At 55.5% G+C, this 57,671-nt stretch carries 43 protein-coding genes and 2 pseudogenes (1 of these 45 running past the window's edge); 28 read left to right on the top strand and 17 right to left on the bottom strand.

The features are described 5' to 3' along the window. Positions 1 to 319, bottom strand: a pseudogene (locus JAO29_RS14740) (hypothetical protein); the annotation flags it as partial. Between the two features lie 1,585 nt (positions 320 to 1,904). On the opposite strand from JAO29_RS14740, the gene JAO29_RS14745 reads away from it, so the two are divergent. Both JAO29_RS14745 and JAO29_RS14750 read left to right on the top strand, forming a co-directional pair. Then, positions 1,905 to 2,201, top strand: coding sequence for a hypothetical protein (locus tag JAO29_RS14745; protein ID WP_334269005.1), 297 nt, complete (start codon positions 1,905 to 1,907; stop codon positions 2,199 to 2,201). A 215-nt stretch (positions 2,202 to 2,416) separates the two neighbouring features. Next, the gene (locus JAO29_RS14750; RefSeq protein WP_334269006.1) at positions 2,417 to 2,899 is read left to right on the top strand and encodes a hypothetical protein; all 483 of its coding nucleotides are present in this window, start codon (positions 2,417 to 2,419) and stop codon (positions 2,897 to 2,899) included. 190 nt (positions 2,900 to 3,089) lie between these two features. On the opposite strand, the gene JAO29_RS14755 is transcribed toward JAO29_RS14750, so the two are convergent. Together JAO29_RS14755 and JAO29_RS14760 are read right to left on the bottom strand one after the other, a co-directional pair. After that, positions 3,090 to 4,313, bottom strand: coding sequence for a hypothetical protein (locus JAO29_RS14755; RefSeq protein ID WP_334269007.1), 1,224 nt, complete (start codon positions 4,311 to 4,313; stop codon positions 3,090 to 3,092). A gap of 160 nt (positions 4,314 to 4,473) precedes the next feature. Beyond that, positions 4,474 to 5,388 (bottom strand): transporter, encoded by a 915-nt coding sequence (locus JAO29_RS14760; RefSeq protein ID WP_334269008.1) that lies wholly within the window; start codon positions 5,386 to 5,388, stop codon positions 4,474 to 4,476. A gap of 161 nt (positions 5,389 to 5,549) precedes the next feature. Between JAO29_RS14760 and JAO29_RS14765 the strand changes: the two genes are divergently transcribed. After that, the gene (locus tag JAO29_RS14765) at positions 5,550 to 6,236 is read left to right on the top strand and encodes a carbonic anhydrase (RefSeq protein ID WP_334269009.1); all 687 of its coding nucleotides are present in this window, start codon (positions 5,550 to 5,552) and stop codon (positions 6,234 to 6,236) included. A gap of 2,169 nt (positions 6,237 to 8,405) precedes the next feature. Here JAO29_RS14765 and JAO29_RS14770 read toward each other — a convergent pair. Then, entirely contained in the window at positions 8,406 to 10,013 is a 1,608-nt protein-coding gene (locus JAO29_RS14770; RefSeq protein ID WP_334269010.1) for a lipase maturation factor family protein, read from the bottom strand. Positions 10,014 to 10,216: 203 nt separating this feature from the next. On the opposite strand from JAO29_RS14770, the gene JAO29_RS14775 reads away from it, so the two are divergent. Both JAO29_RS14775 and JAO29_RS14780 read left to right on the top strand, forming a co-directional pair. Beyond that, positions 10,217 to 10,954: a phytoene desaturase family protein gene (locus JAO29_RS14775; protein WP_334269011.1), complete on the top strand. Its 738-nt coding sequence runs from the start codon at positions 10,217 to 10,219 to the stop codon at positions 10,952 to 10,954. Between the two features lie 47 nt (positions 10,955 to 11,001). Further along, the gene (locus tag JAO29_RS14780; RefSeq protein WP_334269012.1) at positions 11,002 to 11,601 is read left to right on the top strand and encodes a phytoene desaturase family protein; all 600 of its coding nucleotides are present in this window, start codon (positions 11,002 to 11,004) and stop codon (positions 11,599 to 11,601) included. 170 nt (positions 11,602 to 11,771) lie between these two features. On the opposite strand, the gene JAO29_RS14785 is transcribed toward JAO29_RS14780, so the two are convergent. Further along, entirely contained in the window at positions 11,772 to 12,359 is a 588-nt protein-coding gene (locus tag JAO29_RS14785; protein WP_334269013.1) for a class I SAM-dependent methyltransferase, read from the bottom strand. A 64-nt stretch (positions 12,360 to 12,423) separates the two neighbouring features. Then, positions 12,424 to 12,873: pseudogene (locus JAO29_RS14790) on the bottom strand (GTP-binding protein); the annotation flags it as partial. Positions 12,874 to 13,614: 741 nt separating this feature from the next. Between JAO29_RS14790 and JAO29_RS14795 the strand changes: the two are divergent. After that, a complete protein-coding gene (locus tag JAO29_RS14795) occupies positions 13,615 to 14,427 on the top strand; it encodes a sensor histidine kinase (RefSeq protein ID WP_334269014.1) in 813 nt (270 codons plus the stop codon). After that, positions 14,424 to 15,068 carry a response regulator transcription factor gene (locus tag JAO29_RS14800; RefSeq protein WP_334269015.1) on the top strand — a complete coding sequence of 215 codons (645 nt, stop codon included), beginning with the start codon at positions 14,424 to 14,426 and terminating at the stop codon, positions 15,066 to 15,068. Before JAO29_RS14795 ends, JAO29_RS14800 begins: the two co-directional genes overlap by 4 nt. Positions 15,069 to 15,324: 256 nt before the next feature. Here the strand turns inward: JAO29_RS14800 and JAO29_RS14805 are convergent, their stop codons facing one another. Both JAO29_RS14805 and JAO29_RS14810 read right to left on the bottom strand, forming a co-directional pair. Then, complete coding sequence (locus tag JAO29_RS14805) at positions 15,325 to 15,744, bottom strand: hypothetical protein (RefSeq protein ID WP_334269016.1); 420 nt, start codon at positions 15,742 to 15,744, stop codon at positions 15,325 to 15,327. Between the two features lie 200 nt (positions 15,745 to 15,944). Further along, complete coding sequence (locus JAO29_RS14810; protein WP_334269017.1) at positions 15,945 to 16,505, bottom strand: hypothetical protein; 561 nt, start codon at positions 16,503 to 16,505, stop codon at positions 15,945 to 15,947. A gap of 595 nt (positions 16,506 to 17,100) precedes the next feature. On the opposite strand from JAO29_RS14810, the gene JAO29_RS14815 reads away from it, so the two are divergent. Further along, entirely contained in the window at positions 17,101 to 18,258 is a 1,158-nt protein-coding gene (locus JAO29_RS14815) for an FIST signal transduction protein (protein ID WP_334269018.1), read from the top strand. Between the two features lie 6 nt (positions 18,259 to 18,264). Beyond that, complete coding sequence (locus JAO29_RS14820; protein WP_334269019.1) at positions 18,265 to 19,902, top strand: sensor histidine kinase; 1,638 nt, start codon at positions 18,265 to 18,267, stop codon at positions 19,900 to 19,902. A gap of 340 nt (positions 19,903 to 20,242) precedes the next feature. On the opposite strand, the gene JAO29_RS23555 is transcribed toward JAO29_RS14820, so the two are convergent. Continuing rightward, positions 20,243 to 20,560, bottom strand: a complete 318-nt coding sequence (locus JAO29_RS23555; RefSeq protein WP_442886403.1) for a Wadjet anti-phage system protein JetD domain-containing protein — start codon at positions 20,558 to 20,560, stop codon at positions 20,243 to 20,245. Here JAO29_RS23555 and JAO29_RS14825 point away from each other — a divergent pair. Both JAO29_RS14825 and JAO29_RS14830 read left to right on the top strand, forming a co-directional pair. After that, a complete protein-coding gene (locus JAO29_RS14825; RefSeq protein WP_334269020.1) occupies positions 20,504 to 20,782 on the top strand; it encodes an ATP-binding protein in 279 nt (92 codons plus the stop codon). The genes JAO29_RS23555 and JAO29_RS14825 overlap by 57 nt on opposite strands. 574 nt (positions 20,783 to 21,356) lie before the next feature. After that, the gene (locus tag JAO29_RS14830) at positions 21,357 to 22,157 is read left to right on the top strand and encodes an ArdC family protein (protein WP_334269021.1); all 801 of its coding nucleotides are present in this window, start codon (positions 21,357 to 21,359) and stop codon (positions 22,155 to 22,157) included. A 1,247-nt stretch (positions 22,158 to 23,404) separates the two neighbouring features. Here the strand turns inward: JAO29_RS14830 and JAO29_RS14835 are convergent. The 4 genes from JAO29_RS14835 to JAO29_RS14850 all read right to left on the bottom strand — a co-directional run bounded on the left by JAO29_RS14835 (position 23,405) and on the right by JAO29_RS14850 (position 30,803). Further along, positions 23,405 to 26,956, bottom strand: a complete 3,552-nt coding sequence (locus tag JAO29_RS14835) for a TonB-dependent receptor domain-containing protein (protein ID WP_334269022.1) — start codon at positions 26,954 to 26,956, stop codon at positions 23,405 to 23,407. Between the two features lie 167 nt (positions 26,957 to 27,123). Continuing rightward, on the bottom strand, positions 27,124 to 28,767 hold the full coding sequence (locus JAO29_RS14840; protein WP_334269023.1) for an FAD-dependent oxidoreductase: 1,644 nt from the start codon (positions 28,765 to 28,767) through the stop codon (positions 27,124 to 27,126). 45 nt (positions 28,768 to 28,812) lie between these two features. Continuing rightward, positions 28,813 to 30,090, bottom strand: a complete 1,278-nt coding sequence (locus JAO29_RS14845) for a helix-turn-helix domain-containing protein (RefSeq protein WP_334269024.1) — start codon at positions 30,088 to 30,090, stop codon at positions 28,813 to 28,815. Continuing rightward, the gene (locus JAO29_RS14850) at positions 30,045 to 30,803 is read right to left on the bottom strand and encodes an SGNH/GDSL hydrolase family protein (protein ID WP_334269025.1); all 759 of its coding nucleotides are present in this window, start codon (positions 30,801 to 30,803) and stop codon (positions 30,045 to 30,047) included. Before JAO29_RS14850 ends, JAO29_RS14845 begins: the two co-directional genes overlap by 46 nt. A gap of 551 nt (positions 30,804 to 31,354) precedes the next feature. Between JAO29_RS14850 and JAO29_RS14855 the strand changes: the two genes are divergently transcribed. Both JAO29_RS14855 and JAO29_RS14860 read left to right on the top strand, forming a co-directional pair. Beyond that, positions 31,355 to 31,753: a hypothetical protein gene (locus JAO29_RS14855; protein WP_334269026.1), complete on the top strand. Its 399-nt coding sequence runs from the start codon at positions 31,355 to 31,357 to the stop codon at positions 31,751 to 31,753. A 10-nt stretch (positions 31,754 to 31,763) separates the two neighbouring features. After that, on the top strand, positions 31,764 to 32,162 hold the full coding sequence (locus JAO29_RS14860) for a hypothetical protein (RefSeq protein WP_334269027.1): 399 nt from the start codon (positions 31,764 to 31,766) through the stop codon (positions 32,160 to 32,162). A gap of 4 nt (positions 32,163 to 32,166) precedes the next feature. Here the strand turns inward: JAO29_RS14860 and JAO29_RS14865 are convergent, their stop codons facing one another. Further along, positions 32,167 to 32,856, bottom strand: coding sequence for an alkaline phosphatase family protein (locus JAO29_RS14865; protein ID WP_334269028.1), 690 nt, complete (start codon positions 32,854 to 32,856; stop codon positions 32,167 to 32,169). A 169-nt stretch (positions 32,857 to 33,025) separates the two neighbouring features. Between JAO29_RS14865 and JAO29_RS14870 the strand changes: the two genes are divergently transcribed. After that, positions 33,026 to 33,262: a carboxymuconolactone decarboxylase family protein gene (locus JAO29_RS14870; protein ID WP_334269029.1), complete on the top strand. Its 237-nt coding sequence runs from the start codon at positions 33,026 to 33,028 to the stop codon at positions 33,260 to 33,262. A gap of 356 nt (positions 33,263 to 33,618) precedes the next feature. On the opposite strand, the gene JAO29_RS14875 is transcribed toward JAO29_RS14870, so the two are convergent. Next, positions 33,619 to 33,762, bottom strand: a complete 144-nt coding sequence (locus JAO29_RS14875; protein ID WP_334269030.1) for a hypothetical protein — start codon at positions 33,760 to 33,762, stop codon at positions 33,619 to 33,621. On the opposite strand from JAO29_RS14875, the gene JAO29_RS14880 reads away from it, so the two are divergent. The 6 genes from JAO29_RS14880 (at position 33,714) to JAO29_RS14905 (ending at position 37,788) form a co-directional block, all read left to right on the top strand. Next, entirely contained in the window at positions 33,714 to 33,995 is a 282-nt protein-coding gene (locus JAO29_RS14880; protein ID WP_334269118.1) for a helix-turn-helix transcriptional regulator, read from the top strand. The two genes, JAO29_RS14875 and JAO29_RS14880, sit on opposite strands and share 49 nt — an antisense overlap. Positions 33,996 to 34,289: 294 nt before the next feature. Continuing rightward, on the top strand, positions 34,290 to 34,739 hold the full coding sequence (locus tag JAO29_RS14885; RefSeq protein ID WP_334269119.1) for a hypothetical protein: 450 nt from the start codon (positions 34,290 to 34,292) through the stop codon (positions 34,737 to 34,739). Beyond that, the gene (locus JAO29_RS14890) at positions 34,694 to 35,140 is read left to right on the top strand and encodes a zinc-binding dehydrogenase (RefSeq protein WP_334269031.1); all 447 of its coding nucleotides are present in this window, start codon (positions 34,694 to 34,696) and stop codon (positions 35,138 to 35,140) included. Before JAO29_RS14885 ends, JAO29_RS14890 begins: the two co-directional genes overlap by 46 nt. A gap of 245 nt (positions 35,141 to 35,385) precedes the next feature. Further along, complete coding sequence (locus JAO29_RS14895) at positions 35,386 to 35,742, top strand: cupin domain-containing protein (protein WP_334269032.1); 357 nt, start codon at positions 35,386 to 35,388, stop codon at positions 35,740 to 35,742. Between the two features lie 737 nt (positions 35,743 to 36,479). Beyond that, complete coding sequence (locus JAO29_RS14900; protein ID WP_334269033.1) at positions 36,480 to 36,788, top strand: GNAT family N-acetyltransferase; 309 nt, start codon at positions 36,480 to 36,482, stop codon at positions 36,786 to 36,788. 349 nt (positions 36,789 to 37,137) lie between these two features. Then, complete coding sequence (locus tag JAO29_RS14905) at positions 37,138 to 37,788, top strand: hypothetical protein (RefSeq protein ID WP_334269034.1); 651 nt, start codon at positions 37,138 to 37,140, stop codon at positions 37,786 to 37,788. A 135-nt stretch (positions 37,789 to 37,923) separates the two neighbouring features. Here JAO29_RS14905 and JAO29_RS14910 read toward each other — a convergent pair whose 3' ends face one another. Then, a complete protein-coding gene (locus JAO29_RS14910) occupies positions 37,924 to 39,762 on the bottom strand; it encodes an alpha-amylase family glycosyl hydrolase (RefSeq protein WP_334269035.1) in 1,839 nt (612 codons plus the stop codon). Positions 39,763 to 39,850: 88 nt separating this feature from the next. After that, positions 39,851 to 43,207 (bottom strand): TonB-dependent receptor, encoded by a 3,357-nt coding sequence (locus JAO29_RS14915; protein ID WP_334269036.1) that lies wholly within the window; start codon positions 43,205 to 43,207, stop codon positions 39,851 to 39,853. Between the two features lie 225 nt (positions 43,208 to 43,432). Here JAO29_RS14915 and JAO29_RS14920 point away from each other — a divergent pair, with 225 nt between their 5' ends. The 8 genes from JAO29_RS14920 to JAO29_RS14955 all read left to right on the top strand — a co-directional run. After that, positions 43,433 to 45,622: a winged helix-turn-helix domain-containing protein gene (locus JAO29_RS14920; RefSeq protein ID WP_334269037.1), complete on the top strand. Its 2,190-nt coding sequence runs from the start codon at positions 43,433 to 43,435 to the stop codon at positions 45,620 to 45,622. Positions 45,623 to 45,728: 106 nt separating this feature from the next. After that, positions 45,729 to 48,197 (top strand): glycoside hydrolase family 31 protein, encoded by a 2,469-nt coding sequence (locus JAO29_RS14925; protein ID WP_334269038.1) that lies wholly within the window; start codon positions 45,729 to 45,731, stop codon positions 48,195 to 48,197. A gap of 1,785 nt (positions 48,198 to 49,982) precedes the next feature. Further along, complete coding sequence (locus JAO29_RS14930) at positions 49,983 to 51,569, top strand: B12-binding domain-containing radical SAM protein (RefSeq protein WP_334269039.1); 1,587 nt, start codon at positions 49,983 to 49,985, stop codon at positions 51,567 to 51,569. A 48-nt stretch (positions 51,570 to 51,617) separates the two neighbouring features. Next, positions 51,618 to 53,120 (top strand): B12-binding domain-containing radical SAM protein, encoded by a 1,503-nt coding sequence (locus JAO29_RS14935; protein WP_334269040.1) that lies wholly within the window; start codon positions 51,618 to 51,620, stop codon positions 53,118 to 53,120. Next, positions 53,117 to 54,511 carry a B12-binding domain-containing radical SAM protein gene (locus JAO29_RS14940; protein ID WP_334269041.1) on the top strand — a complete coding sequence of 465 codons (1,395 nt, stop codon included), beginning with the start codon at positions 53,117 to 53,119 and terminating at the stop codon, positions 54,509 to 54,511. The genes JAO29_RS14935 and JAO29_RS14940 overlap by 4 nt, the downstream gene beginning before the upstream one ends. After that, complete coding sequence (locus JAO29_RS14945; protein ID WP_334269042.1) at positions 54,508 to 55,320, top strand: class I SAM-dependent methyltransferase; 813 nt, start codon at positions 54,508 to 54,510, stop codon at positions 55,318 to 55,320. The genes JAO29_RS14940 and JAO29_RS14945 overlap by 4 nt, the downstream gene beginning before the upstream one ends. Positions 55,321 to 55,400: 80 nt before the next feature. Next, positions 55,401 to 56,300, top strand: coding sequence for a class I SAM-dependent methyltransferase (locus tag JAO29_RS14950; RefSeq protein ID WP_334269120.1), 900 nt, complete (start codon positions 55,401 to 55,403; stop codon positions 56,298 to 56,300). A gap of 44 nt (positions 56,301 to 56,344) precedes the next feature. Further along, positions 56,345 to 57,671 carry the 5' portion of a B12-binding domain-containing radical SAM protein gene (locus tag JAO29_RS14955; RefSeq protein ID WP_442886404.1) on the top strand. 89 nt of this gene lie beyond the right edge of the window, so 1,327 of the gene's 1,416 nt are visible here — the first part of the coding sequence; the start codon lies at positions 56,345 to 56,347; its stop codon lies beyond the right edge, outside the window.

Below are 57,671 nucleotides of genomic sequence, written 5' to 3' on the forward strand. Positions count from 1 at the left end.
CATTGGGAAAGGTGAAGAAGTATCTTGCGAAGAAGAAATCCAGAACTCCACCGACGGGAAACAACAGCCCTAAAGTCCAGAAGAAGGCCCGCTTTGAGATCGTGAGACCGTCTCGAGGAATAAACCAAAGGACGATGGCTAACGAGGGCATGATGAACAGAAGCAGGCTGATGGTGTATCCGTATGGTGAAGCGCCGGGACTATAGTCGCTTCCCAGGGCGTTGGCATGTACGCTGTGCAGCGTTAGCGCAGCGGGCACGATCACTATCGCCAGCATGGCAACCGTAACTCCATACCCGGAGGATCGAGCTTGCCTCATCCAGCCACCTCGCCCAACGATCTTAGCGACGGAATCATATCTCCGGCTGAGTCTATCAAAGCGGAAAGCTGGTCTGTCGGAGCGTCTCACCCGTCTTGGTTCCGAAAACGGCGTTTATCAGGAGTATCTGATCTCCCATCGCAAAAAGAAGTTCGCGGACGAGATATTTGACGGTCACCCACTATAGTTTCGGACAGGAAAAGGACAGTTGCGGCGCGACGAAACTTGAGGCTTGGTAAAGCCTTCGCCATTGGTAATAGAATTTGGTCGGCTTTGCGCTCGTCATCCTCTGAAAACCGCACCCAGACAACTTGTTCCGGAAGACCCGCGTACTTCTTCAGCGCCCATTCTTGTAGAGTTTTAGGCCCTATATCGGTCCCATTGAGTCGGATTCTCGATCCTTCAAATTGAATCACAGGAACATTGGAGTATTCCGTTCTTGACTCGGAATCGTCAGTACACATCTCCCGAACGGGGTTCGTAACAGTGTTATAAATCATTCGTGAAAGGCGACTTTCCTGAAGTGGATCCGTTTTGTCACACCGAGAACCACATCAGCAATCAAAAGCAGAGTATCCTGCGATTCGAACGATGGGCCCGAGAGCATCTCAAGGAAGGCTTCTCCCTGCAGAAGGCAGCCAAAGCTCTAGCCACCAGTGCTCGCACATTGCAACGTCGTTGCGACGCAGTGCTCGGCAAAATCTCCACTCTCCTACTTTCAGTACTTACGAGTCGAGCACGCGCAATTTCTTCTGCACGGTAACGATGTCGACTTGGAAGCCATCGCAGCGGAGTTCGGTTACGCCGACGGCGCAACATTACGAACACTCTTACGCGAACGCCTGGGACGCGGAGTGTGTGATCTTCGAGCCGAACTACGGTGACACGGACTACGACGAAATAGTGACCTTCATCGAAGCCGGATACATAACAGAAACGTTTAGGGTCAGTCCTCATAAACGCGCATCTCGCACCTATTCCCGAATAGGATCACTCGGTAGACATCTGTTCGAGTTCTCAATGAGTGATCGCCAATGTGCTCAGCGACCTGGTCGGTTTGGAAACGTGATTTGGCCTGAATCCGCCAATTGAGAATTTGGGTACTTTAGACGAGACGTCGACTCTTCGTCCAACTGAAGTCACAGACTTCGGCTTGACCATCCCGTTCCTCCTCACACCAAAGGGATTTGTCGACAGCTCATTCGACTAGGGGTGTCCCCACTTGCTGAGATTGAACGTGCTACCTAGCATTGAGCCGTTGGCCCAGAATCTGAGACGACCGCCTAATAGGCAGATCGAGTGAGACGGGAGAAAAATCCGCACAGATATTTCCAAGTTCTTCTCCTTGGTGAAGCCATGAAAGAAGTGCACCGCAAAGACGGCGAACCTAATCGGCTGTCTGCACGAAGTCATGCAACAATCAAAGAAACCTTTTGGGCGTTGATCTTTCTCCTTTGTTGTGTCCCGGCGCTCTCCTGCCCCGCTCAGTCCACCCCTGTTCCTGCTCTGCGTTCCCCATCGTCAGAGTCTCTCGGTGAGGAGCTGCGACATTCTGAGGGCAAGGAGATTCACATCTTCTACATTCATGGGATTGGATCCGACGGCCCTAAGGGATCGCGACTCGCAAGCGCTTAGAAAGAGCATTTGCGACTATCTGAAGGACTGCACGACCCCTGAGGGTACTCCAATTGGCGAGTGGGACTACGCCGACCGAGATGAGTTTCAACTTAATGCATCGATCCCGACTCTCGAGTACATGGACGAGCAGGTCTGGAAAAGCCAGGAAGAATGGCATGCGGCAGCCCCTTATGCCGTTCACTTCCCGCTCGCTCGCGCCCATGAACCAGCCTTGTATGCGGACGAGCTGAATTGGTGCCGCTGACCTTTTCGCTCAAATGCCGTCAACTCATCGATGGCGATGCCTCTCTTGTCGCTCCAAGCAAAGCAAGAATTGATACCTGCTCTACTCGTGAACTGAATAGCGTTGTTCCGCAGCGATTCAATTCGTACGACTGGATTTCCAGGAGTGAGGCCACGCGTCTTCGCCAGCTACCGGCGCGAGGTGCCAAAACCAATCGACAGTTGAAGAGCGATTTGATGGACTGGACATTCTCTGACGCCGTAATGGCGCTTGGCCCACTCCGGGGTTATGTTCTCGATGGGATCCGCCAATTACTTCTTAAATCGCTTGCGGACGCGCCCACCGCATCCCAAACCGGCGCAATCGGAGTTCGGGCAAATCAGGAATTCGTGATTGTCTCCCATAGCCTGGGGAGTTATCTGATCTTCTCCGCCCTCGACATGGATGAAATAGCTGGGAAGACCGCCACTGCGGAACAAACCCGAAGCAACCTTCAGGAGATATTGAAGCGCACTCCCCTGGTGGTCTTCTTCGCAAATCAACTCCGATTGCTGGAGTTAGCTGCTCTGGACGGACCTTCGGAAAGAAATATCGGGACGGATCTTCATGATTGGGGAAAGGTTCGATGCGAGTATCTCAAGTCCCTCCCCGGCGCCCCGCAGGAGTGCAAGCCTCCACGAATCATTGCATTGAATGATCCGAGCGACTTGCCTACCTAGTCAGTTCCCGCACTCGGTGGCATTGAGGTCGAAAACTACAGCGGTCAGGAACTCCACCCACTGGTTATGGCTGTTTGCGAGCCCCACCTCAGCCCATAGCAACTACGCAACAGACAAGGGTGCTATCAAAGAGATGCTCACGAGCTCTGACGAGAAGAAATGAATCGAGTAGGTAGATGCCCACGATGTCTCAAAAAATGATCTTGACGAGCCGCATGATGAGTTCTTCCAGAGAGAAGACTGTTAGCAGGAGTGGTGCGAGGGGAGTCGCGGTCGCCAGCGCTAAGCGGGAGATGTCATCAAGTCCGAACGGAACGGCGCGCATACCGCGCACAATGTCATAGCTGTTGTTCAGATCAGCGAGAGACTGGATGTCTCCAGATCCCAGGACCTCTTCCGGCGGCGGTGTATTAAGAACCCATTTATCTTCAAACCTGTCGACGTAATCCTGCGCGACCTTGGCGTAATCGGCCAGTCCCTTTCGTTTGGCGGCTGCCATTTTGGGGGTAAACATCAGCAGCGGCCCCAGAACCGCCAGAACAAAAAAGACGACAAAGCCTCCCAACTGCAGCTTGAACGACAGCAGGCTCTCCCCTCTGTATAGGACACGGCTCGCCACCAGGCCGGCGAGCATAGCGCCCTGAGCAAAGAGAATTGGACCAAAGGCGTATGCGCTCTTACCCAGGAAAGCGAGTCCAGCGCAGTGATCGGGATGGATGGCAACCAGATGCAGGTTCAGTTTGGACACCCGCCAGAGAAAGCAATACCAGATGAAGAACCTTAAATACCAGCGCAGAAGCACAAACTGTAGTATCGGGATACTGACTAACACGTACCACCAACCGGCGGGCGTCAGATTCCAGCGGCCGCCTGGGTTCGCATACCAGGTTGGAGACTCGATCGCGAATCGGCTGTTCCAGAGCCACAGTCCAAGCGTGTAAACCAAGACAAGAAGCGCCAGTTCAACAGGGATGGAATTTCGCATCCTGACTGCCGATTCGATCGCCGCGTCAAAACGGGGCAGATCGTCTTCCCTGACAATTCGCCGCTCAACGAATCGCTGCACAACAGGGCGTAAGCGCGAATGAGCAATCAGCTCGGCCAAAATGAGCACTGGAAGCGCAACAAGAAAACGTGCCTGGACCTCAACATCATGAAGAAATGTAAGCCGGCCTTGGATACCAGCTCGAGAAACAACAAGGTCGAGGACCAGCAATGGCAGCCACGCGATTGAGACGATCGCAAGTAGACGCCGGTGCAGGAGCTCCAGGTGATCTCCGGTGAGATGTGCCTTCCGAAACAATTGGAAGACCGGACCCCCCATAACCAGAGAGAAGTCGGCCACCTTCTCTTGAAAGGCTGCCTTCGTCATCGTAGGCGAGCCATCCTTCACATCGTTCGGGGTTGGGATCATAGGCAACGGCCTCTGCTGATTTCAGAGAGCCTACCTCAGGGACGAAGAGAATCGATACTAGCAAAAACCCTTGCATGTCAGGGAGCGTTCTGAACCAATGCCGGCCGTTCAGGGTCAATGCGTGAAACGGTTTGTTCGAGCCAATTTGAGAACAACACTATTATCTCCGGTCCTTTCCCCAGATGTAGTCGTACTTCACCGTGAAGCCGGTGAGGGATGGGCCGTTTTTGTGAACGGCTGCTTTGGCGAATTCGAAGGTGAATGAGTTTCGGGAGTTTGGCGATACGACAAGCTCGGTGCCTAAGATGAAATTCCGCTGCGGATTGTCTTGATTGACGCCGCTGACAGTGGTGTTGCCTCGAAAGGAGTACCGGGTGTCGAGTGATGCCCATATGGTGTCGTTCAAGGTGTAACTGATGTGTCCTTCGAGGCCGAGGAGCGCTCGCTGTCGCAAGACTTCTGCGCCACGATACGAGGTGTTGTCTGTGTAAAGATAGGTGTTGGCGTAGGTGTCGAACACCCAACGCTGCTCGGGCCCGAATGGTTTGGAGATGGCAAATTCGGGCTTGAACGACCATCGATCGGAACCGAGGTTGAGAAGCTTGTTCGGATCGTATTGGCCGGTGGGTGCGGTGGTGGAGAGGCTCAGGCCGATGGAGGTGGTATTCACGGCGTTTGCGAATTGCGCCGGGCTGAGCGCCGGGCCTCCTTTGAGGAGAATGGCTGCGCTGTAGCAGGAGTCGCCGGTGCCAGTGGTTGATCCAGTGATGTTGGTGCCGGTGATGGAGCCGCTGAGGTTGGCGATGGGGAGGCTACCTTCAACCCAGGCCATGCGATGAAGAAATGCGAAATAGCGCGTATAGTCGACCAGACCTTGGTTGAGATTGAATTTTGCTCCTGAGATGACGAAGGAAGCATCGATCGAAGTGTTGGAGCGAACATAAGCGTAGGCCAGCTCGAGCTGGTTGATCCCCACAGGAGTGTTCTGGTACGTGCGTGGGTCGGTGAATTGGGCGCTGGCGTGGGTGTGCAGGACGGCTAGAGCAAGGCAGATGATGAGCGGCCGTTTATCCATGATGGATATTAGGGAAACCCCTCGTTATCAGAAGCACCGGAGTTTCGACATTCTAGCATTCTGGGTGTCGGGGTGTTGATATGCGTTGCCGGAACCATTGTCTCCTTATGATCGTCGGTTGCGCGCTTGGGTTAACAGCCGCGGGTGGAACACAGGAGCATGTGAGTCCTGAACACGCATGGGACTATGGTGTGCCGCGAGGGCCTAGTCATTGGGGTGAGCTTGAGCCAGAGTTTGCTCCGTGCAAGAATGGGCATCGTCAGTCACCGATTGATATCCGCAATCCGCAAAAGGCCGACCTTCCGCCCATCCGGTTCGATTACAAGCCCTCGCCGTTGAATATCGTCGATAACGGCCACACGATCATGATTAATTACAATCCCGGGAGTTTCATCACCGTGGGTGGTAAGCGATACGAGCTCAAGCAATTCCACTTTCACAGGCCAAGCGAGGAAAGGATCAACGGCAAGAGCTATGAGATGACGGTGCATCTGGTGCACACCGATGAGAAAGGCAATGTGGCGGTAGTGGCCGTTCTTCTGAAGAAGGGAGAGGACAACGCTCTGATCCACACATTATGGAAGGACCTGCCCAAGGAAAAGGAAAAAACAGAATCTGAGAAGGACGTCCAGATCGACGCGGATGGGCTGCTTCCCCCCGATCACAACTACTACACTTTTTTTGGCTCCCTCACTACTCCTCCTTGCAGTGAAGACGTGACGTGGTTCGTCCTTAGACATCCTGTTTCCGTTTCGGCTGCGGAGATCGAGCAGTTCTCGAAACTGTACAGGAACGACGCGCGTCCGACACAGCCGCTCTATGGCCGTGTCGTTTTGGAAAGCAAGTGAGCCGCGACAGGCGAGCAACGGTTCTTGGCCAATTCCGTGCGATTTCCCAGAGGGGCGTGGTTCTCCTATGTCTTGTGACAACCCGTTCGGCGGTCGGTCAGTGGATGGGAAAGCAGACAGGTTGCTACGCGGATTCGATCGCCGCAAATCCGAACAGACCGACAGTCTCGAATCCAGCGCATGTCACGCAATTTGGTGTCCTGGAATTGGAGTACGGTCTCGATCGCACATCGCCACAGGAAGACATTAGCCAGAATTCTGGCAAGGGTCTTTTGAAATTCGGATTGCGTTGCGACGTTGAGTTGCATTGGAAACACAATGTCCTTTTTATCTCAGACCGATGAGACAGGCACTCACAGCACGTTCGGAGACAATTGGCTCGGCACGGAGGTCAGGTTTCATCGGCAATCGACATGGTTGCCGACAATGGCATTCAGTTACTCCTTCAAAATACTCTCGGCCAATTCCGCAAATGGTTTGGGTACCGGGCACGTGGATCACTCATTCACTTTCGGCGCTAGTGAAACCGTCGCGCACTTCACTTTCGACTTCAATTTCACTCAATTCCTGATCGGACAACCGTCTGCCGATTTTGATCAGAACCAGCAAATAGCCCTCTATTAAGAGGTTTCAGTTTACTATGACACCTTTCAGACTGTCGGACTCAAGCCGTTCGATGCAAACGGTAACGTTCTTACGGATGTAACAGTCTCGACCCCCTCCGGAACCAATTACAACGCTCCAGAAGTCACGCAATCCCAGAACCACCGACGTTTCTTTTCGTCTTTACAGCGGTCGCTCTACAGTGGGTGCTGCTCACCTCCAAAACGGTACAACTGGTGAGTCTGCATCGGGTATGACAGCTTTCATGATTCGGGGCCGTTAGAATTCTGGTGACCATACTATCTTCATTCCGGACACGATGGCAGGGAACTGCCGCGTTTCGGTGGACACCCAAGCAGCGGCGGTGGGATACTCACGGGCACTCCCCAAAATAGAGCCTCTTGGAGCGAACGAGTTATGTCCATCACTTCCGTTCTCTTTTCTCTCCTGCCTGTTCAACCGCACTTGTGCCGGACGCAACAAAGTCGCCACTTTTTCTGTCAAGGATCTCTCATCGATCAGGATTGACGCCTTTGTCAGGCCGCAAACACCGAAGCCTAACGGTCTACTTGATTAACCCTGACCTACATGCCCATGTCGGAACCGGTAACCCACACCCGCCCTCCGTATAAAGACTGATGGTGAACGCACGTCCCCGTTAGAGGAAACCCTCAGTTTGCCTTTCATTTCATCCTTGGCTTCGACGGTAGTCGGTCGAGACTGAGCCTCCACACAGCTCTCGTTACTGGCTATACACTGACCGATGCTCTAGGGAATCCCATCGACGGGTCGGTAACTTTTGCTTCTGGAACCGATTATGATGCGATTCCAGACGACACAACCACTTCTACGGTCCCGGAGCCAACCTGATTTGTGTTGGTTGGATCGGGTGTTTTGAGCCAGTCGATCTTGCAGGGTTCAATTCACGCGTTCCACCCGGCCCTTGGCCTGGCTCGCTGCCTTGATGGACTGGTTGTCAGCTAGGTCGCGTACAGCCTGGCCCTTACGTACCAGCTCGTAGAGCTGTCTCACTATCTTTCAAGAGGAGCTCCCGGCCCAGACGTCTCTTCCTGCTGCAATGAACACGTTCATTGCATGGCTGACTTCAGCAAAATGAGAGGTCTGGCAGGCAAACGTCAATGCGCTTAACTGCAGTCGGATGAGCTTGGTACCGACAAGTCGGCTTGTCGGAAGTTGACCGGTCGAAGATGCCTATATCGGCCACATCTTACGCTTCTCCCTCATTGTTTCCTCGTGACGAATCACTGCGATACGAAAATGCGCCAATGAAGGGTGTGGGCGGCGGAAGGGCAATGATCGCAAGCTGCCGTTTCGTGTGAGTTGCGGGCCGAGGCGGCCAGATGTAAGCGAGATCGGTTAGGCCTGTTGTCACTCGTTCATTGCGAAAACCACTTCACGAGATGCCGACTATCGTCCATGTGGCCTTTTCAATGAGTACATTGGCGATTTGGCACCAAATGATCAGCTCGCAAGAAATACAATTGCATCGCTCCAACCAAAGCGGTTATGAACGCGATAGACAAGCATACTTCGAGCTGTCAGTTGCTAAAACGGATTATTGAGAGTGGGCTCGTCCACAACTCCGAAACGACCATTGGGAAGCTGGGTGAGCGTCGGGCCGTAAGCACCAAGGAACTGGCGCCGCCACCATATGCCTTCGGCATGTTTCTGTTGCGGAGTGCTGAACCAATATTGCCAGAGCACAGCGCGAACTAGACGTGGCGGCGCATTGGGGAAGGGGTTGCCGGCGAAAAGCTCAAGTACGGCACGGTCGTTTTCGAGGAGAAGTTCTTCGGTTCGCGGAACTAACGGATACTGCTGCCACGAGCCAAGCGAGGCGAACCAGAGGTTCCAGTCGAAGCGAGGCTGATAAGGCGCATAGATGCGCGGACGATCCTTCAACCCCTGCGGCTTATAACGGAACGGATAAGCAACCCAATACTCTCCGTCGTTGGATCCTTGAAACTCGATCTCATAACGATGGGGTGTCATGACAGCAAACAGGCCGTATTGGTTAGCGATACGGAAGGGCTCAAGTGCAATTAATGGCTTTGTAGGAAGCCGAGCTTCATGCCAGAACATCTGCACGAGGGGAACGGCAGTCGCGTAGAAGATCCATGTGAGCATGACAGCGAACATTGCCGATCGAGCGGGAGCAAGGAAGTGGGATCTCGCTTGAATCTTCTCTTCTTCGACATCGGCAATTGGCGCATCGGGCCTTGGACCGCTCTCATCGCGTTCGAGACCAGTTCGCCAGCGTCGCGGCAAGAAACGTTGCAGAAACGCATCATCCAGCAGGAAAACTGCGAGTATGAGGACAAGGTAGTTGAGAAAGGTGTAGTTTGCTGTGGCGATAACCCCGACCTGCCACGCCGTAACGATGAAGAAGCAGACAATCTTCCACGGGCGCGGAAGAAAGGCCAACCACACCAGGCCGAGTTCCATCCCCAGCGTGGCAGCGGCGGTAGCGATGTGAAACCAGTGCGGCAGATGCTGCAGGTACCAGCCGATCCAGGTGGGCAGCGGACCGTTCTGATAATACTCGTACATTGCTGTCAGGTTCCGCCAAGTCGGGTCTCCACTCTCGAGCTTGACTACACCCGATTGAAAGTAGATTCGAAACCACTCCCATAGCAGCAGAAACATTGCGGCTCGCACAGGCCGCTGCTTAATGCCCAAGCCGGGGAAGATGCCAGAGGGCGCGAGGAAAAGCGAAAGAAAACCCGCCTCTAACAACATGCCGTCGGATTGGTAGCCGGAGAAGTCCTGCGCCGCGCTGACAAAGGAAAGGAAGCACGCGAAGCAGACGAGCAGCATTACGCGGGGCCAGATGTTGGCAACAAGGATCAGGGAGGCGATGAGACCGATCCAGCAGAGGGACATCAGCATATGGTCGCCGCTTGAAAACCAGAGAAGCGTAGGGGTGTACCAGAAGCGGAGGGCACCCAAACTGCGTACCTCCTGCAGATAGTTGGCAGCTGGAAGAACTCCTTGCGGGCCAATTAGGCCGCGTACCTGAAAAAGTAATGCGAAAAACGCTGAGAAGTAGATCAGGCCAAGCGCACGCAAGAAGAGCCAGCGTGCGATAAAGTGATTCGGTGAACCATATTCCGAATCGAACAGATAGCGGTAGGTGCTTTCGATCTTGTGCATGGGCAAACCGTATGGGAATTTTGGATGCTGCAGTTGGAGGTCACGGCGAACGTTTCAACGACGGAAATGGATAACTCGCAACCATGAAATGTAGCTGTTACGACATGGACCGTATTCGTGGACTGTTACTTAACGGGCAGCTCCGGTTCCGACTGGGGTTGCACATCTTATCAAGCTGATGGCATCAAATCGCTTTTCGCTTTATGGCAACGGCTACTATCATCGGTTCCGGGCCCAATGGCCTTTCGGCCGCAATCGTGCTTGCCTCGGCAGGGCTTTCGACGACGCTTCTCGAACGAAACCGCCAGATAGGTGGCGCTTGCTCCACTGCTGAGGCCACGCTGCCAGGCTACCGGCATGACTTGGGTTCGTCGGTGTACCCGATGGGCATCGCTAGCCCCTTCTTCCGCTCTCTTCCCATTGAAATACCATGGATCGAGCCGGCTGCTCCCTGCGCCCATCCACTCGATGATGGCAGCGCTGTGCTGCTCGAACATTCAGTCGAAGATACCGTGTCCAATCTCGATGCGTTCGACGGCAGCAAATATCGCTCCCTACTCCATCCATTAGCCGACCATTTCGCCGAACTCGTCGCAGACCTTCTCGGGCCAGTTCAGCACATACCGCAACATCCGCTTCTGCTCGCCCGCTTTGGCCTTTCAGCGCTTCTACCGGCAGCATCGCTCGCGCGTTTGCACTTTACGGGTGTCCGGGCGCGTGCGCTCTTCGCAGGGATGGCTGCTCACTCGGTCCTATCGCTGGAGACACCGACCTCCGCTGCTGTTGGTCTTGTCTTGATGGCCGCCGGGCATGCCTGTGGTTGGCCTATCGTCAGCGGAGGTGCTCAGATGCTCACCGATGCCCTTGCTCATCACTTCGAATCACTCGGCGGCCGCATTGAAACTTGCAGCGAGGTGGTGCAGTTGCCAGACGCGACGTGATTCTTGCCGACGTAACTCCACGTCAGCTTCTCCGAATCGGAGGGTCCATGCTGCCATCAGGATATCGTCGACAGCTTGAGCGCTTTCGCTACGGTGCCGGCACATTCAAGATCGACTACGCTCTCAGCTCCCCCATTCCGTGGACCGCGAAAGAGTGTTCTCGCGCTGCCACTGTACACCTCGGCGGCACGCTGGAGGAGATCGTAGCGTCCGAGCGCCACTTCACTTCCGATACTCCCTTCGTCCTGCTCGTCCAGCCCTCACTCTTTGACCCCACTCGCGCTCCCGCCGGCCACCACACTGCGTGGGCCTACTGCCACGTTCCTAACGGCAGTGCGGCCGATCATCTCGAGCCCATTGAGCGTCAGATCGAACGCTTTGCTCCAGGCTTCCGGGACTGCATCCTCGCCCGAACCATCTCACCCCCCGCAGTGCTGGAGCGCTGGAATCCGAACCTGATCGGCGGCGATCTCTCTGCCGGTGCCATGAACCTGCGACAACTTATCTTCCGTCCCACAGCTTCGCTCTATCGCACACCTGTGGATGGTCTTTTTTTTTGCGGGGCATCAACGCCTCCGGGTGGCGGCGTCCACGGAATGGCCGGCTTTCATGCCGCCCAAGTAGCTCTCCAGTATCTAGTTCCCTGAGCTATAACTTTCTCGCCGTTCCAAAGAGACTCCTTGTCGTCTTCAATAGTCGATGGTCGAAAACCGACTATCCTGAGCTAGATAGCGACCAGCCACGAAGAATACCTAAGCTCACCGCTTCTGTTCGGCTGCTTGCACCTAGCTAAACCAAGGGATACTTACTCACTGCCCTAAAGCCGCCGACGCGCCAGGCAGAACCACGCTTTGGCACCGTGACCGTGGAACTCGGCGCTACGCAGTTCGACAATTTCGAGCGCTGGTTCGATGGCCAGAACGACCTCCTGTGCCGAGCGGCGCGGCGGACCGACCTCCCGTGGCGGACCTTCGGTCGAGCCGATTAAGCTCAGCCACAGGCCTCCAGGCGCGAGCGCTGCCGCGACCTGCGCGGAAAAACGCTGTCTCTCCTCGGCTTCATCGAAGACATGGAAGCAGCCGCGGTCAAAAACGAACTGGAATGGCCCCCCGTGCGCGGAGGCGGCCAGAAAGTCCAAGGTGGCGAAACGGCAATCGAGACGGCGACCCTCCAACTTGGCATTGGCCCGCTCGATCGCGAGCGGGGCTATATCGATGCCAAGTACGTCGAAGCCGCGCTCCGCCAGCCAAAGGGAATTCGTCCCTGTACCCGCACCGACCTCGAGTGTTCGGGTGGGCTGAACGCGGTCCAAAGTGACGAACTCGACGAGCAGCGGTTCTGGCTCGCCCGTATCCCAGGGAAGCTCTCCCGCTGCGTAGCTGTCGTTCCAGGAAGGATGCGGCATCACTCCACGAGTGTAGCGCCGAATCAATTTCCGTAGCTAGCCGCCGGCCGTCCAGCCAAGTCAGTCAGAATGGAGCATCTGATCCTCGCATGGTTCGTTCATGGAGACTCGTGACAATTCTTCTTGTCTCATTAAGCATGGGAATAGGTTTTGTCAGGTTCTGGAATTCGTCCCGAGATGCGTTACGCCAGTTCCTTGTAATTGACTGTTCAGCCGACGCTCTATCTCCTTTTTGGAGCGCTTGAGTGCCTCTATCGAGGTAGGCGCCCGTTTTTGATGGGTGATAAATCACCAAGTCGCTCATCGAACGCAGTCGCTTTTGGAAACGCGCGCAGGTGCAGCAGATGCAGCCATTGCTCATCTCAACCAGCTTTTCATCCACTCGGCTCAAGGGAGAATCGTTTCGATCGATTAGCTGTGAGTCGATATTGATCTCACTCATGTCGTTTACGATTACCGCGACTTTGAGGCCGCTGCGGTTGTTCAGAATATGGCTGAGTACCCTGGTCTTGCCGGCGAAGAGTTTGCCAAAGTAACAGCCGTCCCGTCATGAGCCTCTAGTACGAATGAATCGGACGGTGGGCTGCTGGCATTGATTGCACGAGGGACTGCCCGGTAAGGTGAATGGAAATGTTCATTACGCTTTGTGCCTGGGAACATTTAGATTGGTTGCTCTAGGCTGCCTCTTCTCTATGACGACGGACAATACCACAAATATCGACCTCTGATAGCTGGGCGTCGAGTGCTGTGGTTTGGGTTTGGTTTCATCCTCCTGGTCATGGCCTATAGCAGCATCGATATTGCGCGCGCACTGCAACAGACTTCGTCGAGGAATGATGCGTTGATGACGTCATTCCGTAAGCGCGACCATATTCTCGACGAACTGAGAAACACGATGATTCGATCCGGTACGATGATCCGGGACTATCTCTCTGAGGATGAGGATTTATGGGCGGACAGGGATCGGCTCGATCTTCAGGCGGCGCGGCAAGAAACAGAGCAATTACTCGAAAGTTATGCAGAGGAGAGACATAGCACAGGCAGCGCCGGAGAGGAGACCTTCCTAAACCTGCGAAACGGCGTTGAGGCCTATTGGAACTCGTTTGCTCCGACGCTTCGCTGGGATTCAGAGACCCGAAGACGGGAGGGCGATGCATATCGAGAGAGATCGATCGGCCCACTCCGCATAGAAGTCTTTCGGCTTTCGCGGCAGATTACGGCTTTCAACAATCAACAGCTGGACGAGGGAGAGGCTTTGGTCAAAAATGAGCAACAAAGACTTCGCCTCAGACTCATTGCGTCTTCGTTGGTAGAACTCCTAATTGCCGTAATTCTGACCTTGGCGGTCACCTCAAGAATTAGAGGCTTGGAAGATGCTGTTGAAGGACAATACGTCAAAATGGTTCAAGCGAGATCGGAGCTTCGTGACCTGACGGCTCGGCTCGAAAATGCACGGGAAGATGAACGCAAAAGTCTCTCGCGTGAGCTTCATGATGAAGTCGGCCAGTCGATGGCCGCAATGCTGGTAGAGCTTGGTCGGGTGGAATCAACTCTCTCAGGAGGTGAAGAGGCCCGTACGCGTCTTTCTTCGTTACGAGTACAAGCTGAACAAAGTGTCCGCTCTCTACGCGACATCGCGCTTCTGCTTCGGCCGTCGATGCTCGATGACCTGGGACTGGTACCTGCGCTGAAGTGGCAGGGACGCGAGACCGCTCGTCGTACGGGGTTGCACGTCCGAGTCGAGGCAGAAGAATCAAACGATATGCTCCCGGATACCTATAAGACTTGCATCTACCGCGTGGTGCAGGAAGCTCTTCATAATGCCGTCAAACATTCGAAGGCAAAATCCATCCGGGTTTCATTTCAGCAGACGCCTTCGGGTATGGAGCTAGAAGTGGAGGACGATGGGATCGGGTTTGACCCTGGAACTGAGAAAGGCCTTGGTTTGCTCGGCATGGAAGAGCGTATCGTACGTTTAGGTGGCGAATTGAAAGTGATAGCGAAAGCTGAACGAGGAACCCTGCTGTCAGTGCATCTCCCTCCTGTCAAACGGAAGGGGTTCCAATGATTCGTATTGTTCTTGCGGATGATCACACCGTCCTCAGAAACGGCCTCAAGGCTCTGCTTGAGCGCCAGCCCGAGTTTCAAGTTGTAGGCGAGGCAAGTGACGGAAGAGAGCTTCTGACGATCGTAGAAGATCAAAAGCCCGACCTCGTTGTGACGGACATCGCGATGCCCAATTTGAATGGCACGGATGCTACTCAACAGATTACCTCGAAGTTCCCAGGTGTTCGAGTGATCATGCTAAGTATGCATACGGATGAAGCCTATGTACTTCGCGCATTGAAGGCAGGGGCGAGAGGATATCTAGTTAAGGAATCGGCAGAGGCCGACCTGCTTACGGCGATTCGCACTGTAAACTCCGGCAAGGCTTTTTTCAGCCCGACGGTATGTGCATTGTTGGTGGAAGATTACATTCGGCAGATGCAGGACAAGAGTATTGAAGACAGCTACGATCTGCTCTCTCCTCGGGAGAAGGAAATCCTACAACTGGTCGCAGAAGGGAAGAGCAACAAGGATGTCGCGAATATGCTAAATCTCAGTGTTTATACCGTCGAGACGCATCGCGGGAATATCCTTCAGAAGCTCAACCTGCATAGCATTCCGGAGCTGATTTTGTATGCCGTACGGAAGGGTGTCATCTCCTAAAGTCCGTTGTGTCGAAATCAGGTGTGCTTTGCCGCAAGTGACAAGCTGACTGCATGATAAAGGAGGAAGCGCCCGTCCAATGCTCCCGGCTCTTATCTTCGTGAGGGACAAGGCACCGCGTGATAGAGACTTGAACGTCCTCGTTTTCAAGTCATGGGTTATATAGGACCGTCCGTCCACGAAGAAATTTCCGTCTACATCCCAAGGATCGTGGTTTGTACGCGTCAAGCGTCCTTGAGGATCTGGTTTGTCTTGTTCACGTAATCACTGGCAAAGAGATGATTGCGGTTGCTGTTGAAGGTTGTAATCGCAGACGATGAGTCAGCAGCGACGGATTCCACTTCTGGCAAAAGACGATCGAGGACTGCAAGTTGGTAATCCGGCAGGCTGGAGCATTGTTCTTCAAGAACCGCCATCTTTTACCTATCGTATTGACCTTCTCTTTCAGATGACGAAGGTCTTCGACCTGGAGATCGGATTTTTCGCCGGTTTGACCGAAGTTCTTCATGCGAAAGGCCACGTCAGCGATACCGCACGCCTGATCGGGAATCTTCTCGAGGGTAAGCTGGGCGTCTTTCGGACTGGATGCTGGCTGCGACGGGTCGGCGGCCTGCATTGTCGTAACTCCCAACGCCAAGGTCAGAATTGCGGTTGTAAGACGATTGCCGCTCTTCATGATTGTTTCCTTCGTATTTGTATCTAAGGCCTTAGTTTCTGCCATACATTGAGAAAAACCCTCTGCTGCGAAAGCCGCTCCTCCCTTCGCGACGGTATAGTGCGTGAAGGCTTGGGGGTATGGTCTATCGTGCTGGTGATCCAGAAGCTTACTGACCTCCCGTAGGGGGCCGGCAAGGGTAAAATCTTGTATGCGGAAAGTTATTGTCCTTGAGTTGCGGATCTCCCACCGTTGACTGCATCTTCAAGGTGTTCTTCTTTTGCTCGTGTTTTCTCGAGCTTCAGATCGTTTCCCAACAGCGTCGCTGTCTCTTTCGCCCGTGAGGCGATCTGACTCGCTTCCGTCGAGTAATGGCTCGCAAATAGCTGCGATTGACTCTTGTTGAAGAGTTCAGTTGCATCGGTAGTCATGGTTGCGATTTTGTGCATTGATGGCACGACTCTACTAATTGCCTCCGTTTGCCAGGGCGGCAGCAACTCAGTTTCTGACTCCAGGCCCTTTAGTTCGCGCCCGACTCGATTGATCTCGGCAGAAAGATGATTCAGTTCGACACCTTGAACCTCTGCATAGCTGGGTTCTCGACTCTGTATGCTCATGCGGCCTGCGGTCTCGGAGATCCGCTCTATCTGACCACTGATTTGTTGAAGCGTCGATTTCGCCCTCTTTGCGGATTGGTCCTTCGTCAGGTTGGCTGCATAGACAGTGCTGCCCGGGATTGCCAGAAGAAGAGCTGAAACAGTAATAATCGAAATTCGATTCATTTCGTATCTCCTTTGTCCGAGTTCTTGTCGAACTCGCTTCAATGAGATAGACCCGTTCATGACTGGAGCCATGTTCCCTTCCACAGGGTATTGTTCGACCTTCACAACGAGTACTGCATGTGCGGCGGCGCCGTTTCGCGAATTGCGTTGAGCACGACCGCTGCATAACGAATCTCTCGATTACACACCTTCGCCTAGATGGAAGCGTGTGAGTCCAATCAAAACAAGAGGTTCCCGATATTCTCGGGAACTCCATTGCAGAGCGGTTATTGGTGCGCGTTGATCTGTGTAAACCCTATATAGTGCCGGTTTACCCTCCAGCATCCCATACGGGGGGCACGTGTCAGCCCTAATCCGGTGCAGAGCACCGCGTACTTCGCAAGCCTATTGGTCCAGCGGCGGTGTCTCGGCCAGCCCTCGAGTGCGCTTTGGAGGTCAGTGCTCAGCTTAGGTACCCGACCGCCGTGCGCACCAGCGCACTACTTCATGACGCGCTGTTCATGGAAAATCGTCCCGAACAGAGGGGCGGAAGCTGATTGCGGCAATACGGATGTCAGTGAACGCGTTAGGATAGAGATTGCAAAGGAGGACCATCATGACGCGAACCGTCAGCGCGTATTCGACGTCCACTGAGTCGGCGGTAGCCGCCGATGAACTGGTACGGGACATTTCGGCTGGGCTATCCGCCCCTGACGCTGTGATCGTCTTCCTTTCCGCCAAGCACAATTTTGAAACAGTCCTGAACAAGTTTACGGAGCGTTTTCCCGGCGCAGAACTTATTGGCTGCTCGTCCGCCGGTGAATTCGACTCCAAAGGGCGAGGCGAAGGGAGCGCTTCTGCGTTCGCTATCGCTTCACCGGAGATGTCCTTCTGCGCCACCATCGCACACGGGCTCTCATCTGACCCGCAAAATGTCGCCAGGCAACTGCTTAGCACTTTCCGCGGCTTTACGGAAAACCAATTTCGCTACCGTTCGGCGCTCATTCTCAATGATGCACTTGCCGGATCTGCGGATGAGCTTGTCCGCACTCTATACGTCGAAACCGGTGGCAAGTACAAGTTTTTCGGTGGAGGCGCGGGTGACGACGCGGCCTTCAGTAAGACCTACGTATTCAAGGGGAACGAAGTTGCAACCGACGCGGCCGTAGCATTGGAGATCCTTTCCACAAAGCCGGTCGGAGTTGGTGTTCGCCACGGTTGGGTGCCCGCAACCGATTCCATGCGCGTGACCGCCAGCGCGAAGAACACCGTTAGCAGTCTCGATGCCATCTCCGCGGCAGATGTCTTCCAGGAACACGCGCAGAATACAGGGCAGAAGCTGGATCGCTCAGCGCCGCTGCCGTTCTTTCTGCACAACATTGCGGGCATGCGGGTGGAGGACGGTTATAAACTTCGGGTCCCCCTCGGTATTGCGGAGGGTGCGGTGAGCTTCGCCGCAGAAATTCCGGAGGGCGCCGTGGTGAGCATCATGAACGCTAGCGTGGAATCATCGATGCAGGCGGCCAGGGATGCTGCCACGGAAGCGATGAGTCAGCTTGCCGGGCACAAGCCGGGGGGAGCCCTCATGTTCGATTGCGTCGCTACGCGGCTCAGGCTCGGTAAGGAGTTCGGGAACGAAATCGAAGCCGTACAGGTGATTGTCGGCGATGTGGCCCTGGCCGGATGTAATACCTATGGCCAAGTCGCAAGCGTCGAGGGTCAATTGGCCGGATTTCACAACTGCAATGCGGTGGTATGCGTCTTTCCCGAGTGACCCCTCTTGATTGAGATTGCTGCAGTTCTGCAAACCCTTTGTCAGCAGGTCCGCTCCGAAGGAGCACCGCAACTCGCGTCCAGCGTCGGTGCCACCCAGCTGTGTCTCTTTCTGCGCGACATTGAACTGAACAAGTTTCTTCCAGCTCCTGGATTTCCTCAGACTTTTCCCGCCGGATTAGCCTGGACCGCTTTTTTGCGCAAGGTGGAACAGGATGGCCAAGCCACGTCAAACCTGCCATCCCCATTTTCAGGAGAGCGATCGGTGGTGGTCGGCAAGCTGACGGGTCCTGCCGTCATCCTGGTCCTATTCGGTCCCGGAACATCCGCCACAGCTCATGACGATCTCTACCCGGCGGTGAGCCTTCTTGCGGCGATCTTTCAACATGAGGCTGAAGTGCGTCTCAAGACGCTCGAACTCAAACTGGTTCGTGCGAATGCGGTTGAGTCACAGCAGCTGGCACGTTCCTTGTCGGATGTGCACGAGCAACTGGCTGCCGCACTGCAAAGGAGTCACGCACTCGGTCAGGAAGTTTATCGCCAGCAGGAAACGCTGGACCTGGCGCGGCAGATCTCCGGTATCGGCCTTTGGACTTTCCACATCGCCCAACAAGCGCTGAGGCTTTCTGAGCAGGCCGCTTCCATCCTCGGGATACAACATCGCAGTGAGTATCTGCCTCTAAGTTCTCTCCTCGATCGGATTCATCCGGAAGACCGCCCGTTGGTGAAAGAAGCTTTCCGATCGGATCTCGAGGCCAAACCGCACAACGTGCAATTTCGGCTGTATTGGGACAAGGACACCCTGCGGTATATCGAGAACCGCGGTGTAGTCGTCAGGGACGAGCACGACCGCGCGTTGTTGACGGGACTCAGCCTCGACATCACGGACCGTGTAAGAACCGAAGACGCCCTAATCCGTTCCGAAAAATTGGCCGCCGCTGGTCGCCTCGCAGCCACTATTGCCCACGAGATCAACAATCCCTTAGAAGGACTTGTCAACCTCATCTACCTCGCATCCTCTTCCGATGATATTTCCAACGTACGGGAGTTGCTCCATCAGGCCGAGTCTGAGATCAGCCGCATCTCTTCCGTAGCGCGTCAAACGTTGGCCTTCTATCGCGATCTCAACAATCCGGTAGAGTTCGATCTGCGAATTGCGATTGAGGAGAGCCTGCGTGTCCTCAACAAAGAGGCGCAAATGCGGCAAATATCGGTCGTCGCCGACCTGCCCGAACGCCCTGCGACTTTGCGAGGATCCCTTGGGGAATTGAAGCAGGTCTTCTCGAATCTCCTTATCAATGCGGTCCATGCGAGTTCGACAGGCTCCTTGATTTCCATACGAATTCGCTCTACCTCCTCCGGAGTGGTTCTTCTCATGGCAGACCAAGGGCACGGGATTTCTCCTGAGCACCTTGGCCGGATATTCGAGCCGTTCTTTTCGACCCGGAAAGAAAGTGGAACTGGATTGGGACTATGGGTGACGCGGCAAATTGTTCAGAAGCACGGCGGTTCGTTGCGAGTGAGGAGCAGCACCAGGCAAGACTGTCACGGGACGGTGTTCCGCATCGTATTGCCTTCGGCGGACTGTGCGCCTGTCGCCGAAACTACCAGCCTGCGTTACCGCTGGCTCGAGCTGACGTCCTGAATCAGGCGGCTGCACTGCATGCGCCAAATCGGGTTGGTGCAACAGGCCTGACCCGCGACTTCTTTCCTCATCTACCGAAGCAGGCGGCCCCACCACGATGTGGCAGTTTGGTTGCCATTCTCATGTCAAACCGGCCGAAATTGGGGACTGACGGCCTTGACGTGCTCGTGGGCCCATCACTCAGATCGACTTTTCGCCTTTGACTGTTCTTTAATCCTCTCCCGCTACCGGCAACCCACCACCCTCGCGGTCTTTGAGTAAGGAAAGCTGCCGATTTTGAACAAGCCACGGACAGGAATGCCTCAGCAGATACAGTATGGGACGTTTTCTGCTCTCGATTTTACCGACAGCTGCAGCGCGAGCCTTGCAGGAACCGGCTATGTATAAAGACACTCGGAGGCTCTGATCCTACAGCCGAGAAGGTAATGCGCTCTTGTTCGAGGCGTACGTTTCTTCCGAGCAAAACGTCGCGCAGTTCGGAGCACAACTGTTGCTCTGCGGCCGTCAAGCGTGTGAGCGAACGCAGTGTCTGCTTTGGTTCCGTGCCCCAGAACTCGCGGTGGGTGATGAGAGTTTGGCGGTCCATCAGGATTGAAACGGTTTGGGGGAAAATCGAGCGCATGTCATACAGGACGGTACGGGAATCAAACCAGAGCATCTTGAGAAAATCTTCGAACCGTTCTTCACGACCAAGGGGGATCTTGAAACCGGCATTGGTCTATGGGTTGCAAGGCAACTTATTGAACGACGTGGAGGTCAATTTCCGTCGCTAGCAACACCGAGACAGAGCGTGGTGCACAACGGTCACGATTTTTATAGGCAACTTCCCTTAGGCCTTCTCTCACATTGCGCTAGTTCGGGCGGCCGTGCGACTTGCTGAACGGAACGATCATTGATTCTCAAACGCTCAGGAACGTAGCCATCTGTGCTGATGACTGCTCCTCGACCACGTTGCTTGATAGCTTTTGGCCGAACCGACGGGAACTTCAGGCTGAAATCGATCCAACGCGGCCAACCGCCTCGAACGCAGATTCGTCTCTCAGAAGCAGCTTATTGGCGAATCGCGCCCGTCACTCGCAACGTTGGTTTGACGCTGCGTTAAGAAAAGTTGGCCAGATGTTCTCGGCCTTCTGGGACGCGAAGACAGCCCGGATTCGCCCGACCAACGGATTCCGCTAATAGTCTCGTGTCCTGCCCGCAACGCTGGCCCTAAATGAGGCGTTGCGAACGCGCGCGAATAAAGAAACCAAGCCTCCCTGAGGGCTGCCCTGGCGCGGCGCAAGGGTCTCCCCATGATTTTTCCTGCGTAAAAATCACTCGCTTCGCTCGCCCTTCGGGTGGGCGATACCCTCCCTTGCGCCTTGCCCCCCGCCTTCGCCAGGAGGCGTTCGGCATGTAGATACATGCCACGCGTGGCATGAAAAACAACAGCCAGGGCCAAGGAGGAAACACCCATGAACAGCGTAGCCATCACCTCTACCGTCAACCCGTCTACTCAAAACCCCAAACAACCGCAGCAAAGGCAGACGGCGAAAGAGATCATCGCCGACAACGTAAAGTCCCTCATCGAGCAGCTAGAGGCCGGACACTCGGATGCACTCACCGCGTACCTGAACGCGATGAGTCGCTTTCATTCGTATTCCTTTGGGAACGTCCCCGAAATCGCCAGACAACGCCCCGGAGCAACGCGCGTGGCGGGCGTCTACGCGTGGAACCAGCTTGGCCGCCGTGTGAAGAAAGGCGAGAAGGGCATCCGCATCAAGCGCAAGAGCGATGAAGAGGCAGAGAAGGACATCACCAAGCAGAATGCCCCCGTCCTTGTTGGATTCAGGAATGCCTATGTCTTTGATGTGGAGCAAACAGATGGCCCTGACCTTCCCCAGATAGAACACGTTCAGGGCGATGCGGGCGAGAACTACGACCGTATTCTCACATTCATTGAAAAGCAGGGCATCGAGCTTGTCTTTACCGAGAAGATCGCCCCCGCGCTTGGCGTGAGCTATGGCGGGCGCACCGCCATCTTGCCCGGACAGTCGAAGGCCGAAACCTTTGCCACACTGGTGCATGAGTTGGCACACGAACTCCTGATGCACTCCAGCCGCCGCACGACCACCACCAAGACGGGAAGAGAGACGGAGGCCGAGGCTATCGCCTTTGTTGTCGGCAAGGCGATTGGCTTGCAGACCGGCAATGCCAGCGCTTCTCATATCGCGCTCTACCATGACAACGCTTCGTTGCTGGTGGAATCGACCTGATGCGTGACCCGGAGATGTGTTCGAGCTTGTATTGGGAGGAGGACCGCACCTCTCGGCGTTCTACTACCGTAATGACTATCTCGGCGTAGAGCAGTGGAGCGGCAGCTTTGCATGCTTTGGCGATGGACTCCACCGGAGTTTACTGGATAGCCCTGTACGAAGTATTAAAAAGTCCGGGGTTCCAAGTCTGCGTAGTAAATGCGCGCCGAGCCAAGAATCTGCCAGGGTGCAATACGGACGTAAGAGATTGTCAAATGCTGCAGCAGTTCATACCTACGGGCTATTAGCAGATCTTTCCGGCCACGGGAGAGATCATCATTTGCGGCGATATGTCTCCGCCATCGCGAAACGTTGGTGCAGGAAGCTGCAACCTGTATTCAGCAGATCCAGAAGGCACTCACTGAAATGAACTTACAGTTAGTTGGTAATGTGATCAGCGATATCAGTGGTACGACCGGGCTACGGATCCTACATGCCATCTGGAAGGAGAATGGGATTCGCAGCGATTGACAACTCTGAGAGACTGGGTGCATCAAGGCCACGCCAGAGGAAGTTGCCATGAGTATGCTGGGAGACTGCGAGACGAACTGATCTTTGTTCTGGAAGGAATCTCGCACTCTATGGGGTGTATCAACAGAAGATAGAGCGCTGGGACCATGAATTGAGCAACAGTTGGAGGTGTCCCATGGATAACGAGGTTGCTTATCGAGCCAGCTGTGGTAGGCAGCCAAAGAGCACGCGGTTCCGTAAGGGTGTTCCGGCAACCCTCATGGGCGGCCGAGAGGATCGCAGAATCTAAAAGTCCTAGTGTGGTGCTATGCAGGTCAGTGCAAGATTGGAAAATCATATTTCGAGCCCCGTACATTCAACGGACTCCGCCACCTCTTTGCTAGCCGAATTGCGCTGCCGATTATTCGTAGCGAAACTATGTCCGTTGGCTCGATCCAACGGAGCCATCTAAGTTGCCGGTCGACCTGCTGTGGCCATACCGGAGGGCCTCGAAGTTGAGCGTGAGATGGGCAACGTCTGGAACAGCCCAAATTTCTGTTGTGCCTTCCAGGGATAGTAACAATCATCTGGAAACCACGATGAACCTACGCAATTTGCACTGATTTTCCGGTCATGCTGCGTTGGGCATCGCGGTTCACGCTTATCGAACATCTCAAATTTGGGTCCAATTCGGGGCCAATAAGCATTTCCTAACGACGGAGCATCGCAGAAGACTCCGAGACGGTAAAGCGTGTCGCCTAGAAGAGCAGCTTGAGAGCCGCCTGAATATTACGAGGTGAGTTTGCCTGGGTGGTGATATTGCCGAAGGTGGATGAGCCGAACTGTGTGTTGGGCACGCCAAACTGTGTCTTGTTCAGCAGATTGAATGCCTCCAGCCGGAACTGAAGAGCGATGTTTTCGTGGATGGGAAACTGTTTCAGCAAGGAGAGATCGTCCTGGAATCCGCTGGGACTGCGGAGTCTGCCCGACGATCTTGGAACGTCGCCTAACTCAAATGCGGTCGCTTTCCGGAAGGCACTTGCATCGAGGTAAGCACTCGATTGTCCGGCTCCCCCTAGTCGTTGATGCACATCGCCCGATGTAAGCGGCTTGCCGCCCGGTACAAAGAAGGGACGTGAGCCGGAATAAGCCTGTCCCCCGGTCTGGGTTATTCCCAGCGCATAACCCGACTGGATTGCGACAATCGTATTCAGGGACCAGCCGCCGACAAACTGATTCACCCATGGCCTCACGGTGCCGCCGAAACGCTGGCCGCGCCCGAAGGGAAGAGTGTAGTTGGCGTTTGCGACAAGACGATGAGGAACGTCGGTCGCAAGAACAGACCATTCCTTGTCGCGAATATGGTAGCTGTTCTGAATGCCGGGCGTTCCATTGAGATTCAGAAACCCCGTCAGCAGAGGCGAGGTATTCCCCATCAGCTTCGAGAAGGTGTAGCTGACTGTCGCCGAAAGATTCTTCGATCGCTGTATGGTAACGAAGGCCTGGGCAGCATGGAAGATGGAGGCCCCAATGCCAATCTGGTTGACGGTAAGAGAGTTGTTTGCCATTCCAGTGTTTGGCGTGTACTGCGGATACAGCGAGCGAAGCTGCACGCGCTGCACCGTCGCTGGCGTCGCCAAGGGTCCTGCTGCGGGGTTGCCTTTGAAAGGGTTTGCCACCTGCGCATTGAGATAGTCGATCTGCGTTTGGCTGCCGGGACTTCCCCAATACGGATCCCGCAGATCGTTGGGACGATAATTGATCGGGAGATGCACGCCGTGGCTCCCGACGTAGTTGAGATGGAGAACGATGCCCTGCGCGATCTGAGTCTCAACCCCGGCATTGATCTGCTGGAAGTAAGGCAAGGGATTGTTATAAATCGCCCCGCCGACCGACGTGCCCGTACCGGCAGTGACTCCAGCTGCAGGACCCGCTGGCAGAATGACTCCGTTAGGAAACGGGTTTGCGATAGTCGCGGCCGGAATGTTGGTGCTGGTATACACCGTCTGGCTTTGTTGTGCGTAACCGAGAGTCGATGTGCCGTAGAAGCGTTGCGAGGTCGGGAGATACATCAGGGCATATCCTCCGCGAAGCACGACTCGGTCGGAAGCCTGGAACGCCAGCCCGATGCGCGGGCCGAACTTGTTGTAGGCAGTCTTCCAGGTGCGATTGGGAAAGTTATCCCCAAGATAGCGAGCTCCGCCTGTGAATGGCAGCGTTGAAGAAGAAAGAGGATTTGCCACATTAAGATCGAGATCGGCCCACCGGTTGTAACGCTCGGCATAGCCCGTCTCGATGTCGTAACGCAGCCCAAGGTTCAGCGTCAGCCGCGAGTTAGCGCGCCAGTCGTCCTGGAGATACATCGCGTGATACCAGGAGTCGTACGCGGGCTGCACCTGGCGTGTGAGCGTTGCGTTGGTAAAGGTTCCCAGCAGAAACGCACCGAAGGCATCGAACTGCGCCTGGTTGGAGGCCGCTGCACTGGTCACGTTAGGCCCGTTGGTCAACGTTGTGTCAAACGACAAGGTTCCTGGCCCATTGCTTGCACTTTGCTGATGTTCGAGGATAAGGCGGCCATCATGGCCAAAAGTCAGACTGTGTTTACCAACCTGCCACAACGCGGTGGATTCGAGAAAGTGGCTGTAGTGCTCCCACCGATTGGTATTCGAAGCGTAGGACACATTCGCGTATCCGGTGATTCCGACGAAAGGCAACCCCGGTAGCTGCTGCTGGCTGTCAAGATTCGTGAATCCATAGTCGGATGCGGTGTAGCCCGTGTAATTTTGCGGAATCTGGAAGTTCTTCTGGTAAGCGAACCCGTAGTTCGTCTGCAGAATCAACCGTGGTGTGATCGTCCAGGTGTCCCCGAGGGCGAAGAGATAGGCGCGCAATGTCTGGTTGATTCCGCTGGGACCGCTCGCCTGATTGAAAAGATCGTTCTCGTGATGAGTGTTGGTATCGCGGGTACCGCGAACGAACACACGCTGTTTAGAGGAGAAGTTATGGTCGAAGCGGAAGTTGAACTGGTCCACCTGATCGCTGGTGCGGTTAGCGTAGACGTAGTTGTTGGTCAGTCCGGCAACATTGGGTAGTGGGAAGAACTGTAGCAGCTTCTGCGATACAGGATTGATGTTCTGGACGATCTTGCCTGCAGGGAAGCAGCCGACGGAGTTGCATCCGGCAGGCAATGGCTGACGCGTATTGCCTGCGGTGCTGTAAGGGTCATAGATCATTCCCGGGGCTTCGGTGAAGACGCCCTGGCGTTGAAGCGCGGTCGGCACGGTGGCCGTTACGGGTGCGTAGAGAACATTGCGCGATGCTTCCCATCCGAAGGTGAAGAAGGTCTTGTCGCGGCCGTTATAGATTTTAGGCAACCAAATAGGGCCGTTCACAAAGACGCCGTACTGATTGAACTTGTGCGGTGCGCGAAAATCATTGCGGCCGCGAACAGGCAGTGTGTTATTGTACTTCAGGAAGTACGGTGCCGCATCCAGCTTCTCATTGCGCAGATACTCGTAAACCCTTCCATGCAACTGATTGGTGCCGCTCTTCGACACGATGTTGAGAATGCCACCCGAAGAACGTCCAAACTGCGCCGGAGGAACCGAGGTGATGACCTTGAACTGATCCACGACTTCGACAGAAGGAGTGAGGGCGGGCTGGCCCTGGCAGCACACCGTTACAGGAACGCCGTCGAAAAAAATCTCGTTCGAGCCTGCCTGTCCGCCGTTGGATTCGAAGTTGTTCGTTCCCGCGGCGACGACTGCGCCACGAACCTGGCTCACGCCCTGGCCAAAACCGCCTCCCGGTGCGATGCCAGGCGAAAGCGCTGCCAGACCATACGGATTTCGTCCGTTGAGAGGAAGGTCGCTCACCTGCTTTACGCCAACCGTGTAGCTGATGGTCGAATCACTGGTATCAAGATCGGCCATGCCAGCCGACTCGACGTTGACCGTCTCCGTACTGGAGCCGACCTCAAGGTTCAGGTCGATGTTAGAGGTCTGGCCAACGGTAAGAGTGAGCGTCGTCTCCGCATTCTTAAATCCGCTCTGTGAGACCTGGATCTTGTAAGGTCCGGTCTGCAGCGATGGGAACGTGTAAATGCCATCGCCGTTGCTGCGCGTCGCTACCGTAAGACCGGTGTCGACCTTGGTCAGGGTCACCTGCGCATTGCTTACAACGGCTCCCGTTGTATCGGTCAGCCGACCGGTGATCACTCCATTCGCAACCTGCCCCTGCAGAACGCTGGAAGGCAGGAAGAACAGACCTAGGGCGAAGAGTGGAGCAACTATCTTTATTAACTTCTTCATGATGGCCTCATCTGAAAACTGGGTGCTAAGCGGAGTATGGGCATCTCCTTGGTTAGGCCAGATGCCCTACTCCTTCATGGCTCGCAACTATCGTTTGTAGGGATGGATTGCGGAAGTTCCAAGCTGTTACGTTACGTAACACTTCCACTGTTTTCAGGGATTTACCCCTAGTCGACGCCTGTTGCGGTCGCTTGTTGGTCCAGATGCAGGATCGCCTTCTGGCTGCGCAGCTTCTCTTGAAGCGCCGCTAAGCTGACATCCTGAACCGCTGTCTTGCCCTGGATGGCGAGTGCCGCTGTCACGCCCGCGGCCTGGCCCATCATCATGTACTGCGGTTCCATGCGGACCGACGAGTATGCGACATGCGACGCCGAAAGACAGACCGGAACCAGCAGATTATCCGTCTGGGACTTCATCGGAAGGATCGTTCCGAAGGCAATCTCATACGGTTTGACCGAGACCTGGACGTCGCCTTCGTTACGCACACCGCCGTCCGGCATCGCCACACGCTGGATGTTGTGCGAGTCGCTGTTATAAGAGCCCATAGCGATCGAATCAGGTTTGGTTCGGTTGGTCTGCAGGTCAGACTGCTTCATCACATACATGCCAATCATGCGTCGGCCTTCGCGGATGTAGAGTTGGTTGGGCCAGCCGTCGGTATCGAGGAACTCATCCTTCGCCCTGCCCCAGCGATTGACCTCATCCTGCAATGGTTTGGGGACGCGGGGATCGGAGGCCAGGAACCATAGAAAGGACTCCGTATAAAGAAGATGATCATCCCAGATCTTCTTCCGCTCGGCGTAGCCGGCGTCGGGATACTTCCAGCTGTGCCCGATGTAGTCCGTCGAGAAGGCGCCATTGTTATTGAAATCAGCCTCTTTGTTCGGGATGGCGACCGGATTCATCACATCGCCCAGCCTCGGCTCCCTATGCATGTGCTCTTTCCACTGAGTGAGATACTTCGCCAGCAACTCGAACTGCGCGCTGTCGTATCCCTCCGGTATCGTCCAGGGTAGCTTATTCGCGGGATCGTTGGTGAGGATCAGGCGGAAGTTATAAGTCTGCACCTTCTTGTCCCCTGAGCCGCTAGCTGCCATCGGTCCGGCGTCGACTTCGGGCAGCAGCTTGCCCTTCTCGTTATAGGGGGAGATCTTCCACAGGAACTGGTGCTTCGGCGTATCCACGCGAACACCTGCCAGGTCTTCGTGATAGACCTCCATGCTCTCGCGCCCGACGGTGTACTTCACGCTCATCTGCGCCATCAGGTCACCTTCATAGGTGCAGTCGGCAAATACCTTTGCCTGCCATACCTTGCCGTCTTCGGTGGTGATCGAGCGCAGGTGGATTCCAGACCTGGTCACTCCATGCTTCTCTTGAATCCGCTCGTGAAAATGAACCTCTACACCGGTCTTCTTAAGCCACTCGTTGAAAATGGCCTCCCCTACCTTCGGCTCCGAAAGCCAGTCGGAGTGCTTGTTGAGAGTATGGATGCCGTAGTGCGCGGCTGCTTCACGGTAGAAGTCTCGTGCGTACCCGCCAATAATGGGGAAGTAAGCAGCATCGGTTGCGGATAGACCGCCGGTGACCATGCCCCCCACGTGGGAGCCAGGCTCGAGCAGAATGACGTGCAGACCTTCCTTCGCCGCGGCGTACGCCGTGACCACACCAGATGCAGTCGCGCCGTACACGACGAGGTCAGCTGGTATGGGGGCCGCAAGTGCGGGCGTGGATAAAGTTGAAACGATAAAAAAACCGGAAACAAGGAGGAGAAAGGGTTTGTATTTTCCGCGCATGACAGAAAATATTGCCATCTCGGACCATCGTCTGACACGTTTCGATGGGTATGTTACGTACTGTTACATGGAGTTTTCCGGTATTTTCGCAGTAAAGGTGTGGATAGCAACCGGCCACGTACGCAGTGGACGATTGCTCTCCAGCTCGGTGTAGGTCACCATCTCGAAGTACTGTGGCGAGCCTTCCTTCTTCCACATCGCTTCGATCGAGTTCGATCCGACGGATGAGGAGATCAGAGAAACAAGAGCTCCTGTATCCCTGGATTGTAGAAGCATCACCTTCAGTCCTGGGGCGCGTCCCGGGAGCACCGCCAGAATGGAGGGGCGCACCTCGCGATAGCGATTCTTGCGAACAATCTCGTAGGTCCCCTGCTCGCCCGGACGCGGGTTCGCATTGGTTACGCGCAACTCAGCGGGAGCGAGGGAGAAGTTCATCGCCTGCAGGTAGCCGGCAAGCGGTTGCAGTGTTTGGTGGGTGCCGACGGCGATGACATTCGAGTTTTCCAGGAACAGCGGCGAGAGGTCGCGAGTCACATTAAAGGAGACTCGATCCTTGGCTCCTACTCCATCCAGGTAGCGAGCCATGTCGATCGCCGCCAGCGTATCCCACGTCACTGTATAGGACTGCTCGAAGGTTCGCTTGCCCAGAACTTTGATCAGCCTGTCGAACTCCGGGTCCTTCGGAACGTCGTTGAAGTCATTCACTGAGGTAGAGCGCAGCCGCAAGGTTGGATGATCCGTGAATCCGAAGAAGACAGGAGTGGGAAGGATGATCCTGATGGGAGCTGTGCCCGCTAGGAAGGAACTCCAGAACGCGTTCGGCTTCGGGCGCTCGGGAACCGCGCGGACCCTGCTGTAATTCCAGCCAAGCCACGTCACCGCAACCAGGAGAACAGCGATGATGCCCAACAGAATAGGAACTGTATAAGACCGCCCGACTGTCTCGGCGGCGATGGGCTCGACTTCTTCGACAACCGGAGAACTCTGCAGGGCTTGATCGAGCACCATCAGCTGATGCGTTCCCGTGGGAATGACCAGCAGCTCGGGCTCGCCGGGCTCCAGCTGGTAGTAGTCCTTGAGCTTCCTCCGCAGACGCGAGATGTGAACCCTTACCGACGCGTCTGTCGTCGGATCGAAGTTCGCATTGCGCCCGAGCGCCTCGGTTGCGAGAGCGTACTCGCTCACGTTCTCGTTGCGATGCTCCCAGAGATACAGCAGCAGCCTGCGCTGGGTCTCAGCGCGCGCAAGGTGTGAGCTCTGCAGCATCCGTTGCACATGCGCTTCAACGAACTCGGTCATCTCGGACGACTCGCGCAGCGGAGGTGCCAGCATCGTGGACATGGAGGGCATTCTACCCGGCAATGGAGAGAGTTGTCTTTCTTCTTAAGAAGCGCACGAAGTTGTGCCGGATAGGTGTCGCTTGTCTCCGACTTACCGCCTGGTGGCCGCACGCCGATTCCAAAGACCAGGCTGTCGCCGAAACACAGCAAGGTTGCGTTTGCCGCAAGATGCGTTGGCAGTTGCGCGCGAACCGTCGATGCCAATAAGCTATATCCCTTCGCGGTCAGATGGACGCCGTCGCCGCTCAGTTCCGTGTTCGCTCCGCCGGCCTTGAGCAGCACCGTTGCGAACGGAGCTACTTGCGCGTGCTCGAGCTGTGCGATCCGGCGTATCTGGTCGTTGATCACGGAAACCCGTTGCAGCGGCGGTGTATCACCGTAAATCTCCGGCTTATGACGCGCCATCAAGCGGGAGAGATCGGGATCGTGAATAGTTACCAGAATGATCTGCGCGCCACGTTTCCTGATGCGCTGAGTCATCGCCTCCAGATGCTTCCCGGTCTCTTCGACAGGGAGGAACTTCTTCTCGTTAAGGGCGTCGTTGGTCCCGGTGAAGAGAACAACATAGCCGGGCTTGAACTGGTTGAGTGCATCGTCAAGACGGGCGTCCAGTTCAGCTGTGTTCTCTCCGGGAAATCCATCGTTGATGACACGCATCTGTGCGAACGAGGGTGCGGCGAAGATGAGGCTAAGGAGCAAGTGTCGAAGGTACATGGTGGTCTCTTCGTTTCGATTTTAGATTCTGGCACATGGTTTGCTGGAGTTCCCATGGATCCTGTTACACACTTCATGACTGGCGCAGTTCTCCCGCGCACAGGGTTCAACCGGAAGGCTGCTTTTCGGGAACGTTATGCACAGTGAGGAACTGCCGGGCCAGGTTCGCGCCATCGACTTCGAACCGTTCATTTGGACTGGAATATTTCCCGATGAGCCGAAGTCGTGAAATGCGACGGCGACGAAGAGGAGTTCGTGGTCGAATTGACGCTTGAATTGCGCCCTTGCCCAGCGGCAAAAAAGTAGACGTGCATCGAGTGATTGAACAGCAGATCAGTGGCATGCTCACGTAAAAGATCAGTGGCCTCTTTCGCGAGCAAAGAATCGGGGATGGCGAGAGTGGAGGATTAAAGTGACATCATGGTCTCCCTTCTCAAACGAGTCTAGGAGAGTCGCGAGGTGCTAGCCATGACATAATTACGGCAATTTCTAACATCGCAGGTTTCTTCGGACCTGTAGTGCACGGAGGTACGTCTTCGTGAACGTGTTCGATGTCAGTCAGCGCCAAATCGCCCACGCGCTCACTGGGCGTGGTGGATCAATCGATATGCCGACGCGCGGAAAATCGCGGGAACGCAGCAGAGAAGTCTATGGCATTCGCTTGCGTGCCGCACCGCCTGAGCGAACCTTCCGTTTCCTGGCTGTTGCTGCTCGATCCGGTCTGTTTTGGCTGGGCGGGAGCCTGCAATGAGGACGGTCTTGGATGCCGCTACGTGGAGAGCTGTGGGCAGAGCCGTTACACAATCACCAAGCACGTAATCGATCACCGTGACTTGCCCTGCCTTCTGGTGCAAACCTCGCTGCTCGGTGAAGATCAAACTTTTCTTGAAACACGCAAGTCGTTTGCATTCTGCTCTCCACATCTTGAAACTGGCCGCGAAGTGAACTAACAGCGGCATCGTGAGCTACGAGTCGGTGGTGTTGCCCAGCGGGGTACTACACCACCGGTACAAATATCTCAAAGGCTGGTACCTGGGGTGGTTCGTCAACGCGAGTTCAAGAATTGAAGACAAGCCCGATGTTGCGGTCAACCGCGCAGGCGCTTCTTCGCGGTTCTGTTTTGCAACCGTTTTTGCTCCCTTTTTAGTAGCTTTCTTTGCAGCCTTCTTCAAAGACTTCTTAGCGCCCCTGGTCGCGATCTTTTTGGCCTTTGCGGGAGGCTTCTTTGCGGCCTTCTTCACCGCTTTTTTCAAGGTGGCCTTCCCAGCTTTCTCCGCGCGCTTCGCACCTGCCCCGGTGATGCGGGCGGGAGGCGTCGTGTTTTCGCGCGCAAGTGCAAGGAACTGGTCGACGCGCTGAGCCGCTACCTCGCCATGGCGGTCCTCTTCGATGGACCAGACAAAGGCGCTTGCCGACCTGGAGGGGTCATGGCTTGCTCTGCAGCGGGGCTCAGCCGAGCGGCCATGGCGACGTTTTTGGTCTCGAGGAAGCGGCTGAAGCCGACGAGCGCGAGCTGGTTGGGATTGAGCGGCTGGTCTTCGAGGTTCGGCAGAGCATCAGGCTCAGTAATGTTCACTGGTGTATCGGTGCGGGGAGCGGCGGCGGTCTTGCAGTTGGCGGCGAACGATTCAGCAGCGGCGGTGCGGGCGCCGAGCGGAGCGAGCCCCCACCTATCGGTGAGGAACTTGAGTAGGCTGGTATGGTCGAAATCATCCTGGAGCATCTGCGGAGAGAGCCATGGCGAGACGAGCACGGCGGAAACCCGGACGCCAAGGCGGCGGAAATCGAAGTTGCTGCTCACGTGCTCGTCGGGTGCGATGCATGCGGGCGGCGAGGCGTGATCGTAGAATCCGCCGTGCTCGTCGTAGAGGATGACGAGCAGCGTCTTCTGCCAAAGCGCCTGATTGGCGCGGATGGCATTATACACCTGCGCTAGGATAATCTCGCCCCCGTAACACGTCACTTGGCGGGTGCTGGTCGTTTTGGTTCTTACCGAAATAGGTGGGCTCAATGAATGCGTAGTTGAGGAAGGCGATCTCCGGTCCGACGACATAGGTGAAGAAAGTGTCCATCTTGTGGAAGTGCCAGGGATGGCCGAGCCATCCTTCCCATTATGGACCAGTCAACTATTCCATTTAAATATAGCCTGACTGTGGAAAGGGGAATACGTCGTGAAGATGAGATTGGATCCATAAAAAATTTCACCGGCTGCCTACCATGCGATGCTCGGCTTGGAGAGCTTCGTCAGGAAGTCGTCGAAGCTTGAGGAATCTCTCTTGCAACTGATCAAGATGAGAGCTTCCCAGATCAATGGGTGCGCTTTCTGCATTGACATGCACTCCAAGGACGCGCGAGCGAATGGTGAGACGGAGCAGCGCCTCTACGCTTTGTCTGGATGGGGGAGACAACCTTCTTTACCAACCGCGAACGCGCGGCTCTTACATGGACCGAAGCGCTGACTCTTATTACTGCAGGCCACGCATCCGATGATGTATATGCTGAAGCTCGGAATGAGTTCAGCGAAGAGGAACTCGTCAACCTCTCACTCGCAATCATCGCGATCAATGGTTGGAATCGATTTGCGATAGGTTTCCGAAAGATCCCAGGTGAGTATCAGTCCGACAAGACTGCTTGACAGGGTTATTGAAGCAGATCATTCCGAAAGGACGGAAAAGATGTGTAACACGAAGAAGCTCCTCTTCTCTGTATTATCTTTACCTTTGGAGCTATCACGGCGACACATGGCCAGCATGTGAATATGCTCTTTACGAGACAGCTGCCGGAAGCACCGTGTAAAGAGTTGAGGTCATTTCCGTCAATTACGCACCCAGGAGCCGCCGCCGTGATCCATCGGAATAATGCGCATGCGATTGTCTATCTTCTCGAAGGTGAAGTTGAGATGCAGGTTCGCTGAGCCATGCTTCAGCGGCTTGTCCCGGGCAGGTATTTTACGAATCACCTGAGAACGTTTCCTTACATGGAGGCACGCATGAATTCAAAAGCTGGCTTTCTCCCCGAGAGATTTCAGTCCTAAGGCTGATCCGAGATAGTTATCGGAACAAACAGGTCGCCCAGCACTTAGGAATTTGCGAAACGACGGTCAATTTCCACATCGTCGAAAAGCTTCAGGCAAATGACCGGACTCACGCCGTGACCATCGGCTTTCGACGTGGGCTCTTGGAGCTCGAATAGGCAGGAGAACAACCCTCCTATAGAAAACTTCAGGCCTCGAACTGTTCTGAAGGTTAGCCAATTCGTCCGATCTGATGATTAGCCTACAAGCACTCCGCGCTGTCGACCTTAGACGCGCGTTTCGCAACGAACACGGGCTAATGCATCCAGGAGTTACGTATGCCAAAAGCAGTAAGCTTCCACAAGCTCGGCGGTCCTGAAGTTTTACAGATTGAGGAAGTTCCGGTAAGGCAGCCGGAGGCGGGCGAGGTCGCCATCGATGTCGCAGCAGTCGGCCTAAACCGGGCTGAAAGCATGTACTACCGAGGGAACTACTCCCTGGAGCCTGAATTTCCGTCCAGCCTTGGCTATGAGGTAGTCGGAACAGTTACCTCAGTCGGGGAAAGGAGTCGATTCCTCACTTATAGGCAAACGGATCGGAACGATCCCTGCCTACTCTATGAACCAGTATCCTGTGCTTGGCGAAAGAGTCGTTGTACCATCGGAGGATGTCGCGGAGATTCCCCCGTCGTTGTCATCCGTCGAAGGAGCGGCCGTCTGTATGCAGTACCCGACTGCATACGGCGCTCTCGTGGAATTTGCAAAAGTGGGCCCAGGCGATACGGTGTTGCTCACGGCTGCAAGCTCTTCGGTTGGGCTCGCGGCAATACAGATTGTGAAGGCTCAGGGAGCAATCTCCATTCGCAACTACAAGAACTTTGTCAAAGAAGCAGCGATTACTGGATCTCGGGGCGGACAACGTGATCGCTACCCAAGAAGAGGACCTCCCAACACGCGTCCGCGAGATTACAGATGGCAAACTCGCGCGAGTAGCCTTCGATGCTATCGGAGGATCGTATATCGACACACTGGCGCAAGGCGTGCCTCCTGAAGGGACGATCTATCTGTACGGTCTTCTTTCTGAAGAAGCCAACAGCTATGCTGTGAGCGCTCTCTTCAAAAGCATTTCCCTGACCGGCTACATGATGCACCAGATAACGACGCCTGAACGATTTGATCGCATGAAGCGTTACGTGTATGAATACCTCGCGAATGGTTCGTTCAAACCCCATGTGGACCGTACCTTCCCGTTCAAACAAGCCGCTGACGCATATCGGTATCTTGAGCGCAATCAGCAGATAGGCAAGGTCGTCATCACGCTCTAAAGAGCCGAAGCGGCGGAGCTTCGAGGCTCTGTCAGCTTCGCCGCTCAAAAGGCTTTATAGATTCCGGTAACTAGAAGCGGGCATGTGACCCGCAACCGGTTGGAAATCTTGCGTCGGAGACGTTTGAAGATCTCAGGGCTAGACGGTTTCAATGACCTTTTCGAACCCTGGAAAAATCACAGAACCAAATTGTTGCGTGCGCGACAGCGAACAGAAACCGACAGACACAAAGAAGGGAGAATGTTATGAGTTATATGCAAACTATCGAGCCGAAGGTTGAAGCTATACCGGCACCATTTCCAAAGACCAAAGGGAACGTAACCCTCAAAGTCTTAAACAGTGAACAATCCTTGGGGCCAGCGGTGGCCCTGCTGATAATGGAGCCAGAAAGTGAGATTCCAAGACACCTGCACGGACGAACAAGCGAAATGTCGTACGTCCTTGACGGGGACTTCATAAACGAAGGCATCTCGCATCCAAAGGGCACGGAATTCCATATCAAACCAAATCCTATTCACGGCCCCCATACGACGAATGCAGGCTGTATCGTCTTAGTCACGTTCAGCTATCCATCTGTTGTCGATGATTTTGAATTGGCCTAACAGATCGTCGTAGGAGGGTATTTTCATGAGGTCGTGATCAAATCGGGAGCGGTGTGACGAAATCGCCAGGCGGCGCTCGCTGGGCCGAACGTCCCGACGTGTCAAATTCCACCGAAAGCTCCTCAATAAGGAGCTTTGGTTACCTCGGAGCCTTAGCAGTTGTCTATGCGCGTGCGAGCTCTAGGCAAAAGGCCGAATCCACGCCGTGACCGTCGACTTTTCGACGTGGCCTCTGCCGAATAGATAGCAAGACATCTCTCCTATAGAAAACTTCAGTCCTTCAACTGTTCTGAAGGTCAGCCAATCTGTCCGATTTGATGATTAGCCTACAAACACTCCGCGCTGTCGACCTTAGGCGCGCATTTTCGTGGAGAACGCACGCTAGTGGATCAGGAACATCGGATAACACGACTGTCCCTAGTGACGGCCGAGCCAGAGGACGCTCGGCTCACAGGGCAGACGCGCAATCTCGAACATCGTCTACGTGCCTTGAATTTAGCGCGACAGGAGAACGCCATAGGAGATCCACCATCTGGTCAGCACGAAGCTTCAAGGTTTTTCACGAAGACTCAACAAGAACTGAACATAGTCCAGAGCTGTAGCTGCATTCTGTCGTAGCAACACAGAGCAGGGGAGCGAGTAGCTGAGCCGATGAAGTCAGAAGACAGGCGTTTCGACTTGTTCTCAGACGCATGGCCCGAAAGAAGTACTCACGTAAACGAAAGAAGCACTATCTGATGACGATCGACGAAGTGGAAGCCTCAATCAAAACCAAGGCTCGGAATAAAGTGAAAATTCACCGTCTCGAAGAACGCGTAGGAGACTCCGTTGCCTTTCTAAGCTACTCCATAGACGATCAAAATAAGATGACGATCTGGCACACCGAGGTACCACCACCATCGCTGCAACACATCGGTATTGGAGGAAAACTCGTAGAAGAAGCTGTCCAATTGGCCACACGTGGATTGTCTAGTCTCCGTATTGTGTGCCCGTTCGCAAAGGAACATCTCGCAAACTGGAATGGAGGCGTTATGACGGTGGTTTGATAGGCACAGGAGTCGCGCGCAAAAGGAACTGGCCCCAGGCGCGTTTGCATCGATAACGAGAGCCCAAGATATAAATTCGTCCTCGAGCCATTTCAGCTCGCACCCGATTGGTCACATCGGCAGAGTATCTCGCCTTCATTGAAGCAAAGGGTTACGAGCGTCCAGAGCACAGTCCCAAATTCAACAACCAATGTAGGCGCATTTGCAATTTCTTTGGAGTCAATCACTGTCGTGCTCCTAAAGGTGACGGTCTTAACCTGCGAACGTCGAGAAATGGCGACAACTGCCGGACGATCAACCGAAAAGAAACCCGAATGCCGCGAGGCAAGTGACAGGATGAACGGAAGGCATGAGGAGCGTTGGCGACGAGAACGTAAGCCGCGCCGTCCTTACGGATACACACCAGCTCGACGGCTTCCGTATGGAACCCTTCAGCGTCGCCTCAAAAGAATCTCAGCAAATCACATCCGCTCCGCCGCCCCCAGCCATGCGTCGGTTACGTCCGGCAGAGACAGTATCCGTGATGTTGCAGAGCGAACGCCCAAGGCGTTCACCTTTCGGAAAAAGCGCTATTCCGTGGAGCGAAGTATGGTCCGTGATCGGCAATGCCGTCTTCGGCAGAGTCCCGGACTACGACATCCGTGATGACCCCGTCGTGCGCCTGTGTGCGTCCGAGGGTCCGCAAGAGGCTGGCTCAGTACTATCAGTCACTGGACCAGCAGCCCGATGTTCGCGTGCTGATCCCCTCCGGGTCTTACAGGCGACCTTTCTCTGGGGCAAGGTCGACCTGGCGGCACATGCCGACGAGAACCTTGCGATGGCCGACTCGCATGAATCTGCGGCGGTCGATGAAGAGCCGCAGCCGTTAGCGATCACCATGCCGCATGACGAGACAGTCATAGCTGACCCGCAGAACTCCGTTCTTTCCGCTCGTCCTTTCAGACCGCGGGCGTGGCTTGGTCTGGCGACTATGGTACTGCTCGGTATGGGCTGTTTTTGATGCGTGGTCGCGGAGACGATCAGGAGAGGGTGGTTCGCGATCTGTGGCAACCTTTGCATATCAAGGTGAGCGACTTCAAGCCAAGGACGAGTGAGGTCATCGCTGTTCATACCTGGTAACGATGACCCCAGGAATTTATCGGATCGCGGCAATCAGAACGCCGTTTGCGGGTAACTGAATTGCCATCTTATCTGCCTCCACGTGCAGCTCACCCGTTCCGAAGAGCTGCTCGCTCGATGTGCGTCCTGCAACTCCGGTAAGAGCCGTCGAGATATGAAGCGTAGTATCTTCCTCTCCGCGGTGAATCGCAATCAGCACACGATCGTTACCCAGTGAGCGCGTGTAGACGATCGAGTCGTGTGATGCGTAGAGAATCTGCATAGCGCCGCTGTTGAGAGCAGGTGTCTTGCTGCGCAGGACGAGCAGAGAGCTCGTCCAGTCGAACATCTCCGCCTGATCCGGTGTGCGCATTGAAGGCATGAAGGCGCTGTTTGTCGCATCAGGGAATCCACCGGGGAAGTCGCGGCGGTTGTCAGGATCCTGATAGCCCTGCATGTAGATCTCGTCGCCGGAGTAAAGATGCGGCATGCCACGTACGGTGAGCAGGAAGGCCATCGCCAGCTTATTTGCCGTCAGCGTGCCGCCGGGTTCGCTGGCGAAACGAATCTGATCATGGTTGTCGATGAAGGGCGTAAGCCGCTCGGGATGTGGGTAAAGCGAGTCCTGCCGCAGAACGGTAGCAAGCTCTTCCATTGAAGCTCTACCGATGAATGCATCACGGATCGCGCGTTGCAGCGGAAAGTCGAGCGGCGTCCACAGGCCGGTATCGACGCCGTCGCGCGTTACTCCACCAGCGAATGAAGAGACGATCTGCGGATCAGGATTGGCGACCTCTCCCACGTCCGTAAGATTGGGATACAGCGAGTGCAGCTGCGCGTGAAACTGGTTCCAGAACTCACGGCCAACGTAGGAGAAGGTATCGATGCGCAGACCATCGAGAGCAGCCTCTTCGGTCCACCAGACAGCGTTCTGGATGAGATACTTCGCGACTGCGGGGTTCTCCTGATTGTTGTCCGGCAATGCATCGACGAACCAGCCCTCCGTGATGTCGCGCTTGTCGCGCCACGGAGCATAAGGATTCGTGAGCGGCTGAAAATCCATGACGGCCGAGGTATGGTTGGCCTTTGTGCCATGAAACCATGTTGGCTCCGGCGAATCGTCAACCCATGGATGACGCGGACCCACATGGTTAGGCACAGTGTCGAGCACAAGCTTCATGCCTCGTGCATGCACGGCCTTGCTCAGAGCCTTGAGGTCCTCAAGCGATCCGAAGTGCTCGTCAACGGCGTAAAGATCGGTCGCGTGGTAGCCGTGGTAGGCCTCAGGGCTATGGTTCTGGTAAACAGGCGTGATCCAGATCGTGGTGATGCCAAGCTTCTGCAGGTAGTCGAGATGATCCACGATGCCGCGCAGGTCGCCGCCATGCCAGCCGTGTGGATTGGCACGTTCGGCCTTTGCGGCGGCGCTGTCGGTGGCGTCCTTCGCATCGGGACCGTCGTTCGCGTGGTCACCGTCAGCGAAACGGTCCGTCATGATGAGGTACATCACATCGCGCGAGGAGAAGCCAGCGAAACCTTCGTTTGCAGCGCGACGTGCCTCGAACAAGAATGCGCGTTCTGTCATGCCTTGCGATGTCTCTGCACGAACCATTACCGTGCTTGTAGCAGAGGCATCCTTGCTAAGCCACAACTCGGCCCAGTGACCGTTCTGCGAGATCGTTGTGCGTTCGATAGGCAGATTGCCTGCGGTGAAACGTGCGCCGGAGAGGTTCTCACCCTTCACCAGCAGCATGGGAGCAGGCATGTTGACCCACCAGTTCGGAGGATCGATCTTGTCGATACGAGGTGCCTGCGCAACCAGCGGAAGACACCAGGAGAGCAGGGATGCAACGGCCACAGTAAAACGATGAGACATGAAGGACAGCTCCAATCAGGTTGCGCGAAGAGAAGAAGGGCGCCGCTATATTCTGCGGCGCCCTGAGTAGTTGTGGCAGCCGCTGTTCCTAGAAGAGGATGCGGATGGCCATCTGCATCTGTCGCTCAGAGGCCTGACGTGTGGCCGTGACACGACCGAAGTTTCCGTCCGTAACGTTGCCGTCGGGGTTGGTGAACTGCGGGGTGTTGGTTACGTTGAAGACCTCGGCGCGCAGCTCAGTCTTGAAGCGCTCAGTGATGGGAAGCGTCTTGAACATCGAGACATCTCCGCTCACACTGCCGGGCCCGAAGAACTGGTTACGTCCCGAAGTGCCCTGGCGTCCCGAAGGAGCGACGCTGTTGAACGCTGCGGGGTTGAGGTAGTAGCCCGAGATGCTGCGCGTATAGATGGGCTGCGTGCCGGAGAGATCGGCACGGATACTGGTGCCTCCTCCGTAGACGGGGAACGTCACGCTGAAGGGCGTGCCCGTCTGCGCCTGCACGATGGTATTCATCTGCCATCCGCCGACGACGTAGTCCAGCCCGCGATTCATGTTCGAGCCAAACCTCTGGCCGCGCCCGAAGGGCAGGCTATAGAGCGCGCTCGCAACGAAGACATGACGCTGATCCAGCGAGCTGTTGCCCTTGTTCAGTTTGTGATCGTAGAAGTACAGATCGCTGATCGCATAGAAGCCAAGGTAGCCGTTGGTATTGTCGAGATTACGCGCCCATGTATAGCTGCTGGTAAACGTCAGTCCCTTGGATGCGCGGTAGTTCAACTGCGCTTGCAGGCTGTTGTAGTGGCTTACGCCGTCGTTGAGGTTGTAGACCACCTGGCCGAGCGTGGGGAATGCCGTCGGTGCGGAGGCCGAAGCCGAGAAGGGCTTGCTGTTGAAGTTGTAGCCGGTGGCAAGATGCGTAGCTATATTGCCGACATAGCCGACAGTCGCGACCATCTTTGCCGTCAGCTGCTGCTGAATCTGGACGTTGTACTGCTGTACGGTGGGAAGCTTCTCCGTCTGGTTGACAGCGAAGACATTGGCGCCCGTAAGCTGCGATGTTGTGGGCAGCGGCAGAGCGTTTGTAGCCTGTGTGCTGTTCAGCGAACCGTTCTGAGCGTTCTGTCCAGTGAAGGCAACACGGTATCCGCCGGTAGCGTAATAAGCCGTGCTTCCGCCGAAGGGTACCTGCTGGCCGAGCTGGTTGTCGATGCCGCCGCGGTCTAGGAAGTAGAAGATGCCATAGCCGCCACGCACCACAGTCTTGCCTTGGCCGAACAGGTCATAGGCGAAGCCGACGCGAGGAGCGAAGTTGGTAAAGCGGTTGTTTATGATGGAGCGTCCGACACCGTTCTGTCCGGCGATAAACTCCGTGGGGTTGTTGCTGGGGCTGTTGGGGTTGAGCGCAGCCTGACGGTTGTGCATCTCGGTGGGGAAGGTGATGAGGTCCCAGCGGATACCGAGGTTCAGTGTCAGGCGGCGGGTAACCTTCCAGTCGTCCTGGCCAAAGATGCCAACCTCATAGTTGCGTGTACCGAATAGACCGTTCTGCGCGCCGATGCTGTAGTTGTCGGCGAAGCCTGCAAGCACCTCCGACACATCGTAGCCGGTAAAGTCGCCGTTGCTCAGCTGGAAGTAGCCTTTACCGGAGATGGGGCGGAAGAACGCGACCTCGCGGCGAATTGCATTGCCACCGAACTTGAAGACGTGGCTCTTGAAGGTGTAGGTAACAGCGTCGTTGATCTGGTAGGTATTTTCCGGCACAACGTAGGTTCCGTAATCACCGGTGTACTCAAGCTGGCTGCCGTTGCCGCCGATCAGCGCGCCTCCGCCCAGCTGTGCAGTACGGTTGGCGTTCACGATGCCGAGGTTCTGCGAGATGGGGGTATTGCTGAAGACCGGCGCATTGGCGAAGGTGTAGCGGTTGTAGCCTGCGCGGAGCTCGTTGATGGTGTTGGGGCCGAAGATGTGGGTCTCGCCAAGAGCGTAGCCGCGTGCGTGCACGTAGTTTGCTCCTGAGGCAAAACCTGCAGGCAGAGCCGGAAAGCGCGAGGTGCGGGTGAAGTTGCTGTTGTCGTAGCTGAACCGGCCGAACAGGCGGTCGTTGCTGCCGATGTTGTAGTCAAGGCGACCGTCGATCGTGTTGGTCTTTCGAATATCACGACGGATGGTGCGGTAGTTGTTCTGCGTGCCGTTGAACGTGCCGGGAATATTGGGCAGCGGATAGGCGTTGAGGTAGTTGACACCTGCCGAGTTGCGGCGGCCAGTGGGGATAATATTGCCTGCGAACTGCTGGCAGGTGGTGGGGTCATAGATGCCACCGTTGACAGGGACGGGCGTAGCGCCGCTGACACCGCAGATGGAGGGAGCCTGTGTCGCTCCCGTGCCGAGCAGCTCGCTGAAGTTTCCCTGACGCATCAGAGCGGTCGGCACGGTAACGATCTCGGGGTTCAGCGGCGTGCTTTCCCGAAGACCGGAGTAGTCGCCAAAGATAAACAGTTTGTCCTTGATGATGGGACCGCCGAGCGTGCCGCCAAAGGTGTTGCGCTTGAAGGGAAGCGCCGCTGTCTTGCTTGCGCCGAGGAACTGGTAGTTGGGGCTGGCGTCAAAGAGGTTGGAACGGGCAAACCAATAGGCCGATCCGTGATAGGTGTTCGTGCCTGACTTGATGGAGCTCTGGACGATGGCGCCTCCGGCACGACCGAACTCGGCGGGGGCGGTGCTGGTATTTACGCGGAATTCTTCTGTTGCCTCGACATTGGGGAAGAAGTCGAGGGTATTGACCAGGCCCTCGTTGTTGTCGATGCCATCGAGGATGTAGTTGTTAGCCTGGGGACGCAGTCCATTGGTCGAGAGCGAGCCGCCGCCCGAGGAGCTGTTGCGGAAGGTCTCGGCATCGCCGTTGACGCCCGAGGCGGAGTTGCCATAGTTGCCGCGGGTGACACCGGGGGTCAGCAGGGCGAGCTGGGTAAAGTTACGTCCGTTGAGAGGAAGTTCCGTGACCTGGCGTCCAGCGACGACCTCGCCGACTGAGGACGAGCCCAGCTCGATGAGGGGAGCAGCGCTGGTGACCTCGATCGTCTGATCGGAGCCGCCCGCATTCAGCTTGAAGGTGACGGTCTGGGTCTGGGAGACCTGGAGCTCGAAGGTCTGGGTCGTCGCCTGGAAGCCGCTCATCGTGGCGGCGATCTTGTACACCCCTCGGGGGAGGGCGGAGAAGTTGAAGTTTCCGGCAGTGTCGGTCGTGACGGTCTGCTTGGCCGCGGTCTGTGTGTTTTCAATTGTGACCGTTGCGCCGGGGAGGATGGCCGACGTCGCATCCTCTACAACGCCGGTCACGCGGCCTGTATCGGTCTGCGCCTGAAGCGAAGATGGGATGAAGCTTAGCCAGAGTGCCGCAAGGGCAGTCAGCAGGTATAGGGGAAAGCCTTTGAACTTATATCTCATCGGGTAGTGTCTCCAAAAAGCCACAGCTGGACCAAAGCGTCACAGCTGGGCAGCGTGAAATGTCGATGAAATGCGTGCAGCAATTCCATCCCCCTGTCATCGTTTTGTGATGAAAGACGAATCCACAGATAAGCTGTTTGTTTTCTTTTGGTTGATGGAGTGTTTCAACTGAAGGCAATGCAGGCGATGGGCTGTAAGTGGTACATTTTGGGTTACGGGTCAGTTATGCGACAGGTCTCAAATCCCGTTCGGGTTGCCTTTGGTACGTTTGAAGCGGATCTCTCCAGTGGAGAACTGTGGAGGGGGGGCTTCAGGATCAAGCTGCAGGGTCAACCCTTCCGGGTACTGGCCGAACTGGTGCAGCGTCCCGGGCAGGTGGTTTCCCGGGAGGAGCTTCAGGAGAAGGTCTGGGAAGTGGGCACCAACGTCGACTATGACCACTCCCTGGGCACAGCTATTAATAAGATCCGCGAGGCGCTGGGAGACAACGCCGACAATCCCCGATTTGTAGAGACGCTGCCTCGCAGAGGCTATCGTTTCATAGCCCCGGTGACGTTGTTGGATACCTCCCCTGCTCCTCCTGTTTCCGTGGCTACAACCACGCACGAGACGCAGCAGCCGGAGACATTCGCTTACGGTGTCGAGGATGTACCGAACCCCGCGCTAAAGGCGGAGCCGGATGGGCGACGCCAGGTGCAATGGCTGACGGTGGCTGGTCTGGTTGCTGTAGCTGCGGGGGTGGGTTTTGTCGCAGGACAGAGCCGTGTAGCTCCGCCGCAGGTTCCGTCGCTGCGCCAGATCACCCATGCTCAAAGAGTTTTACCCGGGGGGGATGCGCTGGAAAGCTTTCCCGTGGTCGTGACCGACGGGTTGCACCTGTTTGCCTCGGTCATCCACGACGGGGGGGTGCATCTTGAGCGCATCACCATCGCCGGTGGAGGCAGCGAGCCGATCGTGCTGCCGGATGAGATTGCGGGACCGGCGATTGCGGACATCTCCCATGACGGTTCGCGGCTGCTGGTGAGAAGCCATGCCTCGAACCAGTCGGAGCAGCCCCTGTTTATTGTTCCTGCGTCCGGAGGGTCGGCTCAACGGATGATACGTGTGCTGACTCACGACGCGACGTGGATGCCGGACGACCAGAACATCCTCTACGCTGCGGATAACGAACTCTTCGAGGCATCGCCCAACGGCTCGGCACCTGTGCACTATGCGTCGCTTCCGGGGAGGGCCTTCTGGCTGCGCTGGTCGCCGGATGGGAAGGTGTTGCGATTTACACTTTTCAATCCTCTGGCCCATACGCTGGCTCTGTGGGAGCTCAGCGCAGATGACCATCGCCCGCACCCTCTGCTGGCGGACTGGTCGCCTGCGCGTAAGGTCTGCTGTGGGAACTGGCTGCCTGATGGTGGCGGGTTTGTCTTCGAGGTAACGCAAGGAACGGCTTCGGATGTGTGGCTGCTGCGGAAAGGTTCGTCGCAACCGGTGAGGCTGACGGATGGCCCTTTGGCTTACCAGGGGCCGGTGCCTGCGCGGTCGCAGCAGAGAATATTTTTGACAGGTATGTCGTCGGAGGGCGAGGTTCAGCTGTTGCATCCCGGGGCGCATGAGTTTGTTCCTGCCCGCAGCTTCTACAGCGGTGCGCATCGGTTGGAGCAGACGCATGACGGCGGCTGGCTGGCCTGGGTGGATACGGAGGGGCGTCTGTGGCGCGCACGCTCGGATGGTTCGGAGCTATTGCAGCTGACACCGAGTGATCTGCAGGTGTTTACCGCGCATTGGTCGCCGGATGGGTCGCGTCTTGCCTTGATGGCGAGGGCGACATCTGGTGCGTGGAGCATCTACCAGGTACTGGCGGACGGCAGCGACCTTGAGCCGCTGCTGCAGAGCGACAGCAATGCCGCCGATCCGACGTGGTCGCCTGATGGGAAGAGCATTGTGGTGGGGCAGGCGCCAGACCTGATGGGGAAGGACGCGGCTCCGCGCACAATTCAGATATTGGATGTCAAGTCGCATCAGCTGACGACTCTGCCGGACTCGCGCGGACTGTTTAGCCCTCGCTGGTCGCCGAATGGTCTATATATAGTTGCGCTGTCGCTGGACCAGAGACAGCTGCGACTGTATGACGTTGCGAAAAAGCAGTGGCGGGTACTTTCGAATCGGTCTGCTGCGGACCCTGTGTGGTCAGAGGACAGCCGGTGGGTCTATGCCGATGCGTTTATGGATCCGGGCCAGCCGGTGTACAGGGTATCGGCGGCTGATGGACGCATCGAAGAGCTGGGTGGGATGGGGAACCTGCACTCGACCGAGTTCAGTGACATGGTGTTGTGTGGACTACTGCACGACGGGACAGTTGCGGTCCGGGCACGTTTGACAACGGCGAATCTGTTTTCGCTCGATCTGGCTGCTAAGAATTAGCGGTCAAGTTGCTGAATAGAAATGGCTTTTCTGTTGAAGAAAAGTTTAGATGAAAAGGCGGCGAAACAGATTGCCTGTATGTGCCTTGGAATGATGATGTTCGGTCATGCAAAGCAGGTTTGTCTGTCGTCTTAGTCTCCTCCTAGTACTGTCGCCGCTCACGATAGCGGCGCAACAGCTTCGCCTCACGACAAACGGACTGACCGCGACGGCGAATGGAACGACGCTTGAGGTCACGGCGCTTGCAGACGATAAGTTGCGGGTACGCGAGTGGCGGAGGCAGGCTCCGGAAGATGCCTCGTGGGCCGTGCTGCCTGCGAGCCGCACCAGTCGCGTGACGATCAGCGAGGACGCCCGCGGTTTCCATACGCAGAAGCTCATAGTGGAGGTGGGCGAGGGGCTGTCGCTGAAGATCAGTGACAGGAGTGGTCATGTGCTGCAGGAGGACGCTGGTCCGACCGAGTGGCGCGATGACGGCTTCATGGTCTTCAAGCGGAGGACGGAGAACGAGCACTTCTTTGGGCTGGGCGACAAGCCTGGTCCCCTGGACCGCACCGGCGAGGCGTTCACGATGTGGAACACGGACAGCTTTGGCTGGCAGGAGTCGACGGACCCGATCTACAAGAGCATTCCGTTTTTTCTTGGTGAGAGGGAAGGGCGTTACTACGGTGTGCTCTTCGACAACACGTGGAGGTCCTCGTTCGACTTCGGGCGCGCGAACGATGCGAAGTACAGCTTCGGCTCGCTCGGCGGTCCGGTGGACTACTACTTTCTGTATGGGCCGGAGCCGCGCGATGTGATGGCGGACTATGCGTGGCTGACTGGGCCTGCGCCTCTGCCGCCGTTGTGGTCGTTCGGTTTTCAGCAGTCGCGGTACACGTACTCGCCTGAATCGCAGCTGATGGATGTTGCCGCACGACTTCGTAAGGACAAGATCCCGGCGGATGCACTGTGGCTCGATATCGACTTTCAGAAAGACAACAAGCCTTTCACGGTTGACCCGGAGCGATTTCCAAACTTTCCGCAGATGGTCAGCCAGTTGGCGAAGAATCACTTTCATCTGGTCGTGATTGCGGATCTGCATATCGCCGATAAGCCGAATGTCGGCTATGGGCCCTTTGATTCAGGTGTCGCAGGAGATCACTTCATCAAGAACCCTGATGGAACGATGTATGTGGGGCCAGTGTGGCCGGGGTCTTCTGTGTTTCCCGACTTTACGAGGCAGCAGACGCGACAGTGGTTTGGCACGCTCTATAAGGACTTTGTGGCTGACGGCGTCGCGGGCTTCTGGGATGACATGAACGAGCCTGCGGTGTTTCGCTACCCGTCGAAGACAATGCCGCTCGATGTGCAGCATCGCATCGATGAGCCTGGATTTGTGACACGCACGACGAGCCATGGCGAGGCACACAATATTCTCGGGATGCAGAACAGCAGGGCGACTTATGATGGTGTGCTTGCGCTGCGCCCAAACGAGCGTCCTTACGTGATGACGCGTGCGAGCTATGCGGGGGGACAGCGGTATGCGGTGACGTGGTCGGGCGATAACAGCTCGACGTGGAATCACTTGCGCATGACGATTCCGCAGCTGATGAACCTTGGGCTGAGTGGGTTCAGCTTTGCAGGAGCGGACGTGGGCGGCTTTGCGGGTTCTCCGCCGGCTGATCTGTTGACAAAGTGGCTGGAACTGGCAGCGTTTCAGCCGATCGACCGCGATCACTCTGCCAAGGGAACGAGGATGCATGAGCCGTGGGTCGACGGGCCGGAGCATGAGGCGATGCGTCGCCGTTATATCGAGGAGAGATATCGTCTGCTGCCATATATCTACACGGTTGCGGAGGAGACATCGCGTGATGGCATGCCGATGATGCGTCCGTTGTTTATGGAGTTTCCGCACGCCGCGACTGACGGCAGCCCGTTGGATTTGGTAGCGGGTGGAGCGGAGTTCATGCTGGGGCCGGATCTGCTGGTGGCGCCGAATCCATCGCCGGAGGAGGTTGCTCCGTATGAGCTGCATCTGCCGCCGGGAAGCTGGTACGACTACTGGACCGGTAAGCGAGTTGGAGTAGCGTCGAAGACGCAGGCACGTGATGCGGAGGTGCGGGATGCTTTGCTGCAGAATCAGCAGATTTTACTGAAGCCGGAGCTGGCGACGGTGCCAGTATATGTGCGCGGGGGGGTGATTCTTCCGCTGCAGGAACTGGTGCAGAACACAGACGAGGCGCCGAATGGCCCTCTTACGCTGAGGGTTTACCTGCCTGCTGCGGGTGAGGGCTGCGAGGGTGAGGTGTATAGCGATGATGGCCACTCGTTGGACTACCGCAGGGGCGAGTTCTCCCGCAGACGCGCAACGTGCTCGATCGCAGGCGATGGCACGGTTACCGTCAACATCGCTGCGGCTGAGGGAAGTTACCAGTCGCAGTGGAAGCGGCTGCGTGTTGAATTTGTCGGAACCAGGCTGGAGCCTCACGAGGCGCTGGTGAATGATGTGACGCATCCGATGACGATGAGCCACTCACTGCCCGGTGTGGAGTTTGCAGATGATGCAAAGGCAGTCAGCATTGTACTGCATTGATCACTACCGAAAGAGAGAGGTCGCGCTGGCGTGCCCGATCTTTTGTGCCCATCGTCCGAGTCCGCCTGCAGCAGAAGGTATTGGAGCGGGGTGTGGTGGTGGTAAACCTTTGCCTTTCCATTAGGACGCCTTATGAATTCGTCTGTTGCGCTTGGGTCATCGATTGGTATTCAGCTTGACGCTGCTTCGACGTGACCCGATTCCCGAATCCTCGTCTTGAGATCGGCGAGAAGGGAGACATATCCGTTGAGCTGTTGGGATGTAAAGAGGTCCCTGGGCACCCTTATATCCCGTATGAAGATGCTAGTAGTAGCGCGCCGTCTGCCTCAGGGCCTATTCACAAGGGGGGGCCTAAGCTCAGTCATGGTCGCCACCTCTAACGATCTACAAGCCATGCTGGCTGGCTCCCCGCAGGCCAGCCAGAACGCCCACTTTGATGCGATGGCTTTGTGGCAAATTTTGTGGCAAATACCGCCGATTAGGCCGGTTTTGCCGGTTATGACGTCTCAGAAGTGCCGCGCCGTCAATAACTCGGGTTTGGACTCGCACCTTCACACGGTGAAAGTCGTAGGTTCGAGCCCTTCTAAAAATTTGAATATAACGTTTGTTGCCTCATTGAATTAGTTTGGACCCTCGAGGGGACTGAATGCTGCTGAGACAGTGCGGCACGCAATCCTGATCTCCTGGACCGCTCTATTTAGCGGACTCGATCCAAGGCATGGTACTAACCTCAGAACGGTGAAAATTCAATCTTGCACGCCGACGAAGCCACAGACAATGGAACGTGTCACGTCATCGCCCCAGATTGTCTTCACGGCTATGGTTGACAACGATTGCGGGTTAGCTTCACAACGGCGCCAATTCGGTGCCACTTTGTACGGTGACTTTATACTCTTTTGTGCTACCGAGTGCAATGTGGATAACAGGTGCATCTTATTGCGGACAAGGTTGTTATGCTGCTATGTGCTATATGGTGCAGTGAAGTGCTCGAACGTGAAAATAGGACTTAAAATCCGCAGACCTTAACCGGTCGTGGGGTTCAAGTCCCCTTCCGGGCACCACAAACACCTTCACCAATGAACGCAGCCGCTGCTAACCGGGAGCGGGCCCCTTGGTAGATCAACGCTCCCCTGAAGAGGCCGGTGCGGTGCAGCCACCCTGGCTTGAGATGGGCGACGCCCCGCGCGAACTTCTACGGGCCTTGATGCTCCCGCACACGTTCCCAGCGGTCCAGCAACTTGAACCGAAGAATCATCAGCCCTTGAATAGCTTTGGCACCAAGACCAAAGAAACGAACAGGCTGACAAATAGTAGTCGTCGATCTGAATGACAAGATAATGCGGTGAATGCCAGGCGCCAGCCCAGCTTTCGCAGGTCGACTGTCGCACAGAGAATCGCAAGCTTCAACGGACGATCGTAGCACTTTCAGCGAAGTCTGAACTTGCGGAGGTGGATCTGAATATTACCGAACACGAGCTGAAGGATTCCATCGTGCGCGTGAGAGAAGTAAGCGATAGGCCGCTTACTCCTGAGGACGAGTAGAGCGCCGCTCTGGAGAAGAGTTACAAGTACTTCGATTTTCTGCAGGCGTAATTCCAACCGGGTACGGCCGAGGTGTCCATCCTTCGCCGAACAAAGCAGGGTCGAAAGCTGTGTATGGCTTGCGGTTGGAAGCTCCATCCAACAGCAATGGCTATTGATAACTATGTAATCCAGTGCCGCGTGTGGACGCCATATAGCTCTGAATCCGGTGAACGATAATCATTCGCCTGCGAAATCAGAATAATGACGATAGAAAGACAATCCCTTGATAATCCCTGTGCGACCCCTTATTACACTTCACCAATGGAAGCGGCAACGACACAGCGGAGATCGAAGAAGATTGTATTCTTCTTCCCGTCTTTTGCGAGTTCGGAGGCGACGGCTCCTCTTGGCATTCTGGCGGTCTCCACACCCCTGCTACGCTCCGGCTTCGATGTTGTTTTGATCGATTCGACTATCACGCCCAATTTCAAGCAGCGCATTCTTGAGGAGGTCAAGGATGCGCTGTGCCTGGCTATCTCTCTTGTGACAGGTCCCATGATCCGCGAAACCGTGGACATCGCCAAAGCTGTAAAGGCATGGTGCCCCGAGTTTCCGATCGTCCTCGGAGGATGGCATCCGTCTCTCTTGCCCGGACAGACATTGGAAGCTCCTTACATCGACTTCATCGTTCGCGGCCAGGGAGAGGATAGCTTTCTGGAACTAGTGCGTCACCTCGAATCAGGTTCTGCGCCTGACCTAGTCGCAGGTATCGGTTTTAAGCGTGACGGAAAACTGATTATGTCTCAGGAGCGGCTGCTCCGGCCTCTGGTAGAGATGCCTCCCAAGGCCTACCATCTCGCCGACTTCGATGCTTACGAGAGAAAGTGTGGCCGTCGCTGGGCGATGTACACCTCGAGTCTGGGCTGTCCATTCAATTGTGCGTACTGTACGAATGCAGGCGTGTACGGCCGTAAGTGGAATGCCTTGCTGCCTGACCAATTTGTCTCGGAGACGGTGGACCTCAGTCGCAGGTACGCACTCGAAATGATTTGGGTCGTCGATGACAACTTCCTTGTAGATATGGACCGTGCAAGAGTCATTGCGGATGGACTCGTCCGCGAGAGGTCCCACTACACCTGGAGCATTCAGGCAACTAGTAATGTTGTCGCCCGACTAACGTCTGAAGACTTGCGCATGCTCAAGCGCGCGGGGTTGAGTCAGATCTGTCAGGGAGTCGATTCAGGCTCGCCTACGGTGCTGAAAGCAATGCACAAAGACTGGCAGGACTTCGAGTCAATCTACGAGAGCGCGGCGCGTTGTCTTCAAGCAGGCATTCGTCCCTCCTTCAATATCATCTTTGCCTTTCCGGGAGAAGGGAGAGATGAGCGGCGAGAGACGATCGATTTCATGATGAAGGTATGTAGACGTTTTCCTGGTGCAGAGTTCTGGACAAACATCTTCACTCCGTATCCGGGGTCGCCTATCTTCGCCAAAACTGCGGAACTGGGAATCGATCCACCGCTCACGCTTGAAGCCTGGGCCGACTACTTCCCGCGTTATACACGGCTGCCCTGGCTGGATGGTAAAGAGCATGATCGTCTGCAGATTACGCGCGATTATCTGCGGATTGCATTCGATAGAGTTCCGATTGGTGCCGATCGCAGAGGGAGCATTACGAGACTCGTGCAGAAGGCGATGTCGCTTCCAGCGCGCTGGCGGCTGGACCACGATGTCTTTGGCGCGCCAGTTGAATTGTGGGTGAACAACAAAGTCAAGCAACACATTGCGATGAAACCAGCTGTGGACGCCAAACGTCTGGCGAACACGCCCGCCGAGGCTGCGTGCTGATTCGAGCTGTCTGCGATGGTTTCGCAAATGTGGACCTGGAGGTGATTCTTGGTAGACGTCCTGCTTACACACACCTATCACTTGCCGTATGACTCCAAACAATTGCGCAAGATGCAGCCTTATCGGCCGCTCGGTACGTTGTATGCCGCAGCGGCACTCAGGGAAGCGGGACTCACCGTCGCACTATTTGACTCCATGCTGCGCGATCCCGGGGTGGCGTTCGCGGAATGTATGGAGGAACACAAGCCGCGGATCGTTGCGATCTACGAGGACGACTTCAACTTTCTGACAAAAATGTGTCTAAGCCGCATGCGCGAAGTGATGAAGAGCATTGCGCACGCTGCAAAGCTCAGAGAAGTTCCAGTCGTCGTTCATGGTTCGGATGCCAGTGATCACCCCGGCTTCTTTCTGAATAGTGGCGCTGACTATTTGCTGCTTGGTGAAGCGGAAAATACCCTTGTCGCCCTCTGTACTGCTCTCTTTTCTGGTGGCTCTTCATATGGAATTGCTGGATTGCTGCAGCGGGACGCCACGGGAGGCATCGTCCGTTCCGAAGATGCAACTTCGCGAAACCCTGACTGGGAGCGTCTACCCATGCCGCCACTCGATCTTACGGATTTCGCGCCATATCGGCAGGCTTGGGAGTCACATCATCGTTTTTTCTCCGTCAACATGGTGGCGAGCAGAGGGTGCCCCTTTCGGTGTAACTGGTGCGCTAAGCCGATCTCGGGTAAGAAATTTCATCTGCGCCCGGCTGCAGATGTCGCTGAAGAGATGCGTCAGCTTAAGGTAAACGTGGGGGCCCAGCACATCTGGTTCAGTGATGATGTCTTCGCGCTAAATCAGCAGTGGGTAAAGGAACTTGCACACGAAGTTACCGCCCGGCATGCATATCTCCCCTTCAAGATTCAAACGCGTGCTGATCTCATGACGGATCAGACGGTCGCTGCGCTCAAGATCGCAGGCTGCACGGAGATTTGGATGGGCGTCGAGTCGGGCTCGCAGAAGGTATTGGATGCGATGGACAAAGGGCTGCGGGTCCGAGAGGTCGAGGAGGCAAGACGACGTCTAAAGCATGCAGGAATTCGCGCCTGCTTTTTCCTGCAGTTTGGATACCCCGGAGAGCGGTGGAAGGAGTTGCAGGAGACGATCGCCCTGGTTCGTACAACACGGCCCGACGATATCGGTATCTCATTTTCCTACCCGTTGCCGGGCACCCCATTCTATGAACGAGTTCAACCACAACTCGGGTCCAAACGGAATTGGACCGAGAGCGATGATCTTTGCATTCTTTTCGAGGCGGAGTACGAGACGGCTTTCTACCGGGCAGTGCGGGACGCTCTGCACGCCGAGGTTTCAAGTTGGACAGAGGCAGATGCTTCGTTGACTCAGTTGGAGATAGATCGCCTATGGGCAAGAGTCTACGAAATGGAGCCTGTCAGTAGAACCAAGGGCTCTGAACATGGTTCGAAAACAGACATCCTCTCGCCGAATCGAGTTGCGGGGTTTATTGCTGCTGATGAGCTGCTGGCGAAGGCAGGTGCTCAATGAGAGATCTGCTGCTGACGCACGGTTATTTCCTCTTCGAGGATCCCAAAGAGCGCGTGATTATGAAGCCGTATGCTCCACTGGGGATCCTCTATCTTTGCTCTCATCTGCGCTCAAAGGGCTTCGGGGTCGACGTGTTCGATACGACATTTTCCCGCAAAAGCGAGCTCATCAACTTCCTGCAAACAGAAGAGCCTTCCGTCCTTGGGATCTATGCCAACCTGATGACGCGCGGAAACGTCGTTGAGATTCTTTCGCACGCTCACGCATCCGGCTGGAAGACCATTGTTGGCGGACCCGAGCCCGGCGCCTACGTCCTAGAGTATCTTCAAGCTGGCGCTGACTTCGTCATATTCGGTGAGGGAGAACTGACGATGGAAGAGCTGCTTCTCGCCTTGCGGACACCGCAGGCAGACTATGGCGCCATCCGTGGTCTCGCGTTTCTTGATGCAGATGGAAACCTCCATCAAAGTCCGCCGCGTGAGCAGATCTCGGCGCTTGATCAGCAGCCGTGGCCAGCCAGAGATGCCATCAATCTCCACCGTTACGTTGACACCTGGCGCCAACACCACGGGGCAGGATCCGTGAACTTCATCACGGCGAGAGGATGCCCGTTTCGCTGCAATTGGTGCAGTCATCAGGTCTTCGGTCAGAGCCATCGACGCCGCGATCCTATCAAGGTTGTGGATGAAGTCGAGTGGATCATTCAGACGTATTCGCCTGACATGGTCTGGATCTCCGATGATGTCTTCACGATCAACCATGAGTGGATTCGCACCTATGCGCGAGAGATGGAACGTAGAGGTATCCGCATTCCATTCGAATGCATCTCGCGCGCCGACAGGCTCTCTCCCGAAATGATGGATCTGCTATCGGGCCTTGGTTGCTTCCGGATGTGGATAGGCTCTGAGAGCGGCTCGCAACGAATACTGGATTCCATGGACCGCGGAGTCAAGATCGACCAGGTTCATCGAGCGGTGGAGATGTGCCGCGAGCGTGGTGTGCAGAGCGGGATGTTTCTGATGTGGGGCTATGAAGGTGAAGAACTGGAAGACATAGAGGCGACGATCAAGCATGTCTCCACATCTAGACCAGATATATTCTTCACGACAGTCTCCTACCCCATCAAAGGGACACCCTACTATAACCGTATATCCGACAAGCTCATTCAACCGCTGCCATGGGGGAAGACATCAGATCGTGAATTTAAGATCCGGGGGAGGCACTCCCGCAATTTCTACTCTCATGCCGACAGGCTTCTGCGTGAAGAGGTTGCTCTTGCTCATGCAATAAACGGCAATCCAGATGCATCGCAGGATCTTCCCGTAATTCGACAAAATATCGAGAACGCTCGCTCGGCCTTGATGTCGGCATATCACGAGGTAGAGCAATGAAGACGAGTACTGGGCATGCAGCGGCGATAGCCTTTGATTCCCTGGCAAGCGAATACGACAATACGTTCACTTATTCCTCTATCGGTCGGGTACAGCGCAGGGCCGTCATGCAGTATGCGGTAAAAGTCTTTACGTCGGGAAGCCGCTTATTAGAGCTGAATTGCGGAACAGGAGAAGATGCGCTTCATTTTGCAAATCTTGGGCTCAGCGTGACGGCTTGTGACGCCTCCGCCGCCATGGTGATGCAGGCACGTAGAAAAGCTGCCAAGGAAGATGTATCCGAGCGACTCCAGTTCTATGTTCAAGCTACAGAGAAAATCGGCGAACTTCCGTTCGATCAGCAGTTCGGAGGTGTCTTCTCAAATTTCTCCGGATTGAACTGTGTCCGGGATCTGGCGGACGTCGCTGGAGCACTTGCTCCGCTACTGTTGCCGCGATCGCCCGTTCTTCTCTGTGTCTCTACTCGCTATTGCGTGTGGGAGATCTTCTACTACTTGCTGCGAGGGGACCTAACGCGTGCGCTGCGGCGGTGTCGAGGCTCGCACCAGAAAGACTTCGGAGACGTTATCGTTCCCCTCTACTATCCGACGTCGAGAGCGATAGAACAAAGCTTCTCCTCGTCCTTTCGGCTCGTTTCAATAAGAGGTGTCGGGATTACTGTTCCTCCCTCGTATCTGGAGAGTTGGATGGCCAGCAATCCGAGACTGCTTGGGTGGCTTGAGGGAATCGATTCTGGTATCAGAACGTGGCCGTTCGCACGCACATTCGGCGATCACATGCTGCTTCATTTTGAAAGGCTGCCCGCATGATTATTTTTAGCCCGTTATCGATCTCCAACCATACCTCAATCGGAGGAATCAGCATTCGCTGTCCACGCTGCACCGCACCGATGGATTGTGCTGCTGACACAGAAGAAATTTTCACTTGCTCGGGATGCCGATTTCCTTTGATCCGGCGCGAGGGCATATGGCGATCTCTGCCCGTCGAACGGGCAGCCTATTACGCACGATTCATCAAAGATTATGAGGCGATCCGAGCGTCGGAAGGGCGCGGTAGTCACAAGAGCGACTACTACCTTGGTCTTCCATATGCGGATCGTTCTGGTAATAACAAGGCACAATGGAAGATTCGAGCTCGTACATTTTTGTTTCTGAAGGAGCGGATCCTTCCCTCTCTGAAGGCGGCGACTGAGTTGCCTCTTCGTGTTCTCGACATAGGAGCAGGAACGGGATGGCTATGCTATCGACTGGCGCAGATGGATATTATGCCCGTCGCGGTAGACCTCCTGATCAACGAAACGGATGGCCTGGGTGCCGCAGTCCATTACGACCGGCAACTCAGCAAGCCGTTTCAGCGTTTCCAGGCAGAAGCTACTCGGCTCCCCTTCGGTGATGATCAGTTCGATGCGGTCGTGTTCAATGCCTCGTTTCACTATGCCGAGAGCTACGAGAAATTGATGCGGGAGGCTCTTCGTTGTTTGCGGAAAGGCGGAATGGCTATTGTCGCCGATACTCCATGGTATTCCCGTCGAGAAAGCGGCGAACGGATGCTGGAAGAAAGGCGTTCTCAATTCTTTGACCGATTCGGAACTTTCTCGAATTCCATTCGCAGTCAGGAGTTTCTTACGGATGAGCGACTCCGAGAACTGGAGCTTTCCTTAGGTATTCGGTGGGAACGACACCTCCCATCTTACGGATTTCGATGGGCGCTCCGACCATGGGTTTCAAGATTACGGCGGAAGAGAGAGCCGGCAACCTTCCGAATCTATACCGCCACAAAACCGTCATGATTATTCTTTTCCATCCTCGCGCAACGAAACCTCGCAACTGCAGAATGCCCCTCGCGGTGTTGGCTTTGGCTGCGGTATTGGAGGGACGAGAAGAATACGCGATTGTGGATGGGAATCTCGATGAAGATCCAGTCGGATCGATACTCGCATTGATCCATACGTATAAGGTTGAGTTGCTGGGAGCATCCGTCATGCCTGGGCCGCAGATGGTGGCCGCAATGGAAGTTTCTCGCGAGATCCGCAAACTTCGCCCTCACGTGAAGATTGTATGGGGAGGATATTTTCCGTCGATTTACCCCGATGCGACACTCAATGCGAAATACGTTGATTATGCAGTGCGCGGACAGGGTGAAGAGACATTGCTTGAATTGCTTCGTGCTCTCCGCAACGAGCTTGAGCTGACTTCCATCCGCGGTCTCTCTTACAAGGATCAGTTTGGATTGCATCGCAGCAACCCTGACCGTCCAATGAAGGGTCCCGACAGTTTCCCATGGATCCCTTATCAGCGTATTCCGGTTGAGCGATATCTTCGTCCCTCATTTTTTGGTAAGCGAACGGCTGTTCACCACGCAAGTATCGGCTGCCCATTTAATTGTTCCTTTTGCGGCGTGCATGCCACATATGGTCGAGATGAGAAGATGGAGTCTCCCGAGCGAACCGTGGCGGTCCTTCAGCACCTGGTCTCGCAATATGGCGCCGATTCGGTCCAGTTTTACGATATGAATTTCTTCCTGCGGGAAGATCATGCACGCAAGCTGTGCGATCTATTGGTGCCTCTCAAACTGCGTTGGTGGTGCGAGGCCCGTGTCGACATCATGTCTCGCTATTCTGATGAGACCTTGGCAGCAATTGCGCGTGCGGGGTGCTCGATGATCTTTTTTGGTGCAGAGTCAGGGGCTGACTGGGTGCTGGAGGAGATGCAGAAGGGAATTACGACTGATCAGACACTCCTGATGGCGAGACGTACCCGGGAGTTTGGCATCATCCCCGAGTTCTCCTTTGTCATTGGAAATCCGAAAAATCCTGACAGAGATACTAAGGAGACACTTCGATTCATCCGTAAAATCAAGAAGATCAATCCTGATAGCGAAATCATCATCCAGCACTACACGCCCACGCCGCAGCGTGGCCAGATGTACGGAGACGTGGATGACCAGATTTCGTTTCCGACCACTCCAGCGGAGTGGGCAACGAAGAAGTGGATGAATTTCACTCTTCGAATTGACACCAGCGCTCCGTGGCTCTCTCTCAAGACGAAGAAACTGATCGATAATTTCGAGTTGGTCGTGGCTTCTCGGTGGCCGACAGTTCAGGATATACGGGCACCTCGATGGAGCCGCCTGATGCTCAAGGTGCTCAGTAGCTGGCGAT

Origin of the sequence: Edaphobacter sp. HDX4 (assembly GCF_036877565.1) — a bacterium.
Taxonomy (GTDB): Bacteria; Acidobacteriota; Terriglobia; order Terriglobales; family Acidobacteriaceae; genus Edaphobacter.

What these genes read in the sequence shown, in the direction of transcription:
- JAO29_RS14745 (WP_334269005.1), top strand. Translation starts at nt 1,905, where the DNA reads ATGGGATTGGATCCGACGGCCCTAAGGGATCGCGACTCGCAAGCGCTT.
- JAO29_RS14750 (WP_334269006.1), top strand. Translation starts at nt 2,417, where the DNA reads ATGGACTGGACATTCTCTGACGCCGTAATGGCGCTTGGCCCACTCCGG.
- JAO29_RS14755 (WP_334269007.1), bottom strand. Translation starts at nt 4,313, where the DNA reads ATGATCCCAACCCCGAACGATGTGAAGGATGGCTCGCCTACGATGACG.
- JAO29_RS14760 (WP_334269008.1), bottom strand. Translation starts at nt 5,388, where the DNA reads ATGGATAAACGGCCGCTCATCATCTGCCTTGCTCTAGCCGTCCTGCAC.
- JAO29_RS14770 (WP_334269010.1), bottom strand. Translation starts at nt 10,013, where the DNA reads ATGCACAAGATCGAAAGCACCTACCGCTATCTGTTCGATTCGGAATAT.
- JAO29_RS14775 (WP_334269011.1), top strand. Translation starts at nt 10,217, where the DNA reads ATGGCAACGGCTACTATCATCGGTTCCGGGCCCAATGGCCTTTCGGCC.
- JAO29_RS14780 (WP_334269012.1), top strand. Translation starts at nt 11,002, where the DNA reads ATGCTGCCATCAGGATATCGTCGACAGCTTGAGCGCTTTCGCTACGGT.
- JAO29_RS14785 (WP_334269013.1), bottom strand. Translation starts at nt 12,359, where the DNA reads ATGCCGCATCCTTCCTGGAACGACAGCTACGCAGCGGGAGAGCTTCCC.
- JAO29_RS14800 (WP_334269015.1), top strand. Translation starts at nt 14,424, where the DNA reads ATGATTCGTATTGTTCTTGCGGATGATCACACCGTCCTCAGAAACGGC.
- JAO29_RS14805 (WP_334269016.1), bottom strand. Translation starts at nt 15,744, where the DNA reads ATGAAGAGCGGCAATCGTCTTACAACCGCAATTCTGACCTTGGCGTTG.
- JAO29_RS14810 (WP_334269017.1), bottom strand. Translation starts at nt 16,505, where the DNA reads ATGAATCGAATTTCGATTATTACTGTTTCAGCTCTTCTTCTGGCAATC.
- JAO29_RS14815 (WP_334269018.1), top strand. Translation starts at nt 17,101, where the DNA reads ATGACGCGAACCGTCAGCGCGTATTCGACGTCCACTGAGTCGGCGGTA.
- JAO29_RS23555 (WP_442886403.1), bottom strand. Translation starts at nt 20,560, where the DNA reads ATGCTCTGGTTTGATTCCCGTACCGTCCTGTATGACATGCGCTCGATT.
- JAO29_RS14830 (WP_334269021.1), top strand. Translation starts at nt 21,357, where the DNA reads ATGAACAGCGTAGCCATCACCTCTACCGTCAACCCGTCTACTCAAAAC.
- JAO29_RS14835 (WP_334269022.1), bottom strand. Translation starts at nt 26,956, where the DNA reads ATGAAGAAGTTAATAAAGATAGTTGCTCCACTCTTCGCCCTAGGTCTG.
- JAO29_RS14840 (WP_334269023.1), bottom strand. Translation starts at nt 28,767, where the DNA reads ATGGCAATATTTTCTGTCATGCGCGGAAAATACAAACCCTTTCTCCTC.
- JAO29_RS14845 (WP_334269024.1), bottom strand. Translation starts at nt 30,090, where the DNA reads ATGTCCACGATGCTGGCACCTCCGCTGCGCGAGTCGTCCGAGATGACC.
- JAO29_RS14850 (WP_334269025.1), bottom strand. Translation starts at nt 30,803, where the DNA reads ATGTACCTTCGACACTTGCTCCTTAGCCTCATCTTCGCCGCACCCTCG.
- JAO29_RS14855 (WP_334269026.1), top strand. Translation starts at nt 31,355, where the DNA reads ATGTCAGTCAGCGCCAAATCGCCCACGCGCTCACTGGGCGTGGTGGAT.
- JAO29_RS14865 (WP_334269028.1), bottom strand. Translation starts at nt 32,856, where the DNA reads ATGTCGTCGGACCGGAGATCGCCTTCCTCAACTACGCATTCATTGAGC.
- JAO29_RS14870 (WP_334269029.1), top strand. Translation starts at nt 33,026, where the DNA reads ATGCTCGGCTTGGAGAGCTTCGTCAGGAAGTCGTCGAAGCTTGAGGAA.
- JAO29_RS14885 (WP_334269119.1), top strand. Translation starts at nt 34,290, where the DNA reads ATGTACTACCGAGGGAACTACTCCCTGGAGCCTGAATTTCCGTCCAGC.
- JAO29_RS14895 (WP_334269032.1), top strand. Translation starts at nt 35,386, where the DNA reads ATGAGTTATATGCAAACTATCGAGCCGAAGGTTGAAGCTATACCGGCA.
- JAO29_RS14900 (WP_334269033.1), top strand. Translation starts at nt 36,480, where the DNA reads ATGACGATCGACGAAGTGGAAGCCTCAATCAAAACCAAGGCTCGGAAT.
- JAO29_RS14905 (WP_334269034.1), top strand. Translation starts at nt 37,138, where the DNA reads ATGAGGAGCGTTGGCGACGAGAACGTAAGCCGCGCCGTCCTTACGGAT.
- JAO29_RS14910 (WP_334269035.1), bottom strand. Translation starts at nt 39,762, where the DNA reads ATGTCTCATCGTTTTACTGTGGCCGTTGCATCCCTGCTCTCCTGGTGT.
- JAO29_RS14915 (WP_334269036.1), bottom strand. Translation starts at nt 43,207, where the DNA reads ATGAGATATAAGTTCAAAGGCTTTCCCCTATACCTGCTGACTGCCCTT.
- JAO29_RS14920 (WP_334269037.1), top strand. Translation starts at nt 43,433, where the DNA reads ATGCGACAGGTCTCAAATCCCGTTCGGGTTGCCTTTGGTACGTTTGAA.
- JAO29_RS14925 (WP_334269038.1), top strand. Translation starts at nt 45,729, where the DNA reads ATGCAAAGCAGGTTTGTCTGTCGTCTTAGTCTCCTCCTAGTACTGTCG.
- JAO29_RS14930 (WP_334269039.1), top strand. Translation starts at nt 49,983, where the DNA reads ATGACGATAGAAAGACAATCCCTTGATAATCCCTGTGCGACCCCTTAT.
- JAO29_RS14940 (WP_334269041.1), top strand. Translation starts at nt 53,117, where the DNA reads ATGAGAGATCTGCTGCTGACGCACGGTTATTTCCTCTTCGAGGATCCC.
- JAO29_RS14945 (WP_334269042.1), top strand. Translation starts at nt 54,508, where the DNA reads ATGAAGACGAGTACTGGGCATGCAGCGGCGATAGCCTTTGATTCCCTG.
- JAO29_RS14950 (WP_334269120.1), top strand. Translation starts at nt 55,401, where the DNA reads ATGGATTGTGCTGCTGACACAGAAGAAATTTTCACTTGCTCGGGATGC.